Annotated in this window: 47 protein-coding genes, 2 tRNA genes and 1 pseudogene; 30 read left to right on the top strand and 20 right to left on the bottom strand. The window is 39.2% G+C overall.

All coding sequences use genetic code 11. The features are described 5' to 3' along the window. A partial coding sequence (locus AACW45_RS31935; RefSeq protein ID WP_190637001.1) for a WD40 repeat domain-containing protein occupies window positions 1–2622 on the top strand: 2622 nt, incomplete at its 5' end. A 16-nt stretch (window positions 2623–2638) separates the two neighbouring features. Beyond that, a complete protein-coding gene (locus AACW45_RS31930) occupies window positions 2639–2845 on the top strand; it encodes a hypothetical protein (protein WP_190636999.1) in 207 nt (68 codons plus the stop codon). Here the strand turns inward: AACW45_RS31930 and AACW45_RS31925 are convergent. Beyond that, window positions 2826–2984: a hypothetical protein gene (locus AACW45_RS31925; protein WP_190636997.1), complete on the bottom strand. Its 159-nt coding sequence runs from the start codon at window positions 2982–2984 to the stop codon at window positions 2826–2828. The genes AACW45_RS31930 and AACW45_RS31925 overlap by 20 nt on opposite strands. A 17-nt stretch (window positions 2985–3001) precedes the next feature. Between AACW45_RS31925 and AACW45_RS31920 the strand changes: the two genes are divergently transcribed. From AACW45_RS31920 to AACW45_RS31830, 19 genes and pseudogenes are all read left to right on the top strand, one after another. Next, complete coding sequence (locus tag AACW45_RS31920) at window positions 3002–3364, top strand: papain fold toxin domain-containing protein (protein ID WP_190636995.1); 363 nt, start codon at window positions 3002–3004, stop codon at window positions 3362–3364. Window positions 3365–3400: 36 nt separating this feature from the next. After that, window positions 3401–3766, top strand: a complete 366-nt coding sequence (locus AACW45_RS31915; RefSeq protein WP_190636993.1) for a hypothetical protein — start codon at window positions 3401–3403, stop codon at window positions 3764–3766. A gap of 280 nt (window positions 3767–4046) precedes the next feature. Next, entirely contained in the window at window positions 4047–4295 is a 249-nt protein-coding gene (locus AACW45_RS31910; RefSeq protein WP_015127729.1) for a DUF433 domain-containing protein, read from the top strand. After that, window positions 4296–4646 (top strand): DUF5615 family PIN-like protein, encoded by a 351-nt coding sequence (locus AACW45_RS31905; protein WP_190636991.1) that lies wholly within the window; start codon window positions 4296–4298, stop codon window positions 4644–4646. It abuts the gene before it with no gap. A gap of 30 nt (window positions 4647–4676) precedes the next feature. Further along, window positions 4677–4913 (top strand): hypothetical protein, encoded by a 237-nt coding sequence (locus AACW45_RS31900; RefSeq protein ID WP_190636989.1) that lies wholly within the window; start codon window positions 4677–4679, stop codon window positions 4911–4913. A gap of 33 nt (window positions 4914–4946) precedes the next feature. Next, window positions 4947–5147 (top strand): hypothetical protein, encoded by a 201-nt coding sequence (locus AACW45_RS31895; RefSeq protein ID WP_190636987.1) that lies wholly within the window; start codon window positions 4947–4949, stop codon window positions 5145–5147. Window positions 5148–5217: 70 nt separating this feature from the next. Further along, a pseudogene (locus AACW45_RS31890) lies at window positions 5218–5634 on the top strand (XisH family protein). Then, on the top strand, window positions 5622–5957 hold the full coding sequence (locus tag AACW45_RS31885; RefSeq protein ID WP_190636985.1) for a XisI protein: 336 nt from the start codon (window positions 5622–5624) through the stop codon (window positions 5955–5957). The pseudogene AACW45_RS31890 and the gene AACW45_RS31885 overlap by 13 nt, the downstream one beginning before the upstream one ends. Before the next feature lie 256 nt (window positions 5958–6213). Beyond that, window positions 6214–6507, top strand: a complete 294-nt coding sequence (locus AACW45_RS31880) for a nucleotidyltransferase family protein (RefSeq protein ID WP_190636983.1) — start codon at window positions 6214–6216, stop codon at window positions 6505–6507. Beyond that, complete coding sequence (locus AACW45_RS31875; protein ID WP_190636980.1) at window positions 6504–6845, top strand: HepT-like ribonuclease domain-containing protein; 342 nt, start codon at window positions 6504–6506, stop codon at window positions 6843–6845. Before AACW45_RS31880 ends, AACW45_RS31875 begins: the two co-directional genes overlap by 4 nt. Further along, entirely contained in the window at window positions 6811–6999 is a 189-nt protein-coding gene (locus AACW45_RS31870; RefSeq protein ID WP_190636979.1) for a hypothetical protein, read from the top strand. The genes AACW45_RS31875 and AACW45_RS31870 overlap by 35 nt, the downstream gene beginning before the upstream one ends. A gap of 226 nt (window positions 7000–7225) precedes the next feature. Then, window positions 7226–7489, top strand: coding sequence for a hypothetical protein (locus AACW45_RS31865; RefSeq protein WP_190636977.1), 264 nt, complete (start codon window positions 7226–7228; stop codon window positions 7487–7489). Continuing rightward, window positions 7470–7877 carry a type II toxin-antitoxin system VapC family toxin gene (locus AACW45_RS31860; RefSeq protein ID WP_190636975.1) on the top strand — a complete coding sequence of 136 codons (408 nt, stop codon included), beginning with the start codon at window positions 7470–7472 and terminating at the stop codon, window positions 7875–7877. Before AACW45_RS31865 ends, AACW45_RS31860 begins: the two co-directional genes overlap by 20 nt. Before the next feature lie 280 nt (window positions 7878–8157). Then, complete coding sequence (locus AACW45_RS31855; RefSeq protein ID WP_190636973.1) at window positions 8158–8457, top strand: type II toxin-antitoxin system HigB family toxin; 300 nt, start codon at window positions 8158–8160, stop codon at window positions 8455–8457. Beyond that, on the top strand, window positions 8441–8845 hold the full coding sequence (locus AACW45_RS31850; protein ID WP_190636970.1) for a helix-turn-helix domain-containing protein: 405 nt from the start codon (window positions 8441–8443) through the stop codon (window positions 8843–8845). Before AACW45_RS31855 ends, AACW45_RS31850 begins: the two co-directional genes overlap by 17 nt. A gap of 283 nt (window positions 8846–9128) precedes the next feature. Continuing rightward, window positions 9129–9569, top strand: a complete 441-nt coding sequence (locus tag AACW45_RS31845; protein ID WP_190636967.1) for an RDD family protein — start codon at window positions 9129–9131, stop codon at window positions 9567–9569. 584 nt (window positions 9570–10153) lie between these two features. Further along, entirely contained in the window at window positions 10154–10759 is a 606-nt protein-coding gene (locus AACW45_RS31840) for an acyl transferase (protein WP_190636966.1), read from the top strand. Between the two features lie 442 nt (window positions 10760–11201). Continuing rightward, a complete protein-coding gene (locus AACW45_RS31835; RefSeq protein ID WP_190636964.1) occupies window positions 11202–11741 on the top strand; it encodes an SH3 domain-containing protein in 540 nt (179 codons plus the stop codon). Between the two features lie 120 nt (window positions 11742–11861). Continuing rightward, complete coding sequence (locus AACW45_RS31830; protein ID WP_190636962.1) at window positions 11862–13859, top strand: zinc metalloprotease HtpX; 1998 nt, start codon at window positions 11862–11864, stop codon at window positions 13857–13859. Between the two features lie 112 nt (window positions 13860–13971). Here the strand turns inward: AACW45_RS31830 and AACW45_RS31825 are convergent, their stop codons facing one another. Continuing rightward, window positions 13972–14142, bottom strand: coding sequence for a hypothetical protein (locus AACW45_RS31825; RefSeq protein WP_190636960.1), 171 nt, complete (start codon window positions 14140–14142; stop codon window positions 13972–13974). A 94-nt stretch (window positions 14143–14236) separates the two neighbouring features. Here AACW45_RS31825 and AACW45_RS31820 point away from each other — a divergent pair, with 94 nt between their 5' ends. Beyond that, window positions 14237–15460 (top strand): transporter substrate-binding domain-containing protein, encoded by a 1224-nt coding sequence (locus AACW45_RS31820; RefSeq protein ID WP_190637011.1) that lies wholly within the window; start codon window positions 14237–14239, stop codon window positions 15458–15460. A gap of 225 nt (window positions 15461–15685) precedes the next feature. Here AACW45_RS31820 and mazG read toward each other — a convergent pair whose 3' ends face one another. Both mazG and AACW45_RS31810 read right to left on the bottom strand, forming a co-directional pair. Then, window positions 15686–16492 carry a nucleoside triphosphate pyrophosphohydrolase gene (mazG, locus tag AACW45_RS31815; RefSeq protein WP_190637009.1) on the bottom strand — a complete coding sequence of 269 codons (807 nt, stop codon included), beginning with the start codon at window positions 16490–16492 and terminating at the stop codon, window positions 15686–15688. A gap of 51 nt (window positions 16493–16543) precedes the next feature. Continuing rightward, window positions 16544–17188 carry a metal-binding protein gene (locus tag AACW45_RS31810; protein WP_190636958.1) on the bottom strand — a complete coding sequence of 215 codons (645 nt, stop codon included), beginning with the start codon at window positions 17186–17188 and terminating at the stop codon, window positions 16544–16546. A gap of 84 nt (window positions 17189–17272) precedes the next feature. Here AACW45_RS31810 and AACW45_RS31805 point away from each other — a divergent pair. The 3 genes from AACW45_RS31805 to AACW45_RS31795 all read left to right on the top strand — a co-directional run bounded on the left by AACW45_RS31805 (window position 17273) and on the right by AACW45_RS31795 (window position 19153). Further along, window positions 17273–17345 (top strand) — tRNA-Val (locus AACW45_RS31805). A 265-nt stretch (window positions 17346–17610) separates the two neighbouring features. Continuing rightward, window positions 17611–17682: transfer RNA gene (locus tag AACW45_RS31800), tRNA-Cys, on the top strand. 232 nt (window positions 17683–17914) lie between these two features. Continuing rightward, window positions 17915–19153: a site-specific integrase gene (locus AACW45_RS31795; RefSeq protein ID WP_190636956.1), complete on the top strand. Its 1239-nt coding sequence runs from the start codon at window positions 17915–17917 to the stop codon at window positions 19151–19153. A gap of 178 nt (window positions 19154–19331) precedes the next feature. Here the strand turns inward: AACW45_RS31795 and AACW45_RS31790 are convergent, their stop codons facing one another. Next, window positions 19332–20840, bottom strand: coding sequence for a YARHG domain-containing protein (locus tag AACW45_RS31790; protein ID WP_190636954.1), 1509 nt, complete (start codon window positions 20838–20840; stop codon window positions 19332–19334). Window positions 20841–21928: 1088 nt separating this feature from the next. Between AACW45_RS31790 and AACW45_RS31785 the strand changes: the two genes are divergently transcribed. The 3 genes from AACW45_RS31785 to AACW45_RS31775 are packed head-to-tail and all read left to right on the top strand — an operon-like array spanning window position 21929 to window position 25109. Beyond that, window positions 21929–22987, top strand: a complete 1059-nt coding sequence (locus AACW45_RS31785) for a restriction endonuclease (RefSeq protein WP_190636952.1) — start codon at window positions 21929–21931, stop codon at window positions 22985–22987. Between the two features lie 23 nt (window positions 22988–23010). After that, window positions 23011–24582, top strand: a complete 1572-nt coding sequence (locus tag AACW45_RS31780; protein ID WP_190636951.1) for an LlaJI family restriction endonuclease — start codon at window positions 23011–23013, stop codon at window positions 24580–24582. Further along, a complete protein-coding gene (locus AACW45_RS31775; protein WP_190636949.1) occupies window positions 24579–25109 on the top strand; it encodes a hypothetical protein in 531 nt (176 codons plus the stop codon). The genes AACW45_RS31780 and AACW45_RS31775 overlap by 4 nt, the downstream gene beginning before the upstream one ends. A 75-nt stretch (window positions 25110–25184) precedes the next feature. On the opposite strand, the gene AACW45_RS31770 is transcribed toward AACW45_RS31775, so the two are convergent. From AACW45_RS31770 to AACW45_RS31725, 10 genes are all read right to left on the bottom strand, one after another. Further along, complete coding sequence (locus tag AACW45_RS31770; protein ID WP_190636947.1) at window positions 25185–28355, bottom strand: type I restriction endonuclease subunit R; 3171 nt, start codon at window positions 28353–28355, stop codon at window positions 25185–25187. A 345-nt stretch (window positions 28356–28700) separates the two neighbouring features. Continuing rightward, on the bottom strand, window positions 28701–28937 hold the full coding sequence (locus AACW45_RS31765) for a DUF433 domain-containing protein (RefSeq protein ID WP_190636945.1): 237 nt from the start codon (window positions 28935–28937) through the stop codon (window positions 28701–28703). Window positions 28938–28980: 43 nt separating this feature from the next. Continuing rightward, a complete protein-coding gene (locus AACW45_RS31760; protein WP_199331276.1) occupies window positions 28981–30300 on the bottom strand; it encodes a restriction endonuclease subunit S in 1320 nt (439 codons plus the stop codon). Between the two features lie 66 nt (window positions 30301–30366). Further along, window positions 30367–30666 (bottom strand): type II toxin-antitoxin system RelE/ParE family toxin, encoded by a 300-nt coding sequence (locus AACW45_RS31755; protein WP_190636943.1) that lies wholly within the window; start codon window positions 30664–30666, stop codon window positions 30367–30369. After that, on the bottom strand, window positions 30663–30929 hold the full coding sequence (locus tag AACW45_RS31750; protein WP_190636941.1) for a type II toxin-antitoxin system ParD family antitoxin: 267 nt from the start codon (window positions 30927–30929) through the stop codon (window positions 30663–30665). The genes AACW45_RS31755 and AACW45_RS31750 overlap by 4 nt, the downstream gene beginning before the upstream one ends. Window positions 30930–30960: 31 nt before the next feature. After that, window positions 30961–31710 carry an N-6 DNA methylase gene (locus tag AACW45_RS31745; protein WP_242045800.1) on the bottom strand — a complete coding sequence of 250 codons (750 nt, stop codon included), beginning with the start codon at window positions 31708–31710 and terminating at the stop codon, window positions 30961–30963. Beyond that, window positions 31710–32252 (bottom strand): type II toxin-antitoxin system RelE family toxin, encoded by a 543-nt coding sequence (locus AACW45_RS31740; RefSeq protein ID WP_190636939.1) that lies wholly within the window; start codon window positions 32250–32252, stop codon window positions 31710–31712. The genes AACW45_RS31745 and AACW45_RS31740 overlap by 1 nt, the downstream gene beginning before the upstream one ends. A gap of 371 nt (window positions 32253–32623) precedes the next feature. Continuing rightward, complete coding sequence (locus AACW45_RS31735) at window positions 32624–32989, bottom strand: hypothetical protein (RefSeq protein ID WP_190636938.1); 366 nt, start codon at window positions 32987–32989, stop codon at window positions 32624–32626. After that, on the bottom strand, window positions 32973–34799 hold the full coding sequence (gene xisF, locus AACW45_RS31730; protein WP_242045799.1) for a fdxN element excision recombinase XisF: 1827 nt from the start codon (window positions 34797–34799) through the stop codon (window positions 32973–32975). The genes AACW45_RS31735 and xisF overlap by 17 nt, the downstream gene beginning before the upstream one ends. 94 nt (window positions 34800–34893) lie before the next feature. Continuing rightward, on the bottom strand, window positions 34894–35979 hold the full coding sequence (locus AACW45_RS31725) for a hypothetical protein (protein ID WP_190636936.1): 1086 nt from the start codon (window positions 35977–35979) through the stop codon (window positions 34894–34896). Between the two features lie 312 nt (window positions 35980–36291). Here AACW45_RS31725 and AACW45_RS31720 point away from each other — a divergent pair, with 312 nt between their 5' ends. Together AACW45_RS31720 and AACW45_RS31715 are read left to right on the top strand one after the other, a co-directional pair. Further along, the gene (locus AACW45_RS31720) at window positions 36292–36576 is read left to right on the top strand and encodes a hypothetical protein (RefSeq protein WP_242045798.1); all 285 of its coding nucleotides are present in this window, start codon (window positions 36292–36294) and stop codon (window positions 36574–36576) included. A gap of 97 nt (window positions 36577–36673) precedes the next feature. Then, window positions 36674–39172, top strand: a complete 2499-nt coding sequence (locus AACW45_RS31715; RefSeq protein ID WP_190636934.1) for a DUF3987 domain-containing protein — start codon at window positions 36674–36676, stop codon at window positions 39170–39172. A gap of 1509 nt (window positions 39173–40681) precedes the next feature. Here the strand turns inward: AACW45_RS31715 and AACW45_RS31710 are convergent. The 5 genes from AACW45_RS31710 to cpeB form a co-directional block, all read right to left on the bottom strand. After that, a complete protein-coding gene (locus AACW45_RS31710) occupies window positions 40682–41887 on the bottom strand; it encodes a class I SAM-dependent methyltransferase (RefSeq protein ID WP_190636932.1) in 1206 nt (401 codons plus the stop codon). 74 nt (window positions 41888–41961) lie between these two features. Then, window positions 41962–42579 carry a HEAT repeat domain-containing protein gene (locus AACW45_RS31705; RefSeq protein WP_190636931.1) on the bottom strand — a complete coding sequence of 206 codons (618 nt, stop codon included), beginning with the start codon at window positions 42577–42579 and terminating at the stop codon, window positions 41962–41964. A gap of 421 nt (window positions 42580–43000) precedes the next feature. Beyond that, window positions 43001–44290: a HEAT repeat domain-containing protein gene (locus tag AACW45_RS31700; RefSeq protein ID WP_190636929.1), complete on the bottom strand. Its 1290-nt coding sequence runs from the start codon at window positions 44288–44290 to the stop codon at window positions 43001–43003. Window positions 44291–44486: 196 nt separating this feature from the next. After that, complete coding sequence (gene cpeA / locus AACW45_RS31695; RefSeq protein WP_190550640.1) at window positions 44487–44981, bottom strand: C-phycoerythrin subunit alpha; 495 nt, start codon at window positions 44979–44981, stop codon at window positions 44487–44489. Between the two features lie 77 nt (window positions 44982–45058). Next, window positions 45059–45613 carry a C-phycoerythrin subunit beta gene (gene cpeB / locus AACW45_RS31690; RefSeq protein WP_096577369.1) on the bottom strand — a complete coding sequence of 185 codons (555 nt, stop codon included), beginning with the start codon at window positions 45611–45613 and terminating at the stop codon, window positions 45059–45061. Between the last annotated feature and the right edge of the window lie 279 nt (window positions 45614–45892).

The following is a 45892-nucleotide window of genomic DNA, read 5'->3' as shown; positions in this document are numbered from 1 at the left end:
ACAAGTTTGGAAAGGTTTATTACCTCACCCCTAACCCGTCTCCTGGGAGGAGAGGGGAAGCGGATTTTGTTGATTGCTGACCAATTTGAGGAAATTTATACTCTGTGTACGGATGCAGAGGAACGCAAAATTTTCTTGGACGGTTTGCTACAAGCGGTTAATAATGCACCATTTTTTACTTTATTACTCACCTTACGGGCGGATTTTTTATCTAGGGCGTTGGATGATTATGAGCCTTTTGGACGGGCGTTACAACAGTATCAACTAGAGCCTGTGGTGCGGATGAATCGGGAGGAGTTGGAAGCAGCCATTACACTCCCGGCGAGACAATTGGGTTTTGAGTTTGAGGAGGGTTTGTGTAATACCATAATTGATGATATCGAAGATGGGGATGGGCGTTTGCCGTTGTTGGAATTTACCCTGACTCAGTTGTGGAAGCAGCAATATGCGGGAAGGTTGACTCATCAAGCATATAAGAAAATTGGCGGGGTGGAGCAAGCCCTGGCGAATTATGCAGAGATGGTTTATGCAGACTTGAGTGAGGGGGAACGGGAAACAGCGCAACGGGTGTTTATTCAGTTAGTGCAACCGGGGGAAGGTACGGAAGATACCCGCAGGTTGGCGACGAGTGAGGAAGTGGGGGGAGAGAATTGGGATTTGGTGACGCGCTTGGCTGATAAGCGGTTGGTGGTGACGAACCGGGATGAGTTGAGTCATGAGGAAACGGTGGAAGTCGTCCACGAGGCTTTGATTCGCTATTGGGGACGGTTGCGGGGATGGATGCAGGAGAACCGCAAGTTTCGCATTTGGCAACAGGGGTTGATGGTTGCGTTGCAGCAATGGGTGGAGAGTGGTAAGGATGAGGGGGCTTTGTTGCGGGGTGCGACTTTGGCTGTGGCGGAGGATTGGTTGCAGCAACGGGGTGGAGAGGTGAGTAAACCGCAGCGATGGTTTATTGAGAAGAGTGTGGAGTTGCGGGAGCGGGAGCGGAAGCAGAAGGAGAGGTTGCGACTGAGTATTATTGCTGGGTTGGTTTGTGGTTTGGTGGTGATTTCGGGATTTGCTGTATTTGCTGGGTGGCAATGGCGAGAAGCCAAAAATCTAGCTATGAAGGCTCAAAATTCCGAATTAGTTTCGGGTAGTTACTTTGCAGAAAAACTTTTTGCTTCAGGCAATGAACTTGAAGGATTATTAGAAATTATCAAAATAGCTAAAAAGCTTCAACCATCAGAAAGAATTTCAAAAGATACGGTTAAAATAGTTACAAGAATATTAACTCAGATAGTTAATAATATTAGAGAAGATAAACGCTTGGAGATCAATGAAGTTTATGGGACTATACTTTCCAAGACTTGCGTTCTTGATTGCTCTGATAGCGAAAATAACGCCATAAAATTACCCATAAATATTAACAAGGTAATTTTTAGCCCTGATGGTAAAATAATAGTTGCTTTACAGGAATATGGAGATATTAAGTTTTGGGATACACACGGGAAATATTTAGAGACAATAAAAGCTCATAATAGTGGAATTACAGATATTCATTTTACTCCCGATAGTAAGACATTAGTATTTGCTAGTAATGATGGGACAATTCAATTTTGGAGTAAAGTCGATAAAGGAGTGCATTTGTCAAAGACCATAAAAATTGATATAAGTGATACGGGTAATGTAAAAAGACTTACTTTTAGCCCTAATGGAAAAAATATTGCTTCTTACGATAACTCCATAATTAAAGTTTGGAACCTAAATGGCAAACTAATACAAACTTTCAGGAGACAAAAACTAACAGATAAAATTAGTACTTGGAAGCAAGCTATTGCATATGATAGTAATAGAGATAAACAAAAAAATATATGGGGTGTTAGTAGTAAAAAAAAGCCCAATTTTCCTGAACTAAATAATGCTGAAAAAGAAACCGAACATTTTATACAGGCTATGCATTTTAATACTATACCTGATAATCTTGTTAGTTTCAGTACCAATTCCAAGCAAATTGCTGTCGGAAATGACGATGGGACAATTACTTTAATGAATTTAGACGGCACTAAATTCAGAATATTGAAAGGTCATCTTGGAAAGCTTCAAAGCATTAAATTTAGTCCGGATAGTAAAATAATTGCATCTGCTGACAATGAAGGTAAAGTAAAAATTTGGAGTTATCAAGGTGAAGAAATTTTAACATTGACAGGCCATACAAAATCAATTACAGATATCTCCTTTAGCCCTGATGGAAAGATTTTAGCTTTTGCTAGTGATGACAGAATAATTCAACTTTGGAATAATCAGGGTAAACAAATATTAATGTTGAAAATTCCTAATGCTTCAGCCACAAATATAAATTTTAGCCCTGATAGTAAAATACTTGCCTCTTCTATTGCTGATGGAACTATTAGAATGTGGAGTTTACAAAGTATTAATGATAAAAGTGAAAATAATTTTTTAACTCAAAATCTTCTGGAGCTTAACCCACGAGAAATAGAAGATAGAAAGCTTGGAAATGATTTCCTAGTTGATTCAATCCTAAAAGGTTGCAATCATTTGCGTGGCTACCTGCAAAATAACCCCAATGTCAGCGCAGAAGATAGACATTTGTGTGACAACATCAAAAATAATTCGTAATTCGTAATACCGCGATGTGATTTTCTCAATCGGTAAAATTGCTCGATGTATGTTGGGCGATTCCTACGGAAAGCTGAAGCGATCGCGCTTTTGTTACCTTGTTTTGAGAAATTGGTATCACAGATGCGATGGGGTGATTGGTTTGGTGATGTTGGAGAGCGATCGCTTGTACAGTAAGGCTTGGTTGGTAAGTGCGATCGCTTTTACAGTACGACTTGGTTGAGAAGTGCGATCGCTTTTACAGTATGGCTTGGTTGGGAAGTGCGATCGCTTGTAGGGAATGAGATTTTGTGGCGATCGCTAAAATTCTGGGTATCTTTGACGATTCGCTGCGACCTTAGCATTAATATATGTATATTCATATTTTTTGGGTGTATCGGTGAGTTCGTTATCTGATGGGGAGCTTTACCAGGAAATTGGTAAAATAGTTGCAAATTTTGACCTTCTTGAGTGTTATGAGTGCGCTCAAGCTGTAATAGAATTTTCACAAAGAAACGACATCAAGTATAAAATTCTCAGACTCAAAACAAGATATTCAGATGAGGATTTTGTTGTTAGCGATAGATTGATGAGTCGAGGTATAAATGATTCGATTACAATTAATGGTAAGCATTATGGAGTTGAAATCCAGGGTCTAGTATTTGACAATATATCAGTAGACGGAATGACAAGAGAAGATTGGCTGAACGATTTCCACTGTCCAAGCGAACAATTTGAGATTAAAGAGCTAGAATCTTTGTAGGATAATAATTTTCTGGCAATATATTAGGAGATTAATATGAGTGGTGGAATATATCAAATATTAGAAAAACTTCAAGTTAGACCAGGAATGTATATTGGTAGAGCTTCAGTTAGTGACTTATTTATATTCTTAGCAGGTTATAAAATAGCTAGGAGAGAATTAGGCATTGAATTAACCGAAGAAGAAAAAGATTTCTGTGACAACTTTCATGATTTTGTCGAGCAGAAATATAAACTGCATACCTCAAACTCCTGGGCAAAAATTATCATGCTCTATTGTCAGGATGAAAAAGCTGGTTTGGAAAGATTTTTTAAATTATTAGATGAGTTTAAAGCCCGCGATAAAAACTTATCTCATCAGGAAGAAGTTGCAGCTATTACACATAATGTAACCAAAAAGTAAGTAATTAGTCTATTTGATACAGCACTTTCCGGTGTAATGAGGTACAGTTTGGGCGGGCAAGATGCCCACCCCACAAGAGTTTCATGATGATAATTTGTACCTCATAATCACGAAATCTGCTGTAAATTGGTAACTTTGCTCTATGTATGTTGGGTGATTTCTACGGAAAGCTGACGCGATGAGGTGATTGGTTTGGTGATGTTGGAGAGCGATCGCGCTACATTAAATTAAAAGATTAGTATCATAAAATTTTAGAAATATAACCACAAGGAAAATAAAAATGACAAATCAGCAACTACTAGAACGAATAGTCCTCAACCCAAAAGTCCTAGCAGGAAAACCTACCATCAAAGGAACTCGTTTAAGCGTTGAGTATATTCTTAACCTCCTCGCTCATGGTGCAAGCTTCACAGAAATTATCGAAGAATATGAAGGGCTAACTTCTGAAGATATTCAAGCTTGTATTTTGTTCGCCAGTAAGTCACTATCAAACACCACTTTTATGCCTCTACTAGTGGAAAATACTTAAATGCGCTTTTTAGTAGACGAATGTACCGGGTCAACAGTTGCTCGTTGGTTAAGCGATCGAGGTTATGAAGTATTCTCAGTGTATGACGAAGCGCGGGGTATAAGCGATGATGAGGTTCTCCAAAAAGCATTGAATGAAAATTGGATTTTAATTACCAACGATAAAGATTTTGGCGATAAAATCTTTCGAGAAGGTAACTTGCACAGAGGTATAATTTTCTTGCGATTGGAGAACGAAAGAGCTACTAATAAAATCAGCAAACTTCAGCTTTTGTTAGAAAATTATGCAGATAGACTGCCTGAACAGTTTGTAGTCGTTACTGAAAATAAAGTAAGATTTGCATCACCATAGTACTTATGATGGCAATTGACTTAATGTTGGTTGGGCGATCGCGGTGGCGATAATCATCTGGAAATGGTGCTGGTATGCGATCGCATGATATCAACTAATCTACTGTTTTTGTCTGTTGGTGCTGGTGCGCGATCGCATGATATCAACGAATCTACTGTTTTTATCTATTGGTGCTGGTGTGCGATCGCTTTACGGTACGGGTTAAATTCAAAGTGCGATCGCTTTTACAGTACGACTTGGTTGAGAAGTGCGATCGCTTTACGGTAGGGGGTAAATTCAAAGTGCGATCGCTTTTACAGTATGGCTTGGTTGAGAAATGCGATCGCTTTACGGTACGGATTAAATTCAAAGTGCGATCGCTTGTGCGACGTAAGTCGTTCGCTTCCGCATCATAATGACGGTACGATAATTGTGTGGAATCTCGATTTAGATGACTTGCTAGTAAGAGGATATGGCTTAATACGAGCGTTGAGCCTAGAAAACAAAGAAATAGCCAGATAATCCCAAAAGCATCTGGCGATAAAGTAGCATAAAAAATAACTCATCTTCCCAGTATGTTTATTAAACACCTATGCCTGCCAAAGATGTTTATCATAATGTTGTGAGAACTGCCCTAGAAAAAGATGGTTGGCTAATTACTGATGATCCATTTAAATTAAAATGTGGGACAAAAGATTTATATATAGATTTAGGCGCAGAAAAACTTATAGCAGCAGAAAAAGGTCAACAGAAGATAGCAGTTGAAATCAAAAGTTTTCTCAGCCCATCCCCAGTTACAGATTTAGAGAACGCTTTAGGACAGTTTATCCTTTACTACGATATCTTAGAATAACAAGGAAGCGATCAAATTTTGTATCTTGCCATTCCCCAGGGAACTTACACTGAAATTTTTACCGAACCCATAGGCAAGATTTTATTGAAAAAGAATCGCCTGCGTCTACTAATATTTGACCAAAAACAAGAGGTAATTGTGCAATGGATACCTTAGACAAATATCAAAAAATCATCGAATACATTATGCAGGAATATGTCAAAATTCCCTATGCTTATGGTCAATTAGAAACAAAACTCATCATTGACCGCACAGCTACTAATTACATAGTAATGACTTTGGGATGGCAAGGGGAAGAACGGGTTCATGGTTGTATTATTCATATTGAAATTATTGATGGTAAAATCTGGATTCAGCGTGATGGGAGTGAATATGGCATTGCCAATGAACTTGTAGCCGCAGGAATTCCCAAAGATAAAATTGTTTTGGCTTTTCATCCAGAGGATGTTAGACAATATACAGAATTTGCGGTGGCGTGAATTTCAAGTACAGCCATAGCCTCTCATAACCTCAAACTTAGAGATGTTGCAATGCTAATAGACTGTTATCTGATGGGGAGCTTGACCAGGAAGTTGGTTAAGGTGATGTTGGAGAGCGATCGCTTTTACAGTAAGGCTTGATTGAGAAATGCGATCGCTTTACGGTAGGGGGTAAATTCAAAGTGCGATCGCGCTATATTAAATTAGGAGATTAATATCATAAAATTTTATAAAAACAACCACAAGGAAAATAAAAATGACACTAAAAGAATTAATTCAAGAAAAAAAAGAAGAAATAGAAACAATTGCTACTAAACATGGAGCTTACAATCTCCGAATTTTTGGCAGCGTCGCCAGAGAAGAGGAAACCGAAACAAGCGATATAGATTTATTGATTGATTACGACATCAATAAAATTACAGCTTGGTTTCCAAGTGGACTAATTCAAGACTTAGAAACCTTATTAAACCGCAAAATAGACGTAGTTACAACAAATTCCTTACATTATATAATTCGAGACAAAGTGTTGAGCGAGGCAATTTCATTATGAAAGATGGTCGAGTTTACCTAATTCATATTCGAGATTGTATTCAAAGAGTCAAACAATATACGCAGGAAGGCAAAGAAGTATTTTTAAATGACATTAAAACCCAGGATGCTGTTTTAAGAAATATTCAAGTGATGTGCGAATCCGTGCAAAAATTACCAAGTGATTGGAAAGATGCATATCCAGAGACAGAATGGGCTAATATAGCAGGCTTTCGCAATCGATTAACCCATGAATATTTAAGCGTAGACCTAAATATTGTTTGGAACGTCGTTGAAAAATATTTACCAGATTTAGAAAAAACTATTGAAGCAATGGCAGAGCAATTTTGGAACGCTTAAGAAGCGATTCCTACGGAAAGCTGGTGCGATCGCTTGTTCCGTAAGGCTTGGTTGGGAAGTGCGATCGCTTTTACAGTATGGCTTGGTTGAGAAATGCGATCGCTTTACGGTACAGGTTAAATTAGAAGTGCGATCGCTTTACGGTACGGGTTAAATTCAAAGTGCGATCGCTTTTACAGTATGGCTTGATTGAAAAGTGCGATCGCTTTACGGTATGGGTTAAATTCAAAGTGCGAAGCTTGCGCGACGTAAGTCGTTCGCATTCGATGCTATTATCACCTTGATCAATTTAACTGATGGGTAATTAAACTTAGCCGTCACCTACCAACCAATCAACTAAAATAAATATAAGCCGACACAGGTCATCCTACAGAGAAAAGATGGAACCATCAACTTTACGTACCAAAGTTCTGACAGAAATCAATCTCATCCCTGAAGAAAAGCTGGAAGAAGTATATAATTTTATCCATTATTTTCGAGTCAGTGTAGAAGCATCTCAAAACACACCCGAACAAATCATGCAGTTTGCAGGATGTTGGGATGATATGCCAGATGAAACATTTTCCGATTTCAGTGAAGAAATAATCACTCGTCGTCAACAGGCTTTTTTGGGAAGAAGAAGTGATGAAAGCAGCCTTAGTTGATACGAACATTTTATCTTTATTTTTCCGCAATCAACCCCTAGTTGTTGAGAAATTTAATGCATATATTCAGGAATATAGCAAAATTAATATCAGTATCATTACCTATTACGAAATAGTTAGCGGATTAAAGCATCGTGACGCACAGAAACAATTAAAATCTTTTTTAGAATTTGCTTCGTATAACATAATTTTGCCTCTAACTACAGATTCAACAACAATTTCTGGTGATATTTATGCCAGTTTAAGAAAAAAGGGGACACCAGTAGATGATATAGATATTCTCATCGCTGGTATCGCCATTACCAACGATTTGGTTCTTGTAACTAACAATCGGAGAGATTTCGAGAAAATTGAAGGTTTAGAGATTGAAGACTGGAGTCAGACGTAAAAGCGTTTAATTTTGCATTGCTCACAAAACTTGCGATCATAGCGACTAATCATCTGGAAATGGTGCGTTGCGCTAACGCGACAACACACCCTACGACTACCTGAAAAATAACCCCGATGTCAGCGCAGAAGATAAACATTTGTGTGACAACATCAAACGTTGAGGGTAAATAAAGATGTTAATTCAATTAAAATAAAAACAAGCTTGATGTAATAAGCAAATACGCTAAAAAATTGAAAATAAAATTCATATATAATTATAGCAAATGGTTTTTAGATAAATGCACGTCATCAGTTTTAAGGCTTTAAGAGAATATGCAGAAATTCATGCAGATAGCCGGGAAGCACTCATATATTGGTATAAAACTGCTAGCAAAGCTAAGTGGTCAAATTTAGTTGAAGTGCAAGAAGCTTTTCCAAAAGCTGAGGCAGTTGGAAATTTCACTGTCTTTAATATTAAGGGGAATAAGTACCGATTGATTGTTAGCATGGATTATGCAGAAGAAATGATTTATATTAAATATATCCTAACTCACGCAGAATATGATAAGGAGTATTGGAAAAATGACCCTTACTTTTAGTATAGAAAAATATAAAGAGTTATTAGTAGCTCATGTGCCAAAACTTATAAAGACTGAAGATGAAAACGAAAAAGCTTTAGCGATTGTAGAAGAGTTAATGCACAAAGAGCGAACCCCAGAAGAAAATGAATTATATCAGTTATTAATTACTTTAATTGAAATATTTGAAAAGGAAAACTATCATTTTAATGAGCCGACCAATATTCAATCTTTGCTTTCATTTCTTTTTGAGCAATCAGGAAAGACTATAGATGATTTACAGCAATACATAGGGTCACAACAATTAGTCAGTGATATTTTAGAAGCAAAACAGAATATAACTCCAGAGATAGCTCAAAAATTAGGTGCTTTTTTTCATGTAGAACCAACTCTATTTACAGAAACATAACTTTACTCACAACTATTAATTATTGAAGACTGGAGTCCGACGTAAAAGCGTTTAATTTTGCATTGCTCACAAAACTTGCGATCGCTGCAACTAATCATCTGGAAATGGTGCGGTGCGCTAACACGACTACCCAACCCCAAAAAATCTTTTACCAACTGCGTAATTACATTGAAAGAAATTCGTAATCTCTGATGAAAGGGTTCATCAGTAGAAGTCATCGCCAAATAAATAGATAAAGCATTTGCGATTACTCTACCTTTTGGAGACAAAAAGGATTTCTGGAATGCAAAGTAATTACATACCTGCGGGTTTATGCAAGCGTTTTTTTGCTCATTTATTTGACATAATCATTCTATATATAATTACTATTGTAACCGCATTCATTTTTGCTGTAATTTACAGTTTATTTATCACAATTGACGAAATTACTGAATATCTTGCGTATGGGTTGTTTTTTACAATTTCTTGGCTTTACTATACGCTAATGGAAAGTTCCCCAAAACAGGCAACTATTGGTAAACAATCAATGGGGATTTTTGTGACAGACCTAAATGGCGAGCGACTCTCGTTTAAAGCAGCAAGCTCAAGAAATTGTTCCAAAATTATATTCAACTTTGCTTTGGGAGTTAGCTTTATCACAATGTTTTTCACAGAAAAAAATCAAGCCTTTCATGACATAGTGTCTAGAACTTTGGTTGTACAAAAAATTAAAAATGAGAATTGAAGAATATTATCTGTTCGTAGAAATTTTAATTGTATAAAATTACACTAAAATAGTACCAGCAGATTTGATAGGTGCGGTGCGAAGTTGAAAATCCTGCTGTTGGTGACGCTAGTAAATTTTTTAATGCTTTTCAAATTTTGTAGCAGCCAAAGTAATTATTTACAGCAGGTTTCATTTATAGGAAGATGCTGTAAATAATTGTTCTCTTAAATATTTTTTATTCAAATTTGTAGCGCGGGCATATTGCCCGCTTTTTTAGTAATAAAATATCTCAATATAAAAATCAAGCATATTTCAGGTAAATGAGGTACGCGCTTCGGGGCATGGCAGTGCCAGTGCCCCTACAATCAAGGATAGTTTCTACCTCACCAACTGAGAATCTGTTGTCAGCTTAAAAAGCTGATTGACATTTCTTCACATAGTTGTGTTTATTTCCACCGACTTACTTACCTTTCTTTAACGCAAAGGTAAGCAGAGTTTTTTTTAGTTCTATATCTTTGAAAAAATTATGTACATTTTCATATTAAATTGGTATTAGAGACACAGATTATAATAAATAACCAATGACTAATGACCGATGACCAATGACATTTTTAAGCACAATTTTGTTATTTTTTCCTACTTTTATATTAATTCTTATTGGTGCTGCAATCTTTTACCTAGCTTATTCACCTAACATTTTCAGTATTTTGGCACTGTTGTTTGCAATTTACGGATTGCCATTGCTAGTTTACCGCTTACATCAATGGGCTTACCCTGTAAAAGAGGGTATTAGTTATCTACGTGGTAAAGAATATAGTCCTTGGTGGGGTAGTCATCAAATTCAGGTGATTTACATTACAATTCCGGTTTTTGAGGCGATATTGCGGCTAATTCCGGGAGTATTTTCTTGTTGGTTGCGGTTATGGGGTGCAAAAGTAGGGCGAGATGTTTACTGGACACCAGGATTAGAGATTGCCGATCGCGGTTTAATGGAAATAGGCGATCGCGTAGTTATGGGACATCGTGTAGGTATAATTTCTCATGTCATCAAACCCCGCAAGCAGAATTTAATGTTGTATGTCAAAAAAGTCAAAATTGGTAATGATGCGTTTGTGGGTGCTGGAAGTGTTCTCTCTCCTGGTGTAGTCATTAGCGATGGTGCATTTGTTCCGTCTGCAACTAATCTTTATCCGAATCATCATGTGTAATCTTTAGTAACCAAAGCAAACCTAAGACATCAAGTAAAAATAAGTAGTGCGTAAAGCCTTCGGCATAGCTTCGCTTAGCGCGTAGCGTGTCCGTAGGACAAACATCTTGCTCGCGCGGGCAAGACTTCGGCGTGAGCGCTCAGTCGAACGCTGCCCGCACTACAAATATTAAATTGTTCAACTGATTTTTACACGACTCCTAAGCTAATGCGCGTCTAAATTGCATAACTACTTATATGGGCTGTCAACTGTTAACTGTCAACTGTCAACTGTCAACAGCCCTCATGATAGATTGTGCAACTTAAAAGCACAATAGCTTATCTCCACAAAAGCTAAGTGGCAGTTTCCGAAAATCACTCTGTATCTATGTATTTATATTTAGTGCAAATGACTTGCTAATTCGATTTTATCCTTTAGCTATTAAATATCTTCTGGAGAATTTATGAGTGTCAAAACAAAGTTGACAGCAGTATTGCTAACTGTTGGCACAATGATGAGTACAGTATTACCTGCAATGGCTCGTCCAGCAAACTTAACAACTGATAGTAATGTGCGTACAAGTGCATCTTTAACAGCAACCGTCGCGGATGTTTTACCATTAGGTAGTGCTGTGGAGGTTTTAAATATTACCGTAGGCGATGATGGCGATTACTGGTATTACGTGCAACCAAATAAGGGAAGGAGCCTTAAAGGTTGGATACGTAGCGATTTAGTCAAATTTCAGCCGAGCAATCAGCGTTATGCAACCATAGCTGGAGAGCGCGGATATACAATTAATGTGCGTTCCTCACCCAGCTTAAATAGTAAAGTTCTCTACAGTGCAGTATCCGGCGATTTAGTAACAGTAGAAGATTCTTTCCAAAAAGCAGGCCAATATCGCTGGTATCGCATCAAATTCTCTAATAACGTTACTGGTTGGGTGCGAGAAGACTTGCTCTCAATCTGGCCACAAGGATGTATTATCACCTGTCCTACACATTAACCCATGCCCAATGCCCCATGCCCCATACCCAATTTTAAAGTTTTACGAAATGACAATGACGAATCCTGTATCTATTGAGTATTGATCGATCAATTACTACTCCTTTGCTAAGGAGATACTATGTCATTGCAATCTGGATTAGATGCCTTTAATCAAGGACGTTATTCCGAAGCTGTTCAAATCCTTGAACAAGTTTGTCGGAATGCGGTTGATCAAAATTCTTCCGATTATTTGTCAGCCCAAATGTGGTTGATGAAAGCTTATCAAGGGACAGGCGAACTCGAAAAAGCCGCAGTCTTGCATCGCAAATTGTTGATGAGTGAAAATTCCCAGGTTCGCAGTTGGGCGGAACAAGCCGGAAAATCTCTGACGCAACCACCAGCAACCCCCTCTCATGCTATCCAAAAGGCTGGGCGTGCGGCTACGGCTGGTGCGAAATTAGCAATGGGTGGTGTCGGCGGAAGTTTGGTATTAGCTTCTGGCGTCACCATGACATTGCTATTCGGGATGGTGTTAGCTTTAGGTTTGAGTTTAGTATTTATTTTAGGTAGCAACGATCCACTCCAAGGATTAGCGATCGCTCTTACCATCACTATAGTTTTTAATCTCGCGGCTTTCTTCCTCTCGCCTTTCCTGATGGACTTAACCCAAGGTTGGCTTTACCATACCCGTTGGGTAGATTTAGCCGAAATTGAAAGCCAAAGTCCGGAGACAGCAAGAGTAATACAGCAAGTCTGCGAACAAAAGAAAATCAAAACCCCAAGACTAGGTATTATCGACGACCAAAACCCCACCGCGTTTACTTATGGCTCTTTACCCAATAGCGCCCGGTTAATCGTCAGTCAGGGACTTTTTACTTATTTAGATGATGATGAAATTGCTACCGTCTACGCTCACGAATTAGGGCACATCGTCCACTGGGACTTTGCCGTGATGACTGTAGCTTCTACCTTAGTGCAAATTTGCTACCTAATTTACAGCACAGCGAGGACATTTGGTCGTGGTGGCGGCGATAGCAAAATCAAAGACGCCATGCAAACTGCGGCTCTCGTTGCTTATGTCTTCTATATAGTTGGTACTTACCTGATACTCTATCTCTCCCGTACCAGAGAATACTTTGCTGACCATTTCGCTGCGGAAACTACTGGTAATCCCAATGCCTTATCTCGCGCTTTGGTAAAAATTGCCTATGGGATTTTAGAAGAAGGTTCCCGCACCCAAGAACCCAGCCGATTAATTGAAGGAACCCGCGCCTTAGGCATTTATGACCCGAAAGCAGCAGCTTCCACAGGTACAGCCTACCGCATAGCTAGCGATACCCAAAAAATCGGTCGCGTCTTTTTGTGGGATATGTTTAACCCCTGGGCTTGGTGGATGGAGTTAAATTCTACACACCCACTCACAGGTAAACGAGTCCGCGCCTTGAGTACCTATGCAGAACAGTTGGGTTTACCAATTGAGTTTGATATGGGGCGAGTTATTGGTGAAGGTAAGAGTCTGAGTAAAAAACGGCTTTACGGTAATTTCTTTTTAGATGTAGTGCTGTATGGTGCGGAAACTATTGGTTTCTTAGTGGGCTTGGTCATCAGCATTATGATGTTATCTAGTTCCTCCCATGTAGGTTTGGTCTTTGGCGCACCATTCATCGGCTTGGGTGTAGGAATTATCATCAAAGCCTTGGTGATGTTCCCCGACTACAAACAAGCACCAGAAACCGATATTCTCACTTTAATGTCAGATCCCTACGCTAGTCCGTTACGCGGTCAACCTGCAAAATTAGCAGGACAACTCATCGGGCGTGGTGACGCAGGTTATAAATTTGGTTCCGATTTAAAAATTCAAGACCGTAGCGGCATGTTATATCTGCACTATGCCTCACGCTTTGGCCCCATTGGTAATTTTCTGTTTGGGATGAAGCGCGTCCAAAGCTTGATAGGCGAACAAGTAGGGGCTGTGGGTTGGTTCCGTCGCGGCGTTGCACCTTGGATGGATTTGATTAATCTCCAAAGTGAAAACGGTACGGTTGTTAATAGTTACCACCGCTTCTGGTCATTTGTACTGGGTGGCGGGGCAGTTATTTTAGGATTGGCCTTGACGATATTTACGAGTAGCAGTTAGCCTGTTCGCAGAGCATTTCTAATTTATCCAAGCTGTAATTTAATAGGGGTGGTAAACAAACTGCCCCTGTTTTTTGTTGGTTGGTCATTGGTCATTGGTCATTTGTCATTTGTCATTGGTCATTGGTCATCCCTTCGGCTTCTCTTCTCCCAAGGGGAGACGCTGCGCGAACGCTCAAGGTGAATTGTCTTTCTCCTTGTCGCCCTTGTCCTCCTTGTCCCCCTTGTCCCCCTTGTCCTCGTTCCCTTCTAGCCCCTAGAACACCATTTTTGTTTCCGGTCAACAGTCAACAGTCAACAACTTAGTACCACCTATGTGATATTTGTTATGGGTTGGGAATGATAGATAGATACTACATACAACCCAAAGAAATACCAATGATAAATGCGATCGCTCGTAGATTCCGCCAATTCATGGTCGGCTGGAAAAGCCAGATTACCTATTTTTACAGAGGTTACAGTAAAAATAACAGCAGAAGTTCCCCTCAAGGACGCATTTGGCTGAGATTAATCGGCGGTGTGATGGCGTTATTGCTAGCGCTATCTTTCATCCATCCAGGAATAGCCCAAGAAGCACAACCAGCAGCAACCAATAATAAGAATTCCTTCCTCATCGCCACCAGGGTAATTCCACCCTTTGTAATTTCGGAAAATAATCAACTATCCGGGTTTAGTATTGACCTGTGGCGCAGCATTGCTAACAAAATAGGGATAAAATCGGAATTTGTTGAATATCCTACCGTAGCAGATTTACTTTCGGCGGTAAAAGATGGCAAAGCCAATGCGGGTATTGCCGCTATCTCCATTACCGCCGAAAGACAGGAGAACTTTGATTTCTCCTTACCCATGTTTGCAGGTGGATTGCAAATCATGGTAAGACCCCCAGAAGCCAATGGTGGTGCTTTTGCTAACATTTTGCAATTGATATTTTCTCCTACCCTATTTCAAGTAGTTGGTGTAGCCTTGCTGCTGATTGTCGTCGCCGCCCATATCATTTGGCTATCAGAACGCAATCATAAAGAAGGAATGATCGATAAATCATACTTTCCAGGAATTTTTAAAGCTTGTTGGTGGGCAGCCGCAACCTTAGCAACCCAAGCAGACGAAATGCCCAAAGGTGTAATTGGGCGGGTAATAGCAATTATCTGGATGTTTATCGGCGTTCTTTTTGTCGCCTATTTTACAGCCGCCGCTACAACCTCTCTCACCGTACAGCAACTTCAGGGCGATATCAAGAGTGTAAACGACTTACCGGGTAAGTTAGTCGCAACCACTGCTGGTAGCACAGCCGCCAAATATCTGCGCGAACAAAAAATTCCCGTCCTCGAAGTACCCAAGATTGAGCAAGCTTATGAGGCTTTACAAAATAAAAAAGCTGATGCTGTAGTCTTTGATGCTCCCGTACTGTTGTTTTATGCTGCCAATCAAGGGCACGGTAAAGTAGAGATAGTAGGTAGCGTTTTCCGGGAAGAAAACTACGGTATTGTCCTCCCGAATAACAGTCCCTACCGCAAACAAATCAATAGTGCATTGTTAAGCCTCAGAGAAGACGGCACATATCAATCGCTTTATGATAAGTGGTTTGAGGTGAAGAAGTCATAATTGGGTATGGGGCATGGGGCATGGGGCATTGGGCATTGGGCATGGGGCATGGGGCATTGGGCATGGGGCATTGGGCATGGGGCATTGGGAAACAGTCAACAGTCAGTAGGGGCGGGTTTATTGAGAATTATCGTTGCTTGGTGAGGATATTTGTGAACCCGCCCGTACAACAGTCAACACTTCGACAAGCTCAGTGCATCGCAGTCAACAGTTAACAGTCAACAGTCAACCGTCCTTTGCAATTTGCGCCTTTGCTTGTTGCCACAAAGTTTCTAATTCAGCCAAAGTGTAATCCGAAAGGGGGCGGTCAACAACTGCCTCCATTTTTTGTAACCTTTGGATAAAGCGCTGATTTGTGCCTTGCAAACCGGCGCTGGGATCGAGATTATGCCAACGGGCTAGTTGCAGAGTGGCAAAGAGTAAATCGCCTAATTCTGCTTGTTGGGCTTCTGGGGTTTCTTCAGCTACAGCCTTTTGAAATTCGGCTAACTCTTCATGAAACTTATCCCACACGCCCTGAATATTTTCCCATTCAAAACCCACAGCCGCCGCTTTTTGGGAAATTTTCATTGCTGCCATTAATGGGGGAAGGGTACGCCCATAGCGACTGAGTTTAGCGCTGAGTTTTTGATTTTCTGGGGATGGTTCGCCTTTTTCGGCAGCTTTGATTTCTTCCCAGTTTTGTCGCACTTCATCCACACTCGCTACTTCCACATCACCAAATACATGGGGATGACGGCGAATTAATTTTTGGGTAATTCCTTCAGCAACTTCTTTGAGAGAAAACTGTCCAGATTCACTGGCGATTTGGGCTTGCAAGACTACTTGTAATAGTAAATCACCTAATTCCTCTGCGATCGCCTTTTGGTCACCACTCTTAATTGCATCCACCACCTCATAAGCTTCCTCAATCACATAGGGTGTCAGACTTTCCGGGGTTTGTGCCAAATCCCAAGGACACCCACCATCAGGCGATCGCAATTTTGCCACCACCTCAATTAATTCTTGTAATGCTGCTAAGTTTTGGTTCATAGTCAATAGTTAATGGGCATTGGGCATTGGGCATTGGGCATTGGGCATTTATCATTTATTATTTTCCCTCGTCTTCCTTGTCCCCCTTGTCCCCCCTGTCTTCCTTGTCCCCCTGCTCCCTGCCCCCTGCCCGCCTGCCCGATAAGGTTTACGTTTCTTCATTTTGCCACTTGGCAACAACGCCTGAATGCCTTGTTTTTTGACTCGCTTGTATGCAGAATTGCCCCAATCGCTGAGGGAATGACTCATCGCGCCAAGTTCCATACCTAAGAATAAGGACAGAAATTCAGTGCTGTAGCTGGTGAGCGATCGCTTGACTGTACTGCCGACATGTTGCCAGCTAAAGACGATATTCCCTAGCTTTTCGGCAATTATTAAGATGACAATGGACGCGATCGCAATTAAGCAACTCAGATAAATTACTCTTAGCGTCGTACCAATAATCGGCCCGTGGGATAAAAAAGAGCGATGCCGCAAACTTTTTTGATAGGGTAGCCAAATCCAGCGCAAGAAACCCCAGCGTTGGTATTGAATTGAGTAAATATCTAAATCCGGGCCGAACATCAGCCCCCCAAACAGAAACCCGCCAGCAACAAATAAAGTCACATTGCTACTGCCAGTCTGCCAGAAAGTCACACCCGCCACAACCGGCAGAGCATACAGCGTAATGCTATCGTGGGTTCGACCAGAGGGCATTTTCAGGTTCTCAAAAAATTTTTTCTCAAAAATACTAGCGCGATTCAAAATCTTTTGCTATATTATATAAACGTGAGCGCAAACGGGCGGTTAGCTCAGTTGGTAGAGCGCCTGCCTTACAAGCAGGATGTCATCAGTTCGAGTCTGGTACTGCCCACTCACAAAAGCCGCTAAATTAGCGGCTTTTTTAATTGGAACCATAATATTGCCCCACGATTTACGGTAATATTAATACCTGAAATTACCTGATATCACCCAAAACCACAGGGTAATTTTAGCTCAGAATTAGCACAGTGAAATTAACTCTTGAAGTTGTTAATTAATTGAGTTATGCTAATATAGTTAAGCTGAAAATCTAGTGGCTACTCTACTGGCTACTAAATTAGTAGATTATAGGGTAATATAACTGGGAAGCCTATACTGGCGGCATAGCCAAGTGGTAAGGCAGAGGTCTGCAAAACCTCCATCCCCCGGTTCAAATCCGGGTGCCGCCTTTAACAAAATCAAGTATTTCAGGGCTTTCAAGCCCTTTTTTATTGTGCGTTCAAAGGCTTGTAAAACAAGCCTTTAGAGATTTTTGGGGTTATTTTGGGTAGTTTGGATAAAGAACTGGGGTAAAACTGGGGTAAAGATGTAAGGTAGAGGTGTTTACCCCAATAGGCGTTTCTGGGGTAAAACTGGGGTAAAGTGGAAGGATAAAGGTCTTTACCCCAGTTGATTACTTTTATGGAATCTCAAATATCTCAAAATCTTGCCCCACGGGGTTCAGTACAAATCAAGAACTCTAACGGCAGTCTCCAACTAGTTTTTTCTCATCCGATTATTACGCCGACGGGAGAGCTAAAAACCAAGCGTTTCTACCTTTCAACAAGGCACAATGATACGCCTTTAGGAAGGCATCAGGCATCAGCTTTAGCGGCAAAAATCCAAAGAGATATTGACTATGGAGAGTTTGATGCCAGTTTAGTTAAGTACAAACCAGCAGCGTCATTAACCACTGTTAGCCCAATTACCTCAAGTACCCCTTCAACTAGCACCCAATATGACTTGGGAGAATTATGGGAAAAATACGCTGAATTTAAAAAACCACAGGTTAGTCCTTCGACTTATGCCGTTGACTATCGCAAGTACCGCAATCATATTGCTAAGTTACCAACAAAGAACTTGGATGATGCGATCGCAATTCGAGACTATTTACTTGCAAATCTCAGCGCTAATGCAGCTAAACGCACTTTGACCAATATCAATGCTTGCTGTGATTGGGCACTCAAGAGTCAGCTAATTGAATCCAATCCCTTTCAAAGTATGGCAAAAGATATTCAAATGCCGAAGTCAGAATCGGCAGAGTATGAAATTAATCCCTTTACTAAGGAAGAACGGGATATCATAGTTAAGGCATTTGAGGAAAGCAAACTCTACAGCTACTATGCTCCGTTGGTAAAATTCTTATTTTTTACTGGGTGCAGACCATCAGAAGCGATCGCACTACAATGGAAGCATATCAGTGATAAATACATTACTTTTGAGCAAGCAATTACCATCAGTACTAAAGGGTTAGCTCTCAAAGATGGATTAAAAACCCAAAGCCAAAGACGTTTTCCGATTAATCATCAGCAACGTGAAATTTTAGACTCTATCAAACCTGATAACTGTAACCCAGATGATTTTATCTTTAGAAGCAAGAAAGGCGGCATAGTAGACTTTGGAGATTTTCTCAATCATGCTTGGAAAGGTTACAAAAATCAGCGTGGAACACATATAGATGGAATCGTAACTCAACTTGTAAAACAGGGTGTAGTCAGCGAATATCGCAAACCTTATCAATGCAGACACACTTTTATTACTTTATGCTTGGAAGCTGACATTGATGCGAAGGATGTAGGAAGGTGGGTTGGCAACTCCCCAGAAATTATTTATAAGCATTACGCAGGTAATAAACGTAACCTACAGGTGCCAGAGTTATAAATTGGTTGAATTCAAAGACAGGCGATCACAAAGCAATTGTGTTAATAAAAAAATACGGTGATCTGATAAAAGTAGCTTTTACAACGAATGCTACCACTTCTGATCACCTTGTTTATTAACTCTTACTACTTGTGTAAATAGCACCAGGTTCAAGTACAGGCAGAATTTGAATTACTAATTATGGAACTTGCCAAATCCTTATTTTGCCATCGCTACTACCACTAGCAAGGGTGCGGTTATCTGGACTAAAACTCATTGATATAGTTTCTCCTATATCTTTTAGAACTCGAATTAACTCTCTTGTATGTAAATTAAATATCCTAATAGTGCCGTCTAGACTACCACTAGCTAAATATTGACTATCAGGACTAATGGCAACAGAAGCAACTAAACGAGAATGACCTTCTAAAGCACGGATTAACTCTCCTGTGCGTACATTCCATATTTGAACGGCAACACCTGCGGTTTCTACACCTCCTGTGGATATTGGACCTCTAGTAGTAACCATAAATTGTCCATCAGGACTCAGGGCAACAACATCAGTATCACCGTAAGAACCTGAAAACTCAATGGTGCGGATTAGTTTTCCTGGGTTTATATCCCATAGATCGAGTTTGTTAAAAAAGCCTCTAGCTGCAAGTATTGACCCATCACCAGTAATGGACATGGAAGTAGCATAAAATTCCAACTTTCCAGACAATTTTTGCTTTGGTTCTCCCGTCCTTAGGTTCCAAAGTTGGACTGTAGATTGAGACGAAAGCCCAGTAGCTAGAGTTTGACCATCAGGAGTAATAACAACTCTGTTACCTGCACCAGAAATGCGGTATAGGGATTCGTTCATTTCTAAATCCCACACTTCTATCATTGTGTTGTTATGTTGGTCAGTAGTTATACCCGCAGCGAGTGTGTTTCCATCTGGACTTAGAGCAATTGAGTTAACCAAATTTTTGTCAGCAAGACTTCTTAGTTTTTCCCCAGTTTCTAAATTCCAAATTTGAATGCCGTTACCACTAGTTACTAATGTTTTCCTATCTGGGTTAAAAACAATAGACAGAACTGGATTATTACTGCTGATAGTATGAATAAGTTGTGCGTTTTTCCAGTTTTGGTTAGTTACAGAGTTTGCTGCACTAGGTTGCTTTGGTGTTGCGGGTTTAGGTTTTATTGTTGTAGGTAAAGTATTTGGGTTTCTACGAGCAACAGCAGAGGAATTACCAAAATATATCTTTCCCGTTTTCTGTTGATATCTGAGGATGGTATCAACATTGTGTTGTTCAATCTGTGTCAACAAATTAACTGGAAATTGCTGTGGTTGATAACGCGCACTATACCAAGGTTGACTTCCGAAGTAATTTTGTAATGCAGGTGTAACAAATTTTCGTCCATGACGAGCAAAAATTGCATTACGAAGTAGGTCAAGGAATAAAGGACTATAACTGGATAGTTCTGATTCTTTTACTCTTCTTTGAGATAACCAGCTATAGTCATAAAAGTAGCTGGTGTCATCAAAGGTGATCATTCCATTTTCATTTACTCTAGGTTCTCTAGTGGGTTGATTTTCAGTGTTAGCAGCAATAAGCTTTGGATGCTCTAGGTATGTAGAGGATGTTGCTGCCTCTATGACGTTTGCATTAGCTGCGATAGGAGTAAAAGGCAGCAATAAACACGACAATAGTAGTTTATTCATGAATTTAATTAATCTGAATAGTTGAGCGTTACAGCAGTTTTCATGTATTTAAACTAAAAACTGGTATATGTATTTATTTGTACCTTTGCGCCTTTGCGTCTTTGCATGAGGTAATATTATTTAGGAGTCTATTTCTCATATTTGCACCCTAGAAATACAAAACACACTTCAAAGTTAAGAGATGTTCTGCTTAAATTAAATTAGTGTTATTCCTGAAAATATTAGAACTGAGTTATCGATAAATATGTATTTTTGCTGTAGCTAAAATTTTATAAAAATATAGTATTGGTCAATAGTAATAACAGATTTTAGTGTGATGGCAAGGATGCGATCGCGCTTTATTCGGTGTCTGCCTTGATGCCGCTACTCGAATTAACGAAAGTTACACTTTGCTCAAAGGTCATGTCATCGGTGCCAGGGGTGTTAGACCCAAGTTGATCATTAGGGCATACAACACAAAAGGTGAGCAAGACACCAGATAAATTCAGGTACATCCCAAGCTCAAGGAATATTTGGCGGAATACGATCGCCTAATCAATTTAAAAACTTGGATACCGGAGTCAAAATGAGCAATCGTACAGATAGTTACGCTAAGGCTGTAGCCCTTACTCGATAGGCATTATGCCAATCGATATTTTTGGCAATTTTCAATGTACCAATTCACCTATAGGTAAATTGGTACGTTTTAATCTCGACTCTCATGTGTTTTCGAGGGGTAAAAATAGTGATGCGTAGAATGTTTATGCAGCAAGACTTTCAGCCTTAGCGTAAGTTTCTGCACGGATACTCATTTGACTCCGTTTTCTTTTTTTAGGCTGAAGTGCTGTAGGTATGTTACTTAAGTGACTAATTTGGGAATTCTATAACTAAGGTCTGTCAAGTTTCTGTAAGTTATTAAAACCGAGGTGAGAAACAAATGAGGTTAGATAGCACTTATAAAGGTCAAAGTAATTTGAGCCTTACTCAATAGATAGTCCTTAAACTGTACTTACACTCCAAGCATAATCCTAGACCAGCTAAGGCTTAGAGTATCTGAATATTACTCGTATTTTTAAGGCAAGTAATTCCTAAACTAAATGTCAAATCCTATGAACAGTCCTATTCAAAAAATTTTATTCGGTAGCCCTGGAACTGGTAAAAGTTTCAAAATTGATAATGAAATTATTCCTAAAACTCTAAAAATTGATAAAGAAAAACATCCAGAGAATGTTATCAAAACTGTTTTCCATCCTGAATATACATATGGAGACTTTGTAGGAAAATTAATGCCTTTAACAACATCAGATGGAAAAGTCGAGTACAAGTTTTATGAAGGTCATTTTTTAAAAGCATTAGCACAAGCTTATACAAATTTTCTTTCTAAGAAAGAAGAAGAAGAAGTTAAAAATGTAGCACTAGTAATTGACGAAATAAATAGAGGCAATTCTTCAGCAATTTTCGGAACTATTTTTCAACTTCTAGATCGGCGTGAGGATGGTTGGTCAGATTATGGAATCAATTTATCTGATTTAGAATTCCAAACCATTATAGGTTTAATAGGATTTCGGCGAGTAGGAGAAGAAAATAAAATTCCTACATATAGCTATGGTAAGCATACAAGTGGAAGAAAACTAGAAGAATATCAAGAACTTCTATCTAAAATTAATATTAAAGTAGAAAAAAGTAAAGTAATTGGAAGTTCTATTCTTATTCCTCCAAACTTATCCATACTTGGCACTATGAACACATCTGACAACTCAATTTATTTTATGGATAGCGCTTTTAAGCGACGTTGGGATTGGGAGTTTATTAACTGGGATAAAAGTGTACCTCCTCCTGGAACATACGGAGGAGCTAAAAATGGAACTTTCAATAAAGAAGAATGGCTAAGTTTTATTAGAAAATTAAACATTTTTATCAAAAAATACCATGCCTTTATTCGTGGTATTGAAGATAAGCAAGTTGGTGAGTATTTCATTAAGGAGCGACCTGTAACAGCAGAAAATATTCAAAACAAACTCATGTTTTTCCTATGGGATAGCGTCTTTCATAGAGATAAAAGACCTTTAGTAGAGCTTTTAGGCGTAACAAGAGATGAACTTGTTACTTTTGGTGATTTTACAAAACGACATAACAGTTTTGTGGAAAAAATTCTCAATATTAATTAATTGATGGTATTGCTTAATTTACTATGATTGACTTTTCAGAAATAACGCTGATTAAAAATCCCAATGATAATTTTGTGGGAATTCGTAAGTCAGAATCAGGAGATAATTACGAATTCTGGCTACCTAATGGGTTTAATGATTTTGTCGAAGGAGATTTTGATAAGGTACGAGATTTATTTTTCAAAATGTATCGTACCTTTCGCAAATTTGAAGATGATAATAAACCTAATCGAATTAATATTAATAGAGAAGATTATCAAACAGATCAAGACCAGACAACTATTTCTTCTGGCGGATTATCCTTGCAAACAGCAGATGGAGAATCATGTCAGCTATATAGCAAACTTAATATGATTGAGCGCGTACTTGAAACTTATGATGATTTACTTATTAACGCAATTCAAAAGAAAGTAAAACGGACTGAGGATATTGATTATTCTCAAATTCATAAATACTTGGATAGAGCTATCTATTTAGACAATGATGTAGTTTATGTTGAAACAATGGATTTACCTCGTCCAGTGCTGCGCTATGAAAGCACGGATATTGTTAATCTTTATTGCTATATTCTTGATGAAATTATTCAGCAACTACAGGATGATGTACCAGATAATATTAAAGCTCTGACTCAGGATATTCGTTTTCTTGGTCAAAACTTTAAGGATTCTTATTTAACTAGCGATCAATCAATTTTTCATAAAGATACTTTTTTAGAAACTACAATTATTCTCAAAGAAACACTGGATAATATCGATAAAAATACTTACTATAAAGATCCTGATTATTGGGTTCTTTATGAAGCGATTGAAACCTTTTTATATGGACAACTAAATCCAGATATCAACGATGGTAACTATTGGGGAATTAAAGGATTTTCTCTAATCTGGGAAGATATGTGTCAAACATATTTCTTCAGAAATCATCTGGAAAAAATATGCTATGCAGATACAGATATACCTTTAAAAGGTTATTATAACTATTCAAGAAGACAACAGGAAGAAAGTAATAGAGTAGGTAACTTACAAATGACTGTTTCAGACGGAATCAATTTTTGTAAGCAATGGATTTATTCTGCTGAATCAGATGTATCTGACAATGACAATCAAATATTGAAATGGCATGAATTACTTGTCGTTGAATTTAACCCAAATCCTAGACATTTAGTTCTTACAGATGGAGCTATATTGCATCCATATTATGATTATTTAGACTATGGCTATGATTTAGACTACAAACAAAATAGGATTATGACTAAATATTTACGTCCTGATTTAGTTTTATTAGATAATAGTAAAGTACAAATAGTTGACTATAAGGATGTTCCACTTGAGTTTTATCTTAATCCATCTAATCTATCTCCTAAAGAGCATAATAAGTATAAACATGATGTTATTAAACAGCTTACTTATGAACTAGCTATTCAACAAACACATGCAATTTCAAGTAATGTCTTTTTTATTCCCTACTATTATGAATATCCTCCAACAAAAGACCCTTTAGGCGAAATTGAAGCATCACTAGATATAAAAGGTATTCGTATCTTCAAGGCTAACTTTTTCTTAGTTCAAGAGAAATATCTTCAAGAAAATATATGACAGAAGAAATTAAAAGCATTGGTATTTATTCTGAAAATTACGATTTTGAAAGTGATTATCTTCCTTTAATATCTTTTAAAACAGAGCAACAAAAAGATACTGTAGAAAAATACATTTTTACGAAAGTTGATATTTTTTTTAAAAAAATAGTCAACATTAAATTGGATGTGGAAAAATCACAAGTTATTTATTGTAATACTATTACAGAAAAAGATTTTAAGATAAAAAATATTAGTTATTTTTATGAAAATATTTTCTTTGAATTAGGGAAGCGTAATCATGATAATAAATTATATTTTCCTCCTAAGTGGGGAATTACCTTTGATAAAAAATGCGCTCCCATTGAAGTAAGTTTCCTCCCTTCTAATTTTAGAGTGAATCCAGGTTCTAAACCTAAGTTCAGTGCGTTCAATTATAAATATAGTGACTATCAATGGAACTATAGATATGGGACAATAGATATTAATTCAATACCTGTGTTTTATTATATTTACTTTACGTTACAAGAATTATTAGATGTAATTTAAAATAAAAATCTAAGTCATAAGAGTATCCACCAAGATATCCTACATCATTAGCAACTATTTAAATTTTTGCAGCATTCACGCACCAGCATCATAAATACTTCCTTGTCCAGAATAATTCTCATAAATGTGCTGATAAACTTCCTCACACTTCTGTTCATATATTTCAGCAGAATAACTCTGAGGTAATCTATCCAAACTATCCTTAATCGCCACTTCCACGGATGCTCTGGTTTGCTGTCTCTTCTTCCAATCCAAAACTAACTTCTCTTGCTTGAGAGTTTTCAGCAATTCTTTAGCAACTTGTTTGACTTCCTGTTCCTCTTGCTTAGTCAGTTGAATTTCTGGTTTAGTCAGTAAGTCAAAAATTGCTAGTTCTTCTTCAGAGAGATTTTGTGCGATCGCTCTTTTATCTTCAGCACCCAATTCCTGAGCAAAGTTAATCAAATCATTGAAGAACATCTGCACGTTGCGGGAGTCAGCATTGTACTCTGCTATCATCTGCTGGAATTTCTCCAGGTAGTCGATGCGAGTTTTATTTAACGTCACCATCTGCTGGAGTTTTTGGGCGATGCTTGTTTTGAGTTTTTCTGTCTCTGTTCTCTGGTAGTCAGTAGTAGCAAACTTATTTTTTAACGCTTCAAAGTCGATTTGGCTCAAGTCGATGAGGTGAGAGTGGGATTCCTGAATTACAAATTCCCCAGCAGTGATAGACAAATCTAACAGTTCTTCCACTTGTTCCATCACTTCGGAGACATCCACCTCTGGTACTTCTGCCAGAATTTGCTCCTTGATTGTCTGCAAGTGAGCATTGATAGCAGTAAACTCATTGGCAGCAGGATCTGGGAGAATCGCTTTGTAGAGTTTGTTAACGTTACCTGCTAGGGAGAGATAAGTTTTTTTGGCATCATCATTAATAATGATGGATTCCACTGCATCTGCCCAAAACTTGGTGCGTGCAAAACCCTGTGCTGAGTCAAGTACAGCAAAATCAATGCCTTTTTGGGTACAGAATGCTGTAGTTTCTGCGATCTGCTCTCTCAATTGTGCCACTAAAGCAGTTTTCGCTTTAACTGGGGTATCTCCTTCTCGGACACCACCACCAGATGCGGAACCATAGATAGCTAGTGCTTTCTGTAAATCGCGGAACACACCAATGTAATCAACAATTAAACCATTGACTTTACCTGGGAAGACGCGATTTGCTCTAGCAATGGTTTGCATGAGAGTATGATTCTTCATTGGTTTGTCGAGGTAAATGGTGGAACAACTGGGGACATCAAATCCCGTGATCCACATGGCGCAGACAAAGATAATGCGTAGGGGATGAGATGCATCTTTGAATTTTTCATCTAGTGGCGGAGATTCATTCACTAACCTTTGGCGGTGAGGAGTGATGTCTAATTGTTTTTGCTGGAATGCTTCTACTTCATTTTGAGATTGAGATATGACTACTGCCATATCTGTTTCTGCCATATATTTAATAGTGACTGATAATTTTTTGCGTTCAAATTCGCTGATATTAGACTCAGCAAGTTGATTTTTTAATTGTTGCAGGTGTTGTTGCCAGTGGTGCTGCACTTTGTTGTACATTTTGACAGCAGTAAATCTGTCAATGCTGACAATCATTGCTTTCCCTTGGTATCCTCTACCTAGTAAATGACTGACAATATCTTCAGCGATTTTTTCTAATCGGTCATCTCTGGTAATTATTTGATATTCTCTGGCACATTGTCTGGCTAATTTCTCTTCTTCTTCCTCATCCAATGATGCAGATTCAATGATTTCTGCCATATCTTCATTGAGTGCATCATTGGTGAGTTGTAATTCAGGAATGCGGTTTTCGTAGTAAAGGGGAACTGTGGCGCTATCTTCTATCGATTGGCGGAAGTTATAAATACTGATGTAATCACCAAAGGTTTTTTTGGTTTCTTGTTCTCCTAGCATTAAAGGTGTACCAGTAAAACCAATAAATGCTGCATTGCGTAACGCATTCCTCATGTTGCCAGCAAATGTGTCATACTGACTGCGGTGTGCTTCATCCGCAATGACGATAATATCTGACCTATCTGAAAGTTGGGGATAGGTTCCGCCTTTTTCGGTGCGGAATTTTTGAATCATCGTGAAAATGTAGCGATGATCTTCTTGCAGGAGTTGTTTGAGGTGTTCTCCACTTTTGGCGCGGACATTTTTTTCGATTTCTGTCACAGCACCAGCATAGGCAAAGTTTTTGTAGATTTGTTCGTCTAAGTCTTCTCTGTCGGTAATAATTACAAATGTCCAGTTCCCATAGAGTTTACGCAGCACTTTTTGGGAGAAGAAAACCATTGAGTAACTTTTACCGCTTCCTTGGGTATGCCAAAATACTCCTAATCTGCCTTGGTTGGTTTTGATTTCCTTAACTGCGGTAAGTGCTTGGTTAACACCTAAATATTGATGATTTTTGGCAACGATTTTTACTAAAGTGCCTTTGGCAGAGTAAAAGAAGATAAAATTTTCAACTAGATCCAGTAATTTGGTAGGTTCACAAGTACCTCTAATAATCGTATCTAGAGAAATTATTCCTTCTTCTCCTTCTGAGTTGATTTTCTTCCACTCAGCGAAATGTTCCCATTTCGCAGTTAAACTACCAATGCGACTTTTTATGCCATTGGAGATGATGATAAATGCGTTGTACCAGAAAAGTTGCGGGATAGTTTGCTTGTAATCTGTGAGATTATTTTTATAGGCAAGTTCTAAGCGTTGGTGATGTGCTTTTAGTTCAATGAAAACTAAAGGTAAACCATTCACAAACCCAACTAAATCTGCTCTTCTGGTGTAAATTTCTCCTGTTACCCAGAATTGGGAAGCGAGAAAGAAGTTATTATTTTCTGGGTGATTCCAGTCAATGACTTTGACTGTTTCTGCTTGATCCTCACCCTCATCATTTTTAAAACTGACTTTCACCCCATCTTTGAGGAGTTGATAAATTTCTGCATTCGCATTCGCTAAACTCAACGTGCTTCTGTCACGAGTTAGTTCTTCAATAGCAAGTTGGATAGCTTCTGTGGGTAAGTCAGGGTTTAAGTTGCGGATAGCTGATTGCAATTTAGGAATTAAAACTACCTCATCCCTTGTTTGTCTCCCCAGTGTGCTGTTTGTACCAAAGGTTTCATGGTAACAATTAGCTGTTTGCCATTGCAGTTGCGAAAATAGCTCTATGGTGGAGTTTTCTAGCGCTGCTTCTGAGTCTGGGTGAGGTGGACGCATAAGTATGGAGTATCGATTTACTCCATTTTTAACTCAAAAGTTCGGCGTTGGGGATGGAGGGGGTGATTTTCTCACGCAGAGGCGCAGTATTGGTAGAAACCCAACACGATATTTAAGTACCTCAACACGACTTTGAAGTACCTCAACACGATATTTAAGTACCTCAACACGACTTTGAAGTACCTCAACACGACTTTGAAGTACCTCAACACGACTTTGAAGTACCTCAACACGATATTTAAGTACCTCAACACGATATTTAAGTACCTCAACACGATATTCAAGTACCTCAATACGATTTTTAGGTATCTGTTGCTTATACTAAATTGACTTTAGTTGTCATTTTTAACGCGATGCAGAAGCAAGGGGTACTTCAATTTCTTCTACCCGCCATGCAGCATAAGCTAAAGCTTCATAAATATCCTCGCGTTCTAGGTATGGGTAGGCGTTGAGAATATCCTCTGGGGTATGTCCTGCTGCCATTAAACCGACAATTGTACCTACAGTAACACGCATACCTCGAATGCAAGGTTTGCCACCCATGATTTCTGGGTTAAATGTGATTCGTTTTAGTGGTTTCATGTGTAGGTTATGAGTTTTATTTTTAATTATTCCACTTGTCTATTTATGCTGCTATGTCTTCTGTGGTGATGTCTAGCTGTTCTACGTCGATTTCTCCTGAGATAAGTTTGGGGAGGAGTAAATCGCGGGTTTGGCGGAGGTTGGAGTTTTTTGCTTCCAAGGTTTCGATAGCTTTAAATAAATTTTCTAACATTTGTGCAGCAGGTATTTGTAATCCCATTGATGGGACTATCACAGGAACCTTTCTCAATTCTGTTTGGCGAATACCTAAAACGGTTGTTCCACTTTGACGTGCATAAATTTGTTCCTGTATAATAGACGAACTTAATGCACAATAAAGAATAACAGGCATGAGTGTTTCTGGATTAGCTCTGATACTAAAAACTCTCTGACTTAAACAAAATTTTTTATTTTCAACTAAATAGTAGAGTTCTCCCAAAGGTGCTTCAGAGGTCATTAGAATATCACCTTGTTTTAATTCAGATTTCATCCATTTTTTATATAAACTTTCATCCACAAACTTTGATTTATCTAAATTGATGATTTTACCTTGTTTAATATTCTTAGCAGAAATAGCAATAATTCCCGACTCTGACCAATCCCCACCAAGTTTTTTAGGTGTTTTCCCTCGATAGTCAATAATTTCTAACACGATATCATCTAATTTCTTTACTTCCCACCCTTCAGGAATTAACCCCAATTCAGAATCAACCATTTTGGTGTGTTCATGACCAGGGAAGCGGAATTTGACAAACCACTCATGGTAGAGGATTTGTGCCATTTCTTCTAATATTTTGATGCGTTTTGTGTTGTTTTCTATTAGGTCATCATATGCTGAGAGTATGCCAGCGATTTTCTTCTGTGTGGGGAGAGGGGGTAAATATAGTTCTTCATTTTCTGAGAAAACTGTATATTGGAACCTTGCTACTCCAGTGTGCTGTGTATGGTATTGCAACAAATATCCAGCATTATAAAGATATTGTAGATGCCAAAAAATATAGCTAGGATCAGCTTTTGTTGGATCGATACGAATAAATCTACTAAAGCTAGCACAAGTGAAGGGTAAATCAGATTGGTGAATTATTGACGGTTTGATAAAAACAGAACGACCTGTGGGACGGTCTTTAGAACCACCAGCAGTTTCTAATAAAATATCATTGATCTGAAGAGTTTTGCGTTCTGCAATACGCTTTGGAATATATCTAATAGGAAGAGCAGTTATCTTTCCTTCTCTGACAGATTCAAAGTCTGTTCCTCTAATGACAGCCATTTTCACATAATCTTCAAGTGGCTCATCTTTGCCCCATTCGCCATCTTTTGATTCTTGAATAAGAGATTTTAATATAATACCTATTCCCTTCAAAATATGCTCTCCACTAATTTTAGATTTTAAAATATTTTTCTACTTATGTATATCAACCTTAAAAATTTACTCTTCATCTGCAAACAAAGACTCCAAATCTCGATAACCACTCACCACGCGCAAAATTTCTATCCCGTCATCAAGAACTTGATAAAGAATTACATATCCATCTAGCGGTAAACCACGCAATGAGGGTTTAATATGAGCATAACTACGTCCCATGCTGGGGAAGTTAGCTAAATTTTGGCACTTTTTATTAAATTCTCTAAATAACTTTTCTCCTGCTTCCAGATTTCTTGCAAGAAAGTAATCAGCAATTTCATTTAAATCTCGACTGGCAGATGGTGAGATAATGTAATTACTCATTCCTCACCCTCACGCGCTTTTTGGAATCTGTCGAGTATTTGCATTACTACAGTCTCACCATCTAACCCTTCACCACGCTCAAGTTCTGCAATTGCAACATCAACTTTTTGGCGAGTTTCTTCTACCCATTCCTGATACTCCTTATCCTGTTTTTCCAGCAATTTCAATGCTTTACTAATCACTTCCTCAGCATTTGCATATCTACCTGTAGCAAGTTGCGCTTGAATAAATTGCTCGATTTCTGGTTTAAGTGTGATATTCATAACTTTTACCTCAGCTAAAAGAAGGGATGCATTAACTTTGTTCTAACAATTTCGCCACATTCTCAGCAATTCTCTCCTCTAATTCTCTCGCTTCCAGATTCAAAACCTCCAATTCCTCATTCAATTCTTCCAACTTCTCAGTAAAATCAAAATCTTCTACCACTCGTTCCGCAACACCCACATAACGTCCAGGGTTTAAACTCCATCCCTGCGCTGCAATTTCTTCTAACGTTGCTACCTTACAAAGTCCAGGTACATCAATATATTGTCCTTGGGGGAATTTCTCCGCTAGCAATGCTTGACTACCATTGGTTGTCTCTACTGCTTCACCTCTGTACAACCTGACAATATTCGCCAAAAATTCAATCTGTTCTGCGCTAAACTCCCGATGGGCACGGTCAATTTGACGGTAAATGTGCCTAGCATCCAGAAATAATACCTTATCCCTGCGGATAGTATCTGCTTTCCCCTTATCCAAAAACCACAAAGTACAGGGTAAAGTCACAGTGTAGAAAAAATTAGAACCAACAGTAATCATCACATCCACTGCATGGGATTGGATAAGTTTCTGCCGAATTTCTAATTCAGTTCCTCGCGCATCACTAGCAGAATTCGCCATGACAAATCCTGCTCTACCTGTTTCATTCAATGCACTCCAGAAAAAATGAATCCACAGGTAATTAGCATTATCTGCTTTGGGCATTCCAAATTTGCTAACACGCGGATCTCCTTTGATTTTTTCTTTGTCCACCTTATCGACATTAAAAGGTGGATTTGCCATCACACCTTATAAACCTCTTTACGGCTAGCAAAGGTAATTAATATCACTTTCTTGCTCTCAACCAATGGAATATACACAAGCCTGTGATCACCAATTCGATAACGCCACATACCTTTTAAGTCACCTGTTAAAGGTTTTACTGTATCACCCATAGATTCTAAAGGTTTCTGACTAATATAAGTAATCGCTTCTAAAATTCTCCCCTGAAGTTTGCGATCTATTTCTTGGATATCCTTTATAAACTCATTAGTCATAATAATTAGCCAACTATGACGGTCAATTTCTGGTAGATGTGCATATAATAGCTCTGTTTTATTTATATTTTCAATACTGGTTTGCCAACTATTAGATAAATCTTGGTATTCTTGCCAGATAATATTTAGAATATAAAATAAAACACTTGCTCTCTTGGGATTTGTTATTATTTTTTTCCGAATATCATGAATTCCTAGTTTTACATTTTCTTTCAATAATTCATTTTCGTAATTATTTTCTCTATTCTCAATTTCGCTTCTTATCTTTTCATAATTGTCTATATCCATTGTTTTTACCTACTCATGATCTTTTTTATTAATACGTTATTAACAAAGTAAGCTATTAATAATTTTTTCTGCTACAGAGTAAACCCTTAATTTTAATTTATTAAATTATAAAATTTGCTTATTGACACACTTGACATCAGTTATAGAGATAGTACTCTTCTCTACCTAGCTGGGGTCACTGTGCCGAAATGGATACTGTCGGCGAATGCACTACATATCTGTAAATACTTGCCAGTCTTTACCACAATGTCAATACATCATCCAGTTTTAGGGGAATGGAATTTTGCGATCGCAGAATAGAGGAATTTTAGACTATCGCTGTGATATGCGATCGCTGTTTGTATTGCTCACTCCCATCAGTTCTTTTATGGTTAATGCTTGTGAGGTAACAAACCCCGTAGCTGTGCAAGATTCAAATGCTCAAGTTCTAGAAGTTGCTTGCCAATATGTTCCATAAATTTCTCAAAGTTTGGACAACCATGACACCCTTTATCATGACCAGGAACAGTACATTGGCAAGTGCGAGAAGGAGGAATTTCTTTGAAGTAGTAATTACACTGGATACAATAGCAAACGCGGTTTCCCTGACTCTGGTAAGAAGTGGCAGAACCTTTGCGATCGCATTTAGGGCATTTAGGTATAGTCAAGTCTTCAGGTTGCCACTCTTGCAAAACTAGTTGGGAAGCAACTTCAAACCTTAACTGTTTTAGTCGAAGAAGTTCAAGCACATTCATCATGGTTCTCCACTTTGACAGAAGAAGTGTTTTGAAAAATGATGGATTCTATCTGACCATCACGAATGAAAATTCTATGAACTATGCGACGATATATCTGAACCTTCTCATTGTTAGATAGCGATCGCCAAATTCCCAAGTTATTGCCTACTTGAATAATCTCCTCAACAGTCTTGTCCTCCAGTTGCTTAGACTCAAAGAAATTAGTTTCTTCTTCAATCTGGCGTTTTAGTTGCGCTTTAAGTTCTTCTGCTCCAGGGTTAAATCCAGGAAACTGCTCGAAGAAAGCGAGTTGTGCTTCTAGCTTTTGCAAACGCTCGGTTTTAAAAGGGACTACATCAATTGTCTCCTTATTATCCTGACTAAGACTATGAGATTTCTCCAGTAGTGCTGTAATTAGTGCTTCCTCAATGGCATGTTGTTTAACGTTTTTGGAATTGTTGCAACCAACACCAGAGTGCCGACAGGCATAGTAACTATACTGTTTGGATAAGGTGTACATTCCCTTTTGAATACAGCGAGATCCACATTCCGCGCAATAAACTAAACCAATTTGATAGGCATAAGGACGATAACCCTCTTCAGGGCTTCTCTTTGTTCCAAATGCCCCAGCACACATTTGGGTGTTTGCTTGCATTATTCGCTGAATTTCTTCCGCTTCCCCATCCCTAAGAAGTCGTTGGTTAGGGTGAGTATTATGTATAATTTGCCACTCCTCGCGTGGTTTAAGCTTTCTTTTACTATCAGAACTCCGTTGACCATAACAAGTATGCCCATCCAAAATTGGATTCTGAAGCCATACAGAAAATCCACGTTTAGTCCAATGAAGAACTTTGTCCGTGCCATTTTTCTTAGCTTTAGTTTTACACACACCGTACTTGTTAAAAATTTTCTTTAGTGCAGGAGTAATACCTTTTACCGCAAGAAAAATCTCAATACAATCTCTGGCAATTTCAGCTATTGTTCGATGCGGTAAATTCTGCATTGCTTCTTCATGCATCGAATCACTATAAAAATCTCGGTAGTTTTCTGGTCGATCTGTCAATAGACACAGAAAAGGGGTGAGATCCAAAAAATATTGGCGATCAATGACAACTAGACCGAAAGGACAAGAACCATTAGCCCAGGTTTGTTTTCGTTGGTGTTCTTTCCCTCGCTTAATCCGTTCTGAAAGTAAATCTACTTCCCATTCAGCTAGTACCCCTAACATATTGAGCATAAGTTTTCCTTGTGGGGTACTCAAATCCATTTTTTGATCAAGAATTACTAGATTTACATCATATTTTTGAAGGACATCAACAATTTTTCTCAGAGTAGGTAAAGAGCGAGTAATGCGGTCAATTCTAGTAATGAAAACTGTCCGAACTTTACCTACTTCAATAAGTCGCATTAATTCCTGATACTGGGTACGATCATCCTTCTTGCCTTTCTCAACATCAGTAAAAATGTGCTTTGCTCCAGCATCCCTCAGTCTAGCTATTTGTTGTTCTAACGCATTTGTATCTTCAGCTTGTTCACGGGAAGATACACGAGCATAGCCAATATCTAATCGTTCCATCTCTTCTGCATTAATAGTAGAATCAGGTACATTATTGGCTAATTCTACCAGCTTTTTTGTGCATAATCCACTTGAATTGGTTATGCACAAAACTCCGTAATTTATATTATTAACTTCGCGAATTATCCTATAAAATATTTTATTTATTGGAGAGTAATATGATAAATAAAATCTTGCAATATTAATTGCTTGAAGATAAAAGTTGTGAACCAGTAATTTAACAGATACTTGACTAGCGTAAACCGAATAATACATAAAGTTTTATTCCTTGCTTATAACAAATGTTATATACAAGGAATAGCAAATTAATTCAAATGAATACAAATGAGTTTAAACATATTAAGAAATATTAATCCCAAACCCAAACGATATGTCCCCACTCATCAATAGTTCCTTTTACTTTTCTAGGACTGTTTGTGATTTTTCCGTTCGTTTCTCGCTTTTTGTAAGGTTCTCCACTCCGCCAATCGAATTCATCTACAAAAAGTTCTTTACCTTTAGTAAAAGCATTGAGGTATTTTTCTAAATATGGTTCTAAGTGCTTGTTATACCGAGAAGTAATTTGCGATCGCATTGCCAATAACCAATAGGCGTTCCAACCTGCCTCTTGCAAATACTTAAGGTATTCTTCCTTCTTTTTTGAGTAATAAGCATTATCTAGAGACGACTCTTGCCAAATTGCTTCTTTGAGCAGGTAAGCACGAGTAGCGATATTATCTCGCTGCATTCTTTTTGTAACCCATTCCCAATCTTGGTTATATGGACCCAAATGCCATATATATAGAAAATCTTGTTTAAGGATATCAATAAAAAGTTCTAAAGGATGACTAAACCCATAGTTAATTTTATTCTTTTTTGCCCATTGTTTTATATATTTCTCACCTTTCAGTAAAATTTGGTAGCAAGCAATATCTATCTCTCTAGTCATTTTAAGGTTATTAATGCTGCTTTCTGGCAAGTCATCAACCAGAACACCTCCTTCTGCGAAAGGATCTTGTATTAGTCCAAGTAATTGTTGCGCTATAACTACTCCTCTCGCTTGCCAAAAGTAATGTAGCGTTTTTAGCCAATAAAATTGGTTTTGATTCTTAGGCAGAACCGATGCAGTTAAAGGAATTTCACCTATTGCTTTAGCAATTTTAAAAAACTCTTGCCCTTTCAGTGTATCTGGTATGTAAATAGGGAGGTGTGGAATCCAACGACGCTTAATTCGCAAAAGCTCATCATTTTTTCTTGCAGTATCAAGCCATTTCTGTATTGCTGTTTGAATGAATGGATGCTGCTTCATCTCAACAGAAAGAGATAACAAGTTTTCTGGAATCAGGATTAGTGGCAGTTCTTGTAAAGCTTTAGGTGCTTTAATATACCGTCTTGTTAAAGTTGAGGATTCAACATTAGATGGTGTTTGATATTTAAAAAAAAATAATTTTTGCATTTGATGTGTGTATTGACTATGTAACCAATATTATTGCCATTGTTCAGCCATATACCATAAATCAGCTTAAATTCATATATTGTAATAATAGTTTACAGGTTTGAATTGATTGTTAGATTAGAGATTTTTAAGGTTATTTTGAAAAAAAGCGAGGTTTTAATATTGTATTTGCGCTTAAAAAGCGTGCAATAAAATAAGTAGAAACCTCTAAATATCTAAGTTTCTCACTCGAATATTCCCAATCAAGAAATTATTCCTATATGAGAGTAGAGATTATCTTGCTAATTACTCTAATAGTCAGGAAAGTTTACTATGCCTACACCAGCAAATGATTATATGTCTTTCTCTTTCTGCAACAAAAACATTTTAGCCCAACACATTGGGTATAGTTCACATACCCTAAAAGCAATACGGCAACGTGGTGAATGGATTGAAGGAATTCATTATGTTAAAGAGAATTCAAGAACAATTCGCTATAACCTGGCGCTTTGCCTTCATTGGCTTGCCAATAAGCACAACCCAGACGCGCATCAAAAAGAGATTGCACGCTATTTGGCAAGTTTAGAAGTACAAAAGACTCGAAAAGGTAAAAGGTGATTCTTATGCTCCTTAAAAGAGACACTGCTATTTCAAGGCAGTTTCAATACTATTCCATTAAACCTGCTCATGGAAACTACAAAAAGAGGAATTAAAAATGGATGAAACCCACAAAGAAGCGATCACTGCTAGTAACAGCGATCGCCAAAGTACAAAAAAAATTTCTGCTCATAATTCTAACACCAGTAACACAATAAAGCCTCAGCAACTTCTTCAGAATATGAAATTACTACCTGAAGATTGGGCACTTGTTGCAGTGGGAAATAATAAAGCTCCATTCGGGAATAACTGGCAAAATACTCCTTTGACAACACAGGATTTTGAAGCAGCAGTTGAAACTGGGTGCTTCAAATGCCTAACAGTGGAAAAACAGAAAGAAGGACTTATTAAACCCCCTGTTTCCTGGTGGTTTGCAGTTGGAGTTCTGTGTGGCACCCCATCACAAGGTTTACTGTTTGTTGATCATGATGGGGCAAGTTGTGATGCTCTGATTGAGAAACTTTCAGGACAATCTCTGGAAGAGGCATTACCAAAAACAGTTACTGTGACATCAGGTAGAGAAGGACGTTATCAGTCTATTTATCGAGTACAAACACAGTATTGGGAACAGATAAAAACACACAAATTTAAGACAGATATCCAAGGAGAGGATGGTAAACCCGAACAACTGGAATTTCGTTGGGATGGCTGTCAGTCTGTTGTTGTTGGGTATCATCCTGTTACAGGAACTTATCAATGGTCTTTAGGTAAGTCACCTGTGGAATGTGACATTGCAGAAGCTCCTATGTGGATGATCGAGCAGATGCTGAAGAATAAACCTCTGCATCAATCCACTCAATTGAAATCCCAGACCTTAAGTATTTTAAAAACATCGACTGATAAGGATTTGGCTTTGTCTTACCTTAGTGCAATTCCTCCAACAGAAGACTATGATACGTGGATTAAGGTTGGAATGGCTCTACACTCTGTTAGCCAAGACTTGTTACCGGAGTGGGATTACTGGAGTCGAGGAGCTAGTAACTACGAAGAAAATGCCTGTGGGAAGCATTGGAAATCTTTCAAATCTGGTAAAGGAGTTGGGCTAGGCACATTAGGATTATTAGCTAAACACAATAGCTGGCAAACTCCATCTACCCCTAGCAGAAGTGAGAACAAGGTTGATCCACAATCTTTATCACTATATCTTGAAGAATCAGAAGATACAGAAGAACTAGTTCAAGAGGTTCAAAGCTTCCTGAAACTAACTCAACAAGCTGCACCTGTTCAATCATTACTTTCTTCGCATCTGACGATTCCGTTGACACACCTCGCCAAACGTTTCAATATTCCACTAGAAACTTTTATTGGGGTTTTGTTACCTGTTGCAGCTTCTTTATTAAGAGTTAATACTTGTATTCAAATTGATGCTACTACAAACTTCCGTCCACCTCCAATTCTGTGGATGGGTTTGGTTGGGGAGACAGGTGCTACAAAATCGCCGATTTTTAATAGTATATTGAGTCCGCTTGAAGAGTTGCAGGCAGATGCTGAAGATACTTATCAGCGTGAATTAGCACAATATAAACAAGAATTAGCTACATGGCAGAAACTTCCGAAGGATGAAAGAGGGGATATGCCAACTGAACCATTTCCAAGGGAGTATTACCTTCAAGATGCAACTATGGAGGCGATCGCTGATTGCTTGAGCAAGCAAGCAAATCGAGGAGTTATTCTTGCGATCGATGAATTGGCAGGATTCTTTGCTGGGTTTAATAAATATCGCTCTTCAGGTCAAGGTAACGATCGCCAGATATGGCTGTCTGCTTATAATGGTCAATCTATCAAAATTAACCGCAAAACTGGACCTAGAGTATCTATATCTCGTACATCTGTAAGTGTGGCAGGAACAATTCAGCCCTGTGTTGTGCAAAAGCATATGGGTGATTTAAACGAAGACGACGGGTTTTGGTCTCGATTTCTGTGGATTCTGTTACCGTTAACTAAAATGCCACGACCATCTCAGGAAGCAACTCATAACCTCTCAGCATTGCTTCAAACCCTCTACAAAAACTTAGAGAAATTGGCTCCTAAGACTTACCAACTGGATCAACGTGGACAAGAAATTTGGGGGGATTGGCATGACTGGTGTGAACAAGAGAAATTTACCGAACCAAATTCTGCATTGAGAGCCATTTATCCAAAAGCAAAAGAAAGAGCAGCTAGAATTGCTCTTATTATCCATTGTGTGAATGCTGTTGTTGAAGATCGCACACCGGAAATTATCGTGGAAAGTGAGTTATTAGAAGCAGCGATCGCATTTACAAAGTGGTTGATTGGTCAAGCTCGTCTTATTTATGCTGACTCTGGTATCACAATTTATCCAGATTCATCAAAAATTAGTCGATTTGTAGAGCGCTTTCAAAAAAAGGATTGGATTAGTGCAAGGGACGTTACTCACTGGTCATCAAGTCGCGAGAAACTAACTGCTGATGCAGCTAGAGCATTCATGAAACAGGTTGTTGATTTGGGTTATGCCGTTGACAATCAAAAGTCCGGTAGAGCTTACCAAATCAAAATCAAACATAACTCCGGTAACACTGGTAACAATGTATCTTAACTGCTTTGTGCAATAGACTTTGAAGCTGGTAACAAGAGTGCTAACAGACTGGTAACAGAAGGTAATGTAAGGCTTGAATGCCTTAATGGTAATACATCTGATGACGGTAACAATACTCGTCAATTATTTAACAATGAGGAGTATCCTGTTACCGTCGTTCTCTCTTGGTTCAACTGACCTAATATCAAAGGGTGCAGTAAGTACAGGAAAGGTTGTTACCCAATCGTTACCAAGTTTGTTACCACTCTAGAAGGTTTCTCTGCCAAAGAACATACGGGATTTTGTTACCAAGTTACCAAGTTACCAACTTAATGTGTTAGGTGGGTGATCAAGCGTGTTTGAAGCCTCACAATATTTTCAATCCAGGGAGAAATTTATTATATCTAGAGGGTTATTGCACTTGCGTATATTTGTTCACTGAAATTTTTTCTGGGGTAAAACTGGGGTAAAAATTTATTTGAACGCTTGAAATGTCTATAAATACGTTTTTTTGCGAGGTCTGCAAAACCTCCATCCCCCGGTTCAAATCCGGGTGCCGCCTTTAATAAAATCAAGCCTTATAGAGTCGGAAATGCAGTCCGGCTCTTCTTTTTTGGAGTAAAGTTGGACAACCTGGACAGAATCTTCTTCAAGTCACAGAAGCGCTAGCGAGGAACGAGCGTCACCCCCTTATGTTGCTGCGCTTACATCCCCATCCCCAAGGGGATGGGGATGTAAGCGCGATCAAGAAAAACAACTTTAACTCTGATAAAATTCTCATGCTGCAAGTATAATTATTTACCGAAACGTCGTAATGCCCCTCCCTACTGCGTTGAGGGAGGGGATGTAAGACGGACGACGACGATTACACCTGCGAGCAATATCAATCGTTAGATTGATTAGGGAGTGGGGTGGATGATAGCGGAGCGTAAAGCCTTCTCTTCAAGAGGCTTCGCCAACGGCATAGCTTCGCTTAGAGCGAGTCATCGAGCGTCGGAGTCGTCAACCCTTGGACTTGGCAAAGAGTCGATCCAGTCTTCAATAAGTTGAGTGACATGGTAAGATAAAAATGGTCGTTGACCCTCCCGACTGTATGGACATCAGACAGGCTAACTTCAAAGTAGTAAGACTTGCCGCAGCAACATCAGAGATCGGGGAAAACGCGAGTCCTGCTGGTCAGCCATTGCTGTAAATCCAAGACAAACGTATCGTAGAACAATTAATTGCCAGTGGAAGATGGGCGACTGCCTGTGGACGCTGTGTAAGACCAAGTTGAACACGGGAGCCAGTGCAGTCTTGGGGTTTCCCCAAGTAAAGCATCTGGCGTGTTTAATGAGGCAACGGCGGTTGAGACGGGAAACCCTGAAGACGAATAAGACCGTCTTTGTGCTAGTTGAAATTGGAAGCCCCAGTTTCAGCCGAAGGCAAACTGGGGTACTTCACGATAGTGTCAATGGACAAGCGGCAACATTTTAGTTGGATTCTGAACTAGCGGCAGAATTCTACTTTAAATAGTGGAGAAAACTCACTCTATTTAAGGACAAGCTCTATTCTGGAAGTTAGAAGAATGATTTGCTGTTTTTGGAGCGATCGCACATCTGCTAAACTCGCATCTACTGACTGCAAAATTTGCGCTGTTGTCTGATTTCCATCACAGGCGAGGAGAAATTGCCACTCGACATCATTTAAACGCACAATTTGATAGTCTTGATTAAAGAATTGTTGACTATCTCGCCATCCCTGAATGCAAGGACTAGGTTCCGGTACAGCAGACATTAGCTTAGTATCTGATGCCCAATCTTCTTTATTAATGGGGTTGCGTCCTAAGAAAAACTCATAGTGAGTAATTGCTTGGGGGTCGAGGATTTCAATTAACCGATAACGTTGGCGATCGCTTAAATTTTGAGAACGTTCAATTAACTCTGGTGCTTTCCCAATCAAGCGTTCTAAATCCCACACTTTGGGATTAGAAAAGCCGAGAAATTCTAACCCCGACGCATCGATTAATTCAAATACTGTATTGATGTTGTAATCAATTTCTTGGGGATGGACATACATATCTGCAAAGTAACCATCTCTTTGATTTTCCCAAGACCAGCGTTCTTGTTCGCGTTTGCGGAGGCGGTTATCTTCTGGTAGTGCAGCAAATATCTGTCTTCCTACTGCGACACCATCGGTGTAATCGCCGCGTTTTTCACCTTGCAAAAGTGCGATCGCTTCTTGCATCAATTTAATTTCCCAACGTCCCAGTTCCCCATACACAAAAATGTGCATTATACCACCAGGCGATAGTTTTTTCGCTAAAGCTTGAATTCCGCGAATGGGGTCAGGGGTATGGTGCAGAACTCCCACACAGTTAATTAGCTCAAATTCACCAGGAAGCTGTTCCACATCAAACAAACTCAGATGATGAAATTCTACCCTGCTTGCTCCTGATTTTTGACAACGTTCTTGAGCTACAGCTAATGCGCCAGCACTCAAATCAATACCCACAACAGTCGCATCGGGATTGAGATGGACTAAGTATTCTGTTCCCACCCCCGTACCACAACCAGCATCAAGAATGCGGACATTGGTTTGTGGGGGTTTTTGTCCGGTACAAAAGTTATACGCCGTCAGCCAGTTCCAGCGCCAGTTATAACCAGGAGGCGGTTCATCTAATAACGGTTCTGGGGGGAAGGGATAGGTATTGTAGAGTTTGGCGACTGCTGCACTAATTGCTTGGGAATCTGACATCGGGGGAGAACATTAATTTGTCATACAGTTTAATTATCCATGTCCTGAAGATGCGATCGCATCTCTCAAGAACATTATTTTTCCCCTCGCTGAAACTTCATTGTCATTTCTAAGCGAGATAATGCGCTAATAGCCGACTCGCGCACGTAAGAATCGGTTGATTCATTGTCAATTAGAGATTGTAAAACCTCTACACCTCGGCTATCGCCAATTGAGCCAAGAGCATTGACTATCGAGATTCCTAGCGCTGGATTGTCTGTAGTTTGCAATGCTTCAATCAAAACATCAACTACAGGAGAACCAATTTCACCCAAAGCCATGACAGCAGCAATATGTACTACAGGATTGGGATCGTTAAGAGCAGTTTTTAAACCCTGTACGCCTTCTGCTGCGAAGGGAACATCTGGATGATTAATGGCGACTTGCGCTAAGGCTTTAGCCGCACTACCGCGAACGGTGACATTATCGCTATTAAGTAACGCTTCTACTAAAGGATTTATCGCATCAGGGCCGATCGCACCTAAGGCTTTTACTGCTGCTCGGCGATAGGTGGTATCCTCTTCATCGAGAATACTCATCAACCGGGGGATAGTTGTCTCATCAGGATTTTCCGCCAATTCCCACATTGCTTGATCCCGCAGGTGGGGGTTGGGGTGTTTCAGTTGTTGGAATAATTCTTCTGTTGTCGGCATTGTTTTTAATTAAAAGATAATTAGTATTAAGTAGGGCGGTGCAATTAAACAGAACTGGCAAGGGCTGTCATTAGTCATTAGTCATTAGTCATTGGTAAGGGTTTCAAGGTAATTTACGTTTCGTAACATAGTTTGGTTTTTTCTACCGACTTACTTACAAAGGAAAAATCAGATTTAAACACATTTCATTGATTTGCCTAAATCCCAACTTACTATAAATTGGTTTCCTTGAAGGATAGGAGATAAACCTCGTCCATTTTGAAACTAGGAGTAGTGCGGGCAGCGTTCGACTGAGCGCTCACGCCGAAGTCTTGCCTGCTACTACCACCAGGGAGCAAGATGCTCCCACTACTTTTAAAACTATGGTTCTCAAAATAGATGTGGTTTAAGCGATCGCTATTTGGGATTTTCACTGGGAAAATTAGGCGGTAATTTCTTGCTTTTTCAGGGTTATTGAGGCTTTAGCAGCAATTAGCCAATCACTATCTTGTGTTAGTTGCTCGTGTCCACTGATATCGCCTAGTTTCTCCAGCGCCATCAACGCTGCATACTTGAGATCCCAAATTTTGGTTTCTAAACAGGTTTTTATTTCCGGGATGGCTTTTGCATCTCCCAGTTCAGCAAGTGCGATCGCCGCAGCAGCTCGTGATTTTTGAAACTGTGGTTGTTTGTTATGCAAAGCTTCCACTAGTAAATCGTAGGCTGGAGCATGTTTTAACCATCCGAATAGCTTCATTACATGGAAGTGGGCACCATAATCATTATTCGCTTCTGCTGCATAAGTGGCAAATAAAGCCTCCGGTGCAGCATCGGCATAATGCTCTAATATAGTTTTGGTGGCTAAATAACAACGACCAAAGTCGGTTTCATACAACTCGCGGATCAAATTTTCTACGCTCGGAAGGCGATCGTAACTATGCACCAAACTCAAATCCTGGGGATGATCGTATAATGTCTGCTCTAAATAAGGTTGAACTTTGGCAAAAGTAATTGCACCGGTAGCGATTCCCGCTTCTGCTAGAGTGCGAATTCCCCGCAGTCGAAACACCAAAGAGACTGGACATTTTGCAATCTGAGGAATGGCATCATAATACCGCGCATCCATCAAATCTTGGATCGATAAACGTCGCCCTAAGACATTGCGGTGTTGTAACATCGCCACCACTTTTCCCATCTGGGAATAGTCTCCAGTTAAGCGACAAATTGCGGCGATCGCAGCACTAGCTGTTGGTGGATCGTTATCATTGATGAATTTGCGAATCCGTTCTAAGGCTGGTTCATAATTAAATTTAGTTAATGTATGAATAATTACCCGATATGTTTGCCCTGGCTTATCGAGTAATTGCGCCACTTCTTCTAATATATGGTGGTCTTGAGTGCCAATTTCCCCAATTGCCCAGACAGCATTTTCCACAGTATAGCAGTCATCATCAAACAGGCATGTACGGATAACTGGTAAAGCTGTTGCGGCTTTGAGTCGTCCTAAAGTCTCCACTGATTTACGCCGAACGATCCGATTATCCAACGAGGGGTCAGTTTGCTGCACTGCACGGATGAGTGCATTGATTGACTTTTCTGTAGGGAAATTGACTAAATGAGAAGCTGCAATATAGCGCGAATCATTTTCACTCACTTGGTTTTGGGGAGTATCCAAAAGCGCGATCGCTTGGTCTTCTGTGAGATTAAATAAATTAAAAAAGCGTTTATCCATAATATATAAATCTTAGCTGCTACTGGTTCAGCTATAACCAATGACAAATGACCAATGACAAATGACCAACAACAAAACAAACCCAGAGATTCTGTGCTAATACTCAACCTTCACAGGCAAAGCAAACAGCCAAGAACCTCTAGGTTTGTAGGGTCACAATTTAGCCTCGCTACCAAATGACAACTTGGACAACTGACTAGGAGAGAGAGTTAATAGCGTAGTCTAGTAAAGCATTGTATTCGGTCAATGCTTGAGCAGACATATCGCGAGGCGCACAACCACGGTTACGAGCAAAGCTTAAAGCTTCAACGTAAGGAGCGGTGGGTAAGCCTAAAGCGCGATAAACTTCGCGTTGTCCAGCAATACCCCACTCATCCAATGGGCCTGTACCACCAACAACTAAGCAGTATTGGATTAGGCGCAAGTAGTGCTTGATGTCACGAGCGCACTTAGCTTTGTAGGTATCGGTGGAGTTAGCTTCACCAGCGTTGTTCAAGTAAGGATACTTCTTGATGCAAGCGTTGTAAGCTTCGGTAGCAACTGCATCGATGTTGTTAGCTAGCTTTTCAGCAGCTTCCAAACGAGCAGATGCACGTTGAATAGAACCTTGTACGGATTCTAAATCAGAGGTGCTGGGGAAACGACCTGCAGCATCAGCCGATGCAATAACGGTGGTAACAACTGATTTCATTTCTTAATCTCCCAAAAGGCTTTTTATTTAAACTGTGTTGGATGTCAATCTGTTGAGTTAATGGCAAGTGGCAATTATTAGCTCAAAGCAGAGATTACGCGATCGAAGTAGCTAGAAGCTTCAGCAACTAAGCTAGCGCAACGATCTTCAACAACGGGGGTTCCCATCTTACGTAATTTGGCACCAGCACGAGCCTCGCTGGGGGTGTCTTGAATGTGAGCAGCAGCTTGAGCCTTCATGATTTGAACGGCACGTACTGTAGAGGTGGTGGGTACGCCTAGAGCAGCATAGGTTTCTTTCAAACCATTTAAGCAACGATCGTCTAGAACGGAAGCATCACCAGCTAGTAGAGCGTAGGTTACATAGCGTAAGATGATTTCTGCGTCGCGTAAGCAAGCAGCCATACGACGGTTAGGATAGCAGTTACCACCAGCTTGAATCAAACCTTGGTTTTCGCAGATCATCCCAGCAACAGCATCAGAAACCATGCAGCTAGCGTTACTTGCGATCGCATTTACAGCATCCAAACGTCTGTTACCACTGGCAACGAAAGCTCTCAGAGCAGCAATATCAGATACGGTAGAAGTGCTAGCATCTGCTGAAACTACAGCTCTAGAAAAAGCATCAAGCATTTCGCTCTCCTTAAAAATTGGTTTTCTCTGAAACTTGATTGCTTGTTCCCTGAACAAGACAATATAGAACATAAAAGATGAAAGCTATCTCAGTCTCAGTTATGAGAAACTAAGTAACAATCCTTAACAAACAAACCCCAGACAGGCTTGTTCTGTCTGGGGTTTGCAGATTAACTATTTAACCTAACTTGCGGGAAGTCCCCAGGTGTAGTTTACGGAACCTGGGGATGAAAGCAAGGGCTGCGACGATTGCATCTTTGAGCGTCAACAACCGTAGGT

The sequence above is a fragment of the Calothrix sp. FACHB-168 genome (genome assembly GCF_963889195.1).
Taxonomy (GTDB): Bacteria; Cyanobacteriota; Cyanobacteriia; order Cyanobacteriales; family Nostocaceae; genus Aulosira; species Aulosira anomala_A.
Note: the sequence above shows the minus strand (reverse complement) of the source record. Positions and strands in the feature narration are given on the sequence as shown.

Bases quoted from the DNA above. Each gene is read 5' to 3' on its own strand.
- AACW45_RS31875 (WP_190636980.1), top strand. From the start codon at position 6,504: ATGAAAGATGGTCGAGTTTACCTAATTCATATTCGAGATTGTATTCAA.
- AACW45_RS31905 (WP_190636991.1), top strand. From the start codon at position 4,296: ATGCGCTTTTTAGTAGACGAATGTACCGGGTCAACAGTTGCTCGTTGG.
- AACW45_RS31780 (WP_190636951.1), top strand. From the start codon at position 23,011: ATGATTGACTTTTCAGAAATAACGCTGATTAAAAATCCCAATGATAAT.
- AACW45_RS31715 (WP_190636934.1), top strand. From the start codon at position 36,674: ATGGATGAAACCCACAAAGAAGCGATCACTGCTAGTAACAGCGATCGC.
- AACW45_RS31725 (WP_190636936.1), bottom strand. From the start codon at position 35,979: ATGCAAAAATTATTTTTTTTTAAATATCAAACACCATCTAATGTTGAA.
- AACW45_RS31885 (WP_190636985.1), top strand. From the start codon at position 5,622: ATGGATACCTTAGACAAATATCAAAAAATCATCGAATACATTATGCAG.
- AACW45_RS31830 (WP_190636962.1), top strand. From the start codon at position 11,862: ATGTCATTGCAATCTGGATTAGATGCCTTTAATCAAGGACGTTATTCC.
- AACW45_RS31845 (WP_190636967.1), top strand. From the start codon at position 9,129: ATGCAAAGTAATTACATACCTGCGGGTTTATGCAAGCGTTTTTTTGCT.
- AACW45_RS31850 (WP_190636970.1), top strand. From the start codon at position 8,441: ATGACCCTTACTTTTAGTATAGAAAAATATAAAGAGTTATTAGTAGCT.
- AACW45_RS31710 (WP_190636932.1), bottom strand. From the start codon at position 41,887: ATGTCAGATTCCCAAGCAATTAGTGCAGCAGTCGCCAAACTCTACAAT.
- AACW45_RS31910 (WP_015127729.1), top strand. From the start codon at position 4,047: ATGACAAATCAGCAACTACTAGAACGAATAGTCCTCAACCCAAAAGTC.
- AACW45_RS31700 (WP_190636929.1), bottom strand. From the start codon at position 44,290: ATGGATAAACGCTTTTTTAATTTATTTAATCTCACAGAAGACCAAGCG.
- AACW45_RS31745 (WP_242045800.1), bottom strand. From the start codon at position 31,710: ATGGCAAATCCACCTTTTAATGTCGATAAGGTGGACAAAGAAAAAATC.
- AACW45_RS31860 (WP_190636975.1), top strand. From the start codon at position 7,470: ATGAAAGCAGCCTTAGTTGATACGAACATTTTATCTTTATTTTTCCGC.
- AACW45_RS31895 (WP_190636987.1), top strand. From the start codon at position 4,947: ATGGCTTGGTTGAGAAATGCGATCGCTTTACGGTACGGATTAAATTCA.
- xisF (WP_242045799.1), bottom strand. From the start codon at position 34,799: ATGTATTATTCGGTTTACGCTAGTCAAGTATCTGTTAAATTACTGGTT.
- cpeB (WP_096577369.1), bottom strand. From the start codon at position 45,613: ATGCTTGATGCTTTTTCTAGAGCTGTAGTTTCAGCAGATGCTAGCACT.
- AACW45_RS31705 (WP_190636931.1), bottom strand. From the start codon at position 42,579: ATGCCGACAACAGAAGAATTATTCCAACAACTGAAACACCCCAACCCC.
- AACW45_RS31720 (WP_242045798.1), top strand. From the start codon at position 36,292: ATGCCTACACCAGCAAATGATTATATGTCTTTCTCTTTCTGCAACAAA.
- AACW45_RS31925 (WP_190636997.1), bottom strand. From the start codon at position 2,984: ATGAATATACATATATTAATGCTAAGGTCGCAGCGAATCGTCAAAGAT.
- AACW45_RS31750 (WP_190636941.1), bottom strand. From the start codon at position 30,929: ATGAATATCACACTTAAACCAGAAATCGAGCAATTTATTCAAGCGCAA.
- AACW45_RS31915 (WP_190636993.1), top strand. From the start codon at position 3,401: ATGAGTGGTGGAATATATCAAATATTAGAAAAACTTCAAGTTAGACCA.
- AACW45_RS31790 (WP_190636954.1), bottom strand. From the start codon at position 20,840: ATGAATAAACTACTATTGTCGTGTTTATTGCTGCCTTTTACTCCTATC.
- AACW45_RS31820 (WP_190637011.1), top strand. From the start codon at position 14,237: ATGATAAATGCGATCGCTCGTAGATTCCGCCAATTCATGGTCGGCTGG.
- AACW45_RS31755 (WP_190636943.1), bottom strand. From the start codon at position 30,666: ATGAGTAATTACATTATCTCACCATCTGCCAGTCGAGATTTAAATGAA.
- AACW45_RS31810 (WP_190636958.1), bottom strand. From the start codon at position 17,188: ATGCCCTCTGGTCGAACCCACGATAGCATTACGCTGTATGCTCTGCCG.
- AACW45_RS31835 (WP_190636964.1), top strand. From the start codon at position 11,202: ATGAGTGTCAAAACAAAGTTGACAGCAGTATTGCTAACTGTTGGCACA.
- AACW45_RS31855 (WP_190636973.1), top strand. From the start codon at position 8,158: ATGCACGTCATCAGTTTTAAGGCTTTAAGAGAATATGCAGAAATTCAT.
- AACW45_RS31775 (WP_190636949.1), top strand. From the start codon at position 24,579: ATGACAGAAGAAATTAAAAGCATTGGTATTTATTCTGAAAATTACGAT.
- AACW45_RS31765 (WP_190636945.1), bottom strand. From the start codon at position 28,937: ATGAAACCACTAAAACGAATCACATTTAACCCAGAAATCATGGGTGGC.
- AACW45_RS31840 (WP_190636966.1), top strand. From the start codon at position 10,154: ATGACATTTTTAAGCACAATTTTGTTATTTTTTCCTACTTTTATATTA.
- AACW45_RS31795 (WP_190636956.1), top strand. From the start codon at position 17,915: ATGGAATCTCAAATATCTCAAAATCTTGCCCCACGGGGTTCAGTACAA.
- AACW45_RS31865 (WP_190636977.1), top strand. From the start codon at position 7,226: ATGGAACCATCAACTTTACGTACCAAAGTTCTGACAGAAATCAATCTC.
- mazG (WP_190637009.1), bottom strand. From the start codon at position 16,492: ATGAACCAAAACTTAGCAGCATTACAAGAATTAATTGAGGTGGTGGCA.
- AACW45_RS31880 (WP_190636983.1), top strand. From the start codon at position 6,214: ATGACACTAAAAGAATTAATTCAAGAAAAAAAAGAAGAAATAGAAACA.
- cpeA (WP_190550640.1), bottom strand. From the start codon at position 44,981: ATGAAATCAGTTGTTACCACCGTTATTGCATCGGCTGATGCTGCAGGT.
- AACW45_RS31740 (WP_190636939.1), bottom strand. From the start codon at position 32,252: ATGGATATAGACAATTATGAAAAGATAAGAAGCGAAATTGAGAATAGA.
- AACW45_RS31735 (WP_190636938.1), bottom strand. From the start codon at position 32,989: ATGATGAATGTGCTTGAACTTCTTCGACTAAAACAGTTAAGGTTTGAA.
- AACW45_RS31785 (WP_190636952.1), top strand. From the start codon at position 21,929: ATGAACAGTCCTATTCAAAAAATTTTATTCGGTAGCCCTGGAACTGGT.
- AACW45_RS31770 (WP_190636947.1), bottom strand. From the start codon at position 28,355: ATGCGTCCACCTCACCCAGACTCAGAAGCAGCGCTAGAAAACTCCACC.